Source organism: Streptomyces sp. 150FB, assembly GCF_000818195.1.
Taxonomy (GTDB): Bacteria; Actinomycetota; Actinomycetes; order Streptomycetales; family Streptomycetaceae; genus Streptomyces.
In genome coordinates, this window is sequence record NZ_JTHL01000001.1 from 4,154,404 (window position 1) to 4,212,074 (window position 57,671).

Annotated in this window: 51 protein-coding genes (1 of these 51 running past the window's edge); 22 read left to right on the top strand and 29 right to left on the bottom strand. The window is 68.2% G+C overall.

Going from position 1 to position 57,671, the window contains the following annotated elements; genetic code table 11:
- Positions 1-1,020: 1,020 nt before the first annotated feature.
- Positions 1,021-1,437, top strand: coding sequence for a hypothetical protein (locus tag QR77_RS43710; RefSeq protein WP_078876820.1), 417 nt, complete (start codon positions 1,021-1,023; stop codon positions 1,435-1,437).
- Between the two features lie 385 nt (positions 1,438-1,822).
- Here QR77_RS43710 and QR77_RS17665 read toward each other — a convergent pair whose 3' ends face one another.
- From QR77_RS17665 to QR77_RS17685, 5 genes are all read right to left on the bottom strand, one after another.
- A complete protein-coding gene (locus QR77_RS17665) occupies positions 1,823-2,479 on the bottom strand; it encodes a contact-dependent growth inhibition system immunity protein (RefSeq protein WP_040022836.1) in 657 nt (218 codons plus the stop codon).
- A gap of 13 nt (positions 2,480-2,492) precedes the next feature.
- Positions 2,493-2,792 (bottom strand): RNase A-like domain-containing protein, encoded by a 300-nt coding sequence (locus QR77_RS17670; protein ID WP_040022837.1) that lies wholly within the window; start codon positions 2,790-2,792, stop codon positions 2,493-2,495.
- Positions 2,793-2,863: 71 nt separating this feature from the next.
- The gene (locus tag QR77_RS17675; RefSeq protein ID WP_040022839.1) at positions 2,864-3,424 is read right to left on the bottom strand and encodes a hypothetical protein; all 561 of its coding nucleotides are present in this window, start codon (positions 3,422-3,424) and stop codon (positions 2,864-2,866) included.
- A gap of 25 nt (positions 3,425-3,449) precedes the next feature.
- Complete coding sequence (locus tag QR77_RS17680) at positions 3,450-5,219, bottom strand: RNase A-like domain-containing protein (RefSeq protein ID WP_052488858.1); 1,770 nt, start codon at positions 5,217-5,219, stop codon at positions 3,450-3,452.
- Positions 5,219-5,524 carry a hypothetical protein gene (locus tag QR77_RS17685; RefSeq protein WP_040022841.1) on the bottom strand — a complete coding sequence of 102 codons (306 nt, stop codon included), beginning with the start codon at positions 5,522-5,524 and terminating at the stop codon, positions 5,219-5,221. Before QR77_RS17685 ends, QR77_RS17680 begins: the two co-directional genes overlap by 1 nt.
- Positions 5,525-5,819: 295 nt before the next feature.
- On the opposite strand from QR77_RS17685, the gene QR77_RS17690 reads away from it, so the two are divergent.
- The 6 genes from QR77_RS17690 (at position 5,820) to QR77_RS17715 (ending at position 11,564) form a co-directional block, all read left to right on the top strand.
- Positions 5,820-6,206: a WXG100 family type VII secretion target gene (locus tag QR77_RS17690; protein ID WP_040022843.1), complete on the top strand. Its 387-nt coding sequence runs from the start codon at positions 5,820-5,822 to the stop codon at positions 6,204-6,206.
- Positions 6,207-6,801: 595 nt separating this feature from the next.
- Complete coding sequence (locus QR77_RS17695; RefSeq protein ID WP_040022845.1) at positions 6,802-7,347, top strand: hypothetical protein; 546 nt, start codon at positions 6,802-6,804, stop codon at positions 7,345-7,347.
- Between the two features lie 116 nt (positions 7,348-7,463).
- Positions 7,464-8,597: a histidine kinase gene (locus QR77_RS17700; RefSeq protein WP_236711122.1), complete on the top strand. Its 1,134-nt coding sequence runs from the start codon at positions 7,464-7,466 to the stop codon at positions 8,595-8,597.
- Positions 8,594-9,259: a response regulator transcription factor gene (locus tag QR77_RS17705; protein ID WP_040022847.1), complete on the top strand. Its 666-nt coding sequence runs from the start codon at positions 8,594-8,596 to the stop codon at positions 9,257-9,259. The genes QR77_RS17700 and QR77_RS17705 overlap by 4 nt, the downstream gene beginning before the upstream one ends.
- Before the next feature lie 89 nt (positions 9,260-9,348).
- Positions 9,349-9,903 (top strand): hypothetical protein, encoded by a 555-nt coding sequence (locus QR77_RS17710; RefSeq protein ID WP_150130406.1) that lies wholly within the window; start codon positions 9,349-9,351, stop codon positions 9,901-9,903.
- Positions 9,904-10,193: 290 nt separating this feature from the next.
- Positions 10,194-11,564 carry a hypothetical protein gene (locus tag QR77_RS17715; RefSeq protein WP_040022851.1) on the top strand — a complete coding sequence of 457 codons (1,371 nt, stop codon included), beginning with the start codon at positions 10,194-10,196 and terminating at the stop codon, positions 11,562-11,564.
- Between the two features lie 337 nt (positions 11,565-11,901).
- Here QR77_RS17715 and QR77_RS48755 read toward each other — a convergent pair whose 3' ends face one another.
- From QR77_RS48755 to QR77_RS17730, 3 genes are all read right to left on the bottom strand, one after another.
- Positions 11,902-12,663, bottom strand: a complete 762-nt coding sequence (locus QR77_RS48755) for a hypothetical protein (protein ID WP_052488859.1) — start codon at positions 12,661-12,663, stop codon at positions 11,902-11,904.
- A 95-nt stretch (positions 12,664-12,758) separates the two neighbouring features.
- Positions 12,759-13,097 carry a thioredoxin domain-containing protein gene (locus QR77_RS17725; protein WP_040022852.1) on the bottom strand — a complete coding sequence of 113 codons (339 nt, stop codon included), beginning with the start codon at positions 13,095-13,097 and terminating at the stop codon, positions 12,759-12,761.
- Between the two features lie 59 nt (positions 13,098-13,156).
- Complete coding sequence (locus tag QR77_RS17730) at positions 13,157-14,575, bottom strand: DEAD/DEAH box helicase (RefSeq protein WP_040022854.1); 1,419 nt, start codon at positions 14,573-14,575, stop codon at positions 13,157-13,159.
- Positions 14,576-14,989: 414 nt separating this feature from the next.
- On the opposite strand from QR77_RS17730, the gene QR77_RS17735 reads away from it, so the two are divergent.
- Positions 14,990-15,217: a DUF6243 family protein gene (locus QR77_RS17735; protein ID WP_040022855.1), complete on the top strand. Its 228-nt coding sequence runs from the start codon at positions 14,990-14,992 to the stop codon at positions 15,215-15,217.
- A 319-nt stretch (positions 15,218-15,536) separates the two neighbouring features.
- Here QR77_RS17735 and QR77_RS17740 read toward each other — a convergent pair whose 3' ends face one another.
- A complete protein-coding gene (locus tag QR77_RS17740) occupies positions 15,537-16,454 on the bottom strand; it encodes a hypothetical protein (protein WP_040022857.1) in 918 nt (305 codons plus the stop codon).
- Positions 16,455-16,765: 311 nt separating this feature from the next.
- Here QR77_RS17740 and QR77_RS17745 point away from each other — a divergent pair, with 311 nt between their 5' ends.
- Entirely contained in the window at positions 16,766-17,434 is a 669-nt protein-coding gene (locus tag QR77_RS17745) for a Type 1 glutamine amidotransferase-like domain-containing protein (RefSeq protein ID WP_040022859.1), read from the top strand.
- Between the two features lie 68 nt (positions 17,435-17,502).
- Here the strand turns inward: QR77_RS17745 and QR77_RS17750 are convergent, their stop codons facing one another.
- The 7 genes from QR77_RS17750 to QR77_RS17780 all read right to left on the bottom strand — a co-directional run bounded on the left by QR77_RS17750 (position 17,503) and on the right by QR77_RS17780 (position 25,659).
- The gene (locus QR77_RS17750) at positions 17,503-19,713 is read right to left on the bottom strand and encodes a prolyl oligopeptidase family serine peptidase (RefSeq protein ID WP_052488860.1); all 2,211 of its coding nucleotides are present in this window, start codon (positions 19,711-19,713) and stop codon (positions 17,503-17,505) included.
- Positions 19,710-20,696 (bottom strand): phosphotransferase, encoded by a 987-nt coding sequence (locus QR77_RS17755; RefSeq protein ID WP_040022861.1) that lies wholly within the window; start codon positions 20,694-20,696, stop codon positions 19,710-19,712. The genes QR77_RS17750 and QR77_RS17755 overlap by 4 nt, the downstream gene beginning before the upstream one ends.
- The gene (locus tag QR77_RS17760; protein ID WP_040022862.1) at positions 20,693-21,313 is read right to left on the bottom strand and encodes a flavoprotein; all 621 of its coding nucleotides are present in this window, start codon (positions 21,311-21,313) and stop codon (positions 20,693-20,695) included. The genes QR77_RS17755 and QR77_RS17760 overlap by 4 nt, the downstream gene beginning before the upstream one ends.
- Positions 21,310-22,248, bottom strand: a complete 939-nt coding sequence (locus QR77_RS17765; RefSeq protein ID WP_236710703.1) for an LLM class flavin-dependent oxidoreductase — start codon at positions 22,246-22,248, stop codon at positions 21,310-21,312. Before QR77_RS17765 ends, QR77_RS17760 begins: the two co-directional genes overlap by 4 nt.
- A gap of 127 nt (positions 22,249-22,375) precedes the next feature.
- Complete coding sequence (locus tag QR77_RS46750) at positions 22,376-22,519, bottom strand: hypothetical protein (RefSeq protein ID WP_160310931.1); 144 nt, start codon at positions 22,517-22,519, stop codon at positions 22,376-22,378.
- Between the two features lie 1,398 nt (positions 22,520-23,917).
- Positions 23,918-25,021: a class V lanthionine synthetase subunit LxmK gene (gene lxmK, locus QR77_RS17775; RefSeq protein WP_052488861.1), complete on the bottom strand. Its 1,104-nt coding sequence runs from the start codon at positions 25,019-25,021 to the stop codon at positions 23,918-23,920.
- Positions 25,018-25,659, bottom strand: coding sequence for a hypothetical protein (locus QR77_RS17780; protein WP_150130407.1), 642 nt, complete (start codon positions 25,657-25,659; stop codon positions 25,018-25,020). The genes lxmK and QR77_RS17780 overlap by 4 nt, the downstream gene beginning before the upstream one ends.
- A gap of 2,130 nt (positions 25,660-27,789) precedes the next feature.
- Here QR77_RS17780 and QR77_RS17785 point away from each other — a divergent pair.
- From QR77_RS17785 to QR77_RS17800, 4 genes are read left to right on the top strand one after another with little or no spacing between them, the layout of a single operon-like run.
- Positions 27,790-28,548: an ABC transporter permease gene (locus tag QR77_RS17785; protein ID WP_236710705.1), complete on the top strand. Its 759-nt coding sequence runs from the start codon at positions 27,790-27,792 to the stop codon at positions 28,546-28,548.
- 1 nt (position 28,549) lies between these two features.
- Complete coding sequence (locus QR77_RS17790; RefSeq protein WP_040022871.1) at positions 28,550-29,506, top strand: ABC transporter permease; 957 nt, start codon at positions 28,550-28,552, stop codon at positions 29,504-29,506.
- Positions 29,503-31,647 (top strand): ABC transporter ATP-binding protein, encoded by a 2,145-nt coding sequence (locus QR77_RS17795; RefSeq protein ID WP_040022872.1) that lies wholly within the window; start codon positions 29,503-29,505, stop codon positions 31,645-31,647. Before QR77_RS17790 ends, QR77_RS17795 begins: the two co-directional genes overlap by 4 nt.
- A gap of 14 nt (positions 31,648-31,661) precedes the next feature.
- Positions 31,662-33,365, top strand: coding sequence for an ABC transporter family substrate-binding protein (locus QR77_RS17800; protein ID WP_236710707.1), 1,704 nt, complete (start codon positions 31,662-31,664; stop codon positions 33,363-33,365).
- Between the two features lie 158 nt (positions 33,366-33,523).
- Here the strand turns inward: QR77_RS17800 and QR77_RS42270 are convergent, their stop codons facing one another.
- The gene (locus QR77_RS42270; protein WP_052488862.1) at positions 33,524-35,572 is read right to left on the bottom strand and encodes a PD40 domain-containing protein; all 2,049 of its coding nucleotides are present in this window, start codon (positions 35,570-35,572) and stop codon (positions 33,524-33,526) included.
- Between the two features lie 325 nt (positions 35,573-35,897).
- On the opposite strand from QR77_RS42270, the gene dacB reads away from it, so the two are divergent.
- A complete protein-coding gene (gene dacB, locus QR77_RS17810; RefSeq protein WP_040022873.1) occupies positions 35,898-37,514 on the top strand; it encodes a D-alanyl-D-alanine carboxypeptidase/D-alanyl-D-alanine-endopeptidase in 1,617 nt (538 codons plus the stop codon).
- A gap of 122 nt (positions 37,515-37,636) precedes the next feature.
- Here dacB and QR77_RS17815 read toward each other — a convergent pair whose 3' ends face one another.
- The 4 genes from QR77_RS17815 to QR77_RS17830 form a co-directional block, all read right to left on the bottom strand.
- Entirely contained in the window at positions 37,637-38,503 is an 867-nt protein-coding gene (locus tag QR77_RS17815; protein WP_236710711.1) for a class I SAM-dependent methyltransferase, read from the bottom strand.
- Between the two features lie 372 nt (positions 38,504-38,875).
- On the bottom strand, positions 38,876-39,730 hold the full coding sequence (locus tag QR77_RS17820) for an immunity 49 family protein (protein WP_236710712.1): 855 nt from the start codon (positions 39,728-39,730) through the stop codon (positions 38,876-38,878).
- Between the two features lie 54 nt (positions 39,731-39,784).
- Entirely contained in the window at positions 39,785-40,417 is a 633-nt protein-coding gene (locus tag QR77_RS17825) for an immunity 49 family protein (protein ID WP_236710713.1), read from the bottom strand.
- Between the two features lie 11 nt (positions 40,418-40,428).
- On the bottom strand, positions 40,429-40,755 hold the full coding sequence (locus QR77_RS17830; RefSeq protein ID WP_040022875.1) for a hypothetical protein: 327 nt from the start codon (positions 40,753-40,755) through the stop codon (positions 40,429-40,431).
- 52 nt (positions 40,756-40,807) lie between these two features.
- Here QR77_RS17830 and QR77_RS17835 point away from each other — a divergent pair, with 52 nt between their 5' ends.
- Positions 40,808-41,554, top strand: coding sequence for a D-Ala-D-Ala carboxypeptidase family metallohydrolase (locus tag QR77_RS17835; protein WP_040022877.1), 747 nt, complete (start codon positions 40,808-40,810; stop codon positions 41,552-41,554).
- Between the two features lie 201 nt (positions 41,555-41,755).
- Here the strand turns inward: QR77_RS17835 and QR77_RS17840 are convergent, their stop codons facing one another.
- The 3 genes from QR77_RS17840 to QR77_RS17850 form a co-directional block, all read right to left on the bottom strand.
- A complete protein-coding gene (locus QR77_RS17840; protein ID WP_040022878.1) occupies positions 41,756-42,175 on the bottom strand; it encodes a CoA-binding protein in 420 nt (139 codons plus the stop codon).
- Positions 42,176-42,346: 171 nt separating this feature from the next.
- Positions 42,347-43,942, bottom strand: a complete 1,596-nt coding sequence (locus QR77_RS17845; RefSeq protein WP_040022879.1) for a cation acetate symporter — start codon at positions 43,940-43,942, stop codon at positions 42,347-42,349.
- Positions 43,939-44,331 (bottom strand): DUF485 domain-containing protein, encoded by a 393-nt coding sequence (locus tag QR77_RS17850; RefSeq protein ID WP_040022881.1) that lies wholly within the window; start codon positions 44,329-44,331, stop codon positions 43,939-43,941. The genes QR77_RS17845 and QR77_RS17850 overlap by 4 nt, the downstream gene beginning before the upstream one ends.
- A 702-nt stretch (positions 44,332-45,033) precedes the next feature.
- Between QR77_RS17850 and QR77_RS17855 the strand changes: the two genes are divergently transcribed.
- The 4 genes from QR77_RS17855 to QR77_RS17870 all read left to right on the top strand — a co-directional run bounded on the left by QR77_RS17855 (position 45,034) and on the right by QR77_RS17870 (position 49,660).
- Positions 45,034-47,736: a sensor histidine kinase gene (locus QR77_RS17855; protein WP_040022883.1), complete on the top strand. Its 2,703-nt coding sequence runs from the start codon at positions 45,034-45,036 to the stop codon at positions 47,734-47,736.
- The gene (locus QR77_RS17860) at positions 47,733-48,167 is read left to right on the top strand and encodes a roadblock/LC7 domain-containing protein (protein ID WP_040022885.1); all 435 of its coding nucleotides are present in this window, start codon (positions 47,733-47,735) and stop codon (positions 48,165-48,167) included. Before QR77_RS17855 ends, QR77_RS17860 begins: the two co-directional genes overlap by 4 nt.
- A 16-nt stretch (positions 48,168-48,183) precedes the next feature.
- The gene (locus tag QR77_RS17865) at positions 48,184-48,780 is read left to right on the top strand and encodes a DUF742 domain-containing protein (protein ID WP_052488864.1); all 597 of its coding nucleotides are present in this window, start codon (positions 48,184-48,186) and stop codon (positions 48,778-48,780) included.
- A 103-nt stretch (positions 48,781-48,883) separates the two neighbouring features.
- Positions 48,884-49,660 (top strand): class I SAM-dependent methyltransferase, encoded by a 777-nt coding sequence (locus QR77_RS17870; protein ID WP_040022887.1) that lies wholly within the window; start codon positions 48,884-48,886, stop codon positions 49,658-49,660.
- A gap of 99 nt (positions 49,661-49,759) precedes the next feature.
- On the opposite strand, the gene QR77_RS17875 is transcribed toward QR77_RS17870, so the two are convergent.
- The 5 genes from QR77_RS17875 to QR77_RS17895 form a co-directional block, all read right to left on the bottom strand.
- Positions 49,760-50,542, bottom strand: a complete 783-nt coding sequence (locus tag QR77_RS17875; protein ID WP_040022889.1) for a polysaccharide deacetylase family protein — start codon at positions 50,540-50,542, stop codon at positions 49,760-49,762.
- 192 nt (positions 50,543-50,734) lie between these two features.
- Complete coding sequence (locus QR77_RS17880; protein ID WP_040022891.1) at positions 50,735-51,451, bottom strand: type 1 glutamine amidotransferase; 717 nt, start codon at positions 51,449-51,451, stop codon at positions 50,735-50,737.
- 118 nt (positions 51,452-51,569) lie between these two features.
- Positions 51,570-52,184, bottom strand: a complete 615-nt coding sequence (locus QR77_RS17885; RefSeq protein WP_052488865.1) for a hypothetical protein — start codon at positions 52,182-52,184, stop codon at positions 51,570-51,572.
- Positions 52,181-53,677, bottom strand: a complete 1,497-nt coding sequence (locus tag QR77_RS17890) for a HAMP domain-containing sensor histidine kinase (protein WP_052488866.1) — start codon at positions 53,675-53,677, stop codon at positions 52,181-52,183. Before QR77_RS17890 ends, QR77_RS17885 begins: the two co-directional genes overlap by 4 nt.
- The gene (locus QR77_RS17895) at positions 53,674-54,375 is read right to left on the bottom strand and encodes a response regulator transcription factor (protein ID WP_040022893.1); all 702 of its coding nucleotides are present in this window, start codon (positions 54,373-54,375) and stop codon (positions 53,674-53,676) included. Before QR77_RS17895 ends, QR77_RS17890 begins: the two co-directional genes overlap by 4 nt.
- A gap of 254 nt (positions 54,376-54,629) precedes the next feature.
- On the opposite strand from QR77_RS17895, the gene QR77_RS17900 reads away from it, so the two are divergent.
- The 3 genes in view from QR77_RS17900 to QR77_RS17910 are tightly spaced (each overlapping or abutting the next) and all read left to right on the top strand, a layout consistent with a single transcriptional unit that may run on beyond the window.
- Positions 54,630-55,547, top strand: a complete 918-nt coding sequence (locus QR77_RS17900) for a hypothetical protein (RefSeq protein WP_236710714.1) — start codon at positions 54,630-54,632, stop codon at positions 55,545-55,547.
- Positions 55,544-57,118: a peptidoglycan-binding domain-containing protein gene (locus QR77_RS17905; protein WP_040022897.1), complete on the top strand. Its 1,575-nt coding sequence runs from the start codon at positions 55,544-55,546 to the stop codon at positions 57,116-57,118. The genes QR77_RS17900 and QR77_RS17905 overlap by 4 nt, the downstream gene beginning before the upstream one ends.
- Positions 57,115-57,671, top strand: partial view of an ABC transporter ATP-binding protein gene (locus QR77_RS17910; RefSeq protein ID WP_236710715.1) — the 5' portion only. Its footprint extends 220 nt past the window's final position; only the first 557 of its 777 coding nucleotides appear in the window; the start codon lies at positions 57,115-57,117; its stop codon lies beyond the right edge, outside the window. The genes QR77_RS17905 and QR77_RS17910 overlap by 4 nt, the downstream gene beginning before the upstream one ends.

Below are 57,671 nucleotides of genomic sequence, written 5' to 3' on the forward strand. Positions count from 1 at the left end.
CGATTCTCGTCACCCGCTCTACGACAAACCCCAGGTCAGCGGCCCGGGGCTTCTCTATTGTCTAGACCATTCAGATTCCTCCCGTGCTATGTCAGGTGCCATCTCACGCGGTGACGCCCTGTGCGACCGTCTCGGCAAGACGGCACCTCAAAGCACAAGAGACGTTTCGGTGGCCTGCCGTCCCGTGCACGCCGAATGCGCGAATTCGCGTCATAAAAGTGGCCGCATCCTCGATGGAGACCTACGGGAAGTCGTGAGACCCCCCTCCCCCGAAGCCTCCTTCGCTACTGTCCTGACGCAGATCGGAGCGCACCGAGCCGACAGCAACGAGGTCGATGACACCGAACCAAGGGGTGGGAGCAGCGGATGTTGAGTGAGAAGGGTGTCCGGGAGGCTGTACGGCGGCACCTCGAAGAAGGCGGGGAAAATTGGACAGAGGGCCATTCAGGGAGCGCGAACGTCACCTGGATTCCGCTCCTTGAAGGAGAAATCGTACGATCGATCGAGACCCGAGAGGAGAAGAAACACTTTCACGCCGGCCCGAAAAACCTTTCAGAGCACCCGGTCTACACCTCACTCGCACACCATGCGATAGCACCTCCACGGGACCCCGCTGTCGCAAGCACACTGACACTGGTACGGAAAGGATCCGTGCAGCAGAGGTCTTGTGACTGCGGCAACGGGTTATGGGCCTGCCCACGTTGTAGCGGGCGCGGGGACCTGGACTGCGCCGTTACCACATCCTGCACCGACTGCCACGGCATCGACGCGTGCCTGCGGTGCGAGGGCACGGGCCACCGCGGCAAGACCGTCCCTGACGTCCCTGAGCACTGCGGAAGGGAAGAGGATAATCGGGTCGTCTGCAGGAAGTGCGGAGCCATGGACGCGGCCTGCGCGGTCTGCCGCGGGCGCGGACACGTGACCTGCCCGATCTGCACCGGAACAGGGACTCGAACCTGTCCGAACTGCGGCGGACCCGGCACGACGCCCCACACACGATGCAACGGCACCGGCACAACCGTGACATGGGTCGAGGGCGTCATCCAGCGGGAGCCAACGGTCGAGAAACTGAACTGGCCGACGACAGGGCTTCCCTTCCTCGCCCGTCAGCACGCACGGGAGCGTAGCAACTGGCGCAAGGCGAACCTGGTCGGTGATTCCCCTGTTCCCGACGACATCGATCCGGACCATCGTCGACTCCTGCAAATCCGACTGGCACCAAAAGATAACGAGGTCGCGCGCAGGGCCACCTTTCGATATCTGCTGCTGGCGCGAGTCGTCATCCCTCATCATCGGCACCGCGTCTACTACGTCTTACCGGGGCCGGACTCCCCGCAGGTGCTCATCCTCCCGTCCCTCCGGAGAACGTGGCAGATCGCGACAGTAGCCATAGGGGTTCTCGCGGTGCTTGCCCTCGTCTCCCGCCTCGTGTCATAGACGAGCACGGCCTTCTACGAGCAATTCCGCAGTGATGACAACCACGCCACCGGCATCGCCACGGGACGCCTCCACAGCCACCAACTCGCCGTAATCAGGGCGACCGCCCCATCCCGGGACCACCGCATGTGTGGAGGAACCCCATCCCTCGACGCCGAATCAGGCATGCCCGCCCTCCATAATCGGCCGGTACACGTACCGTGCACGTGAAGCCAGAATCGCCCGGCACGGTGGTCCCGGGACGGGGCGACACGATGTCGCAGCCCTCGTCGCCAGCCTCCGGGGCCTGATGCGCAGCCCCTGAACGGCCCGCGCGGATCTCGGCGGAGACCGTAAAGCTCAGCCCGGCGTCACGAGGTGCCCGGTTTCCGGCCGCCGACCCGGATCAGATGGCGGACAGCGCCGTCGCCACCGACTGGAACCAGGCACCGTGCGAGAACGGCTCGGGCGGGCTCACCTCCATGCCGAGTTCGGCGGCGGCAAGGGCGTAGTCCCCCTCGTCCAGGGGAAGCGCGAGCAGCTCGTGGAGTTCGCCCACGAGGCGTGCGACCAGATGGGGGTCGGTGGTGGTGGCGTAGTCGGCGACGGCGGCGTCGTGGTCGGGGAATTCGTCGACGATGTCCTGCGAGAGCCAGCCGCCGAGCAGTTGCGCGGTTTCCGGGAAGCGCGCGTGCCACTCCCAGTAAGTCTGCGGGGACGACGGTTCAGGGACGTCGCCTTCCTCGATGCTCTTCTTCAGGTGGTCGGCCAGCACCATCAGCCACTCGCCGATCTGCGACTGGGGAATCCCGGTGTCCGGGATCGCGTAGAACTCGCCCAGGCCCTGCCGGATGCGGCCCGGAGGATTGCGGCTGTACTCACGCAGTTGGCGCTCCGCCTCCGCGATGGCCGAGGGGCGGGTGTGCCAGGTGTGACGGAGATACGCTTCCAGCGCGCGGCTGCGCCGACCCGCGGTGTCGTCGGCCGGCTGCCCCAGGTACGCGCGCATCACCTGGTCCAACTCGCCGTACCGGCGGTCGTGTTCGAGCGGCTTCATGGACATGTGCGTGCGCCCTCTACAGGTAGAACGGGACGGTCGTGTGGACGATGAAACCGTGCGGGCTCGACGGCTCGCGGCGCAGCACCACGCGTGCCGCGCGGACATCGACGGGGCCGCGGCCAGCCAGCAGCTCGGCCTCCAACTGGACCCGGCCCACGGGCTCCTCGCGGGAGGGCCAGGCGGCCTCGACAGTGAGGCGGGCCCGCGAGTTCTGCGCGAGCCAGCGGTGGATGGCCTGCTCGTTGGCGGTCACCACCTGCTGGGTGGCCCATTGGGCGGTCTCCCGGTCGGGATAGGAAGCGGAACGGGTCAGCACGGGGGCATCCTCTCAAATCACCTGCTCGGAGCTGCGCTCGTACGGGATCGGCAGCAGGATCCGCAGGCGGATCAGTAGTCAGCGAAGGTCCAGAACAGGCCCACCTCGGTGTCCGAGACGATGACGAGGCCGCAGTCCTCCGAGTAAACGCTCAGCGGGCTGTACCCCAAGCTGTCCAGCGTGAAGTCGAGTGTGCCGGACGCGCTGCCGCGCTTGCTGACGTTGGTGTGGTAGGTGGCCTCGTCCCCGTAGCGCGCGAGGATCGTCCGCGCCATCGCCCGCAGTTGCTCCTCGCCTTCCGTGAAGCGACTCAGGTTGGACAGTGTGCAGCGGTCGTCCGTGAGGGCCAGGAGCAGGTTCTCGGCGCTGTCCCGGTCGATCTCCTGGAGACGCCTCGCAATGTACTCCGGGGGGTGAGCGACGAAGGGGTACGTGGGGGACGCCTCGCGCTCCGGGTTCTGGGCCGCGTCGTCCAGACCGGCCCAGCCGCGGGGGTCCGGAACCCGGGCCATCAGCGCGAGGACGTCGAGGACCCAGTCCTCGTGGCGGCGTGGGCCCGTGGCGTCGTACGGGTACGCGTCCCCGTACAGGTGGCGTACAGCGGCTTCCCAGGACGTCTGGTCGACGGGCATGGTGCTGGCCTTTCTCAGCGGGGCGCTAGGACTTGGAGGGCATCGACGTCATGACCGTGAACGGCGGGTTGCGGCTGCTGTCGTACCTGAGGCGCGTCTCAATGCCGTTCACGTCGTACGCCTTGGCGTTGGGCCCGCCCTGCTTGTACCCGGACAGCGGGTCGTTCGGGTCCACCGGTTGCTTGAACACGCTGCGGCCGCTGGTCTCACCGTCCGGCGCGGTCGAACGGAACTTCTCGACGTCTCCGTCGACAAGCGGGGGCGGGCCCTTGATCCACGCCTCGATGCCGGCCTTGTTCTTGTTGAGGGTGTACTCGGTCAGGTCCTCCGCCCGCTGGTAGCTCGGAAAGGCCGAAGAGCTGCCGATCCCCGGCTTGCCGTGCGGCCAGGCCGGCGTCGGGCCGTTCGACTGCTGGTCACGCAGGCGCTGCGCGAGCTGCTCGTCCGTCTTACCGACGTGCTTGTCCAGGGTGTGGCCGTTCCCCAGATACTCGTTGGCGGCCAGGTTCAGGTCGTACGTGCCGTTCGAGTCGACCTTCAGCCAGACCTGTGAGTCCTTGAACTCTTCCAGGGCTCGCGTACCGAAGCCGTGCGCACGGGCGACGCCGGCCTCGAACTTGGGGGCGCTGCGGTACGCCTCGTCCAGCGACTCCCTCAGCGCCTCCAGTCGGGGGGTCAGGCCCTCCAGGATGCCGGTGTACTTATCGACGATCCCGTTCAGCTTGCCCGTGTCGATGTTCAGCACCGTTTTGACGTCGAACGACAGGATCAGGCCCGCGCCCTTGCCGATCACGGAGGTGACGTTGCCGAGGATGCTCTTGGCGTCCTTGGGCTTGGCAAGGTCCTCGATGATCTCCTCGGCGGCCTTCCACATGGCGCGGTGGAGTTCGGCCGCGACGTCGCGGTTGAGGTCGACGGCGGCCTCGGCGTACTCGCGGAGAATGGTGGCGATGTCGTCGGCCGTGTCCTTCAGTACGGCCAGGACTGGCTCGCTGCCCGTGGGAACACGAGGCGTACCCGCACCGGAATTGGCGGTCTGCCCCCACTGGTAGCCAAGCCGCTGCTGCCCCCATGCCGTCCCTCCCCACAGGGCGCTGCAGAAGGTCCGCATCGCGGCTTCCCAGTCAGCCTGCTGGGGATTGGTGATGGCACCGACGGCCTGGGTGAGCTGGTCTGCCCCTGCCGAGGCGGCCATGGAGACGTCCATCCAACTGTGACAAAGGGAATTGAGGTAATGCTGCTGTGGGAAGGGATGGACGTCCGCCACTCTTCCGATCCGGAACACGTTCTTGCACAGCGGCTGGAGGATATCCCGAACGAACTCAGGAATGCCCTCCATCAGACCGCGCAGGAAATCATCGCCGCCGTCGTCGTCGCCCCACTTGATGTCGGGCACCGAGCCTAAGTTCGGGGCCTTGTCGATGACCGCCGGCCGGGGCCGCTGTTCGGCCGTCTTCCCGGGCTTGGGGTGAGCCGCCGCGTCTGCCCTGGTGTAGGCGTTGGCCGTCTCGGTGAACCCGACTGCTACGCCGCCGACGCTGAGCACGGAGCGGCCCCAGACCTCCAGCCAGCGGTTGCCGATCTTCATGTACGACTGGGCGAACTTCCGGGCCTCTGGGCCGGCGCCTCCTGCATCGGGGTACTTGCCCAGCTCCTCAAGAAGTGTTTTGGCGCCGCGTACCAGGTAATCCTGTTGCACGGCGACCCGGCCGGAGACCGACCAGAGGTCGCTCGGCTTGACGTCAATGGTGCCGCTGCCGCCCGGCGGCTGGGCGGGTGTGGAGGATCCGGCCATCAGGCGCCGCCTCCCCAGCCCTCGAGTACGGACCTGTTGGCCGCGGCGTAGTTCAGGTGCCCTTTCACCACTACCTCGTGGAGCCAGGCCTGGGTGGCCTTGAGGTCGTCGGCGGAGTGGCTCCACTTGTCCAGCTCGTCGATGAAGGCCTCGCGTGTCTCACCGTCCCAACTCAGAACGGCTTTGGTGGCCCGCTCGTACAACGTGTCCAGCTTCTCGTTGAGGACGCGGAGTATCGCCTCGAGATCGTGCGAAAGGCGCTGCAGGGTGGCGAAATCGACGGTGATCCGATCTTCCTCCGGCATGGTGCTGATCCCCCTCGGTTCAGACGTCCCCGATGCCGCTCATCGGCTGAGCGGGATCGGGTGCGGGCACCGGGTCAAGCATGACGACCGTGTAACTGTCCCATCCGGTGCCCGCCCCTGGGGGATGGAGGGGTGGAGGAGGGTGGTGGTGGTGGTGAGACGGCCGCCACGGGGAGGTGTGGGCCGTGTTCCGCTGGAGGGGCGTGCCCTGCGGTGTGTGACATCGCATGCCTGCGGAGGCGCGTCCGCGTTGCTAGGGTGGTTTGTAATACACATTCGAATGCGGGGGACCGGCATGGGCGATGAACCCAAACTCGCCTACACGTCGTCACAGTTGAAGAAACTGGCGGACGATATGGATGACATGCAGGAGTATCTCGGCGAACAAGTCAAGCGCATGGACGAGATCGTCGACGGCATCGAGACCGGCTGGCGGGGTCCCACTGCGAAGTCCTACCGGTCGCTCCACCGTGGCGCTGCGGAAGATGCTGTTCGCATCGGGCAAACCATCCAGCTCATCGCGGAGGCCATTCGTCTGAGCGAAGGCGGCTTCACGAACCAGGAACTCGAGACCCTCGAACAGTTCCGCCGAGTCCAGGCCGACGTCGACGTCGAAGCAGCCGCCGCCGCGCTGTCCACACCAGCGACCCAAGCGTCTCGCAGCCGCCTGCACGACCTCTGACGGGCAGGAAGAGGGTCCGTCCCCGTAGGCGCGGGGAGCAGCCCGGGTGACCTACAGGCTTCCCAGCGACCCACCACTTCCGCACCATCCACAGCGGCATCCTGCCGTCAGTCACGGTCAGACGAAGCATCGCCGACCCGCTCACCACCGGACACCAAAGCCCTCCGACCAGCGGAGGAACCACGAAGGCACCCGTGATTCCCAAGCTCAGAGCGCGAGTTCGATTCTCGTCACCCGCTGTGTGCCCCGCAGGTGAGGCCGGCACCAGCTCAGCCCGAGTGCTCCTCGTGGGGGTACTTCCGTACGGCGCCGGCCTCGCCCGGCGGCACTCGTCGCGGCGCCGGAGCCGCCTCTGCCACCGCCCCGCCTCACGGGGCATGTCGTGCCGACCCATGCCACCGCTGCCGACCCCGAGCACGCGGCCGCTGTGATGGATCTGTGCACCTGCCTCTCCGAGTTCGCCTCGGACCTCGCCGAGCGGTACGGCGGAGAGGCGCAGGCAGGTGGGGTGGATGAGTGCGGGACGACGATCTCCACCTGTCGTTCCACCCATGGGTCCAGGTGCGCGAGGCCCTACGCCAGCAGTCTTGAGGGCATGACAACGACCGAGTGGATCACCGACATCGCCCTCGTCCTGATCGTCTTCCGGCAGCTACGGGAAGGCCGTCTCGACCTCAAGACCTTCCTGATCCCGCTGGGGATCGTGGCCTTCGTGGCCCATACATACCTCGACAGCGTGCCTACCGCGGGCAACGACCTGGTGCTGATCGGCGCGCTCATGGCCGTCGGCGCGGCGCTCGGCATCGCGGGCGGCGTCTACACCCGCATCCGGGTTGCGGGCGAGCACCTGCTGATCAAGGCCGGCGCGGTCTCCGCGATCCTTTGGGTGCTCGGCATGGGCGCCCGCATGGGCTTCCAGTTCTGGGTCTCGCACGGCGGCGCCGACAACGTCGGGCGGTTCAGCATCGCCCACCACATCACCACCGACCAGGCCTGGGTCGCGGCCTTCGTCCTGATGGCACTCACCGAGGTCGTCACACGACTCGCGACGATCTTCATCCGGGGCCGGATGGTGAACGGCCGGCAGGCGCGGACGACCGCGGCGACGCACCTGGCGCCGTCTCTCGACCGCACGGCCTGACCGTGGACTATGGTCACGCCGTGCCCGAAGCACAGAGCGTCCCAGAAAAGCAGAGCACCCCCGCGGAGCAGAGCGCGCCCGATACGGGCTCGGCCCCGTACCGGGCGTCCGGCCCCCTGACCTTCACAGGTCACGATCCTCGCGTGGCCTGGGTCCTGACCCTCTGCGTCATCGGCTCCGCGTTCATCACGGTGCGGCCGATCGGCCTCAGCGGCCGGGGCCTCGTGGTCACCGCGCTCATCGTCGTCAACTCGCTCGCCCTCCTCGCCCGGCACCTGCCCGAGCGCAGGGTCCCGCCCCGCGTCGCCCTGGTCTGGCTGACCCTCGGCATCGTCGCCGCGGCCGCCCTGATCGCCGTCAGCCGCAGCGGATCGAGCTACCTCTTCGCGTTCTTCATCGTCGGCCACGCCGGATACCGGCTGCAGCCCAAGCCGGCCCTGACCCTCGCGGCGTTCTGCAGCCTGCTGTGCGGCGGAGTCCTGTACTTCCACATCGGCCCCGGCCACCTACTGCTGCCCTGGGCGGTCGGTCTGGCCGCCGGCACCCCGGTCGTCATCGGCATCATCAACCGCAGCCGCCGGCGCGCCGTCCAGGCGATGATGGAGGCCGCGGAGTCCGCCGAACGGGCTGCCCGCGCCGAGGCCCAGGCCGCCGTCCTCACCGAGCGGGGACGGATCGCCCGCGACGTGCACGACGTCCTGGCCCACTCCCTCGCAGGCATCAACATGCAGTTGGAACTGGCGGACGCCCTGATCGAAACCGGTGACCTGGAGAAGGTCCGCGAGGCGAACCAGAAGGCGCACAGCATGGTCAAGGAGAGCCTGAAGCAGGCCCAGTGGACCGTGCACGCGCTCCGTGAGGACTCCCTGCCGCTGGTGGGCAGCCTGACCGCGATGCTCGACTCGTCCGGCCACCGCGACGCCCTCACCGTCACCGGCACCGCGCGCGAAGTGCCGTCCCAGGTCACGCAGAACCTGCTGCGGATCGCGCAGGAGTCGCTGACCAACGCCGTCCGGCACGCGCCCGGCGGCGAGGTCCACGTGGAGCTGACGTTCGATGCCGCATCGACGACACTGAGGATCCGCAACAGCGCGGCGACCCGTGCGGTGCGCGCGGGCGTCGGCAGCGGAATGGGGCTGATCGGCATGCGGGAACGGGTCGCCCTGCTGGGTGGCACGATCACAGCGGGCCCGGTCGCCGAAGGACCGGACGAAGGCGGCTGGCAAGTGGAGGCAGTGATACCGGGATGAGTGAACCGACGCGGAATCCCCAGCGGCTGCGCGTGATCGTCGCCGACGACCAGGCTGCCGTACGGGAGCCGCTGGCCGCGGTCCTCGGTCTGGCCGAGGACATCGACGTCGTCGCCTCGGCCGCCGACGGCAACGAAGTGCTCGCCGCAGTCGCCGCAGGCCCGGTCGACGTGGTCCTGATGGACCTACGGATGCCGGGGATGGACGGCACCGAGGCGACCCGGCGGCTCACCGAGGAGCACCCCGAGGTCGCCGTGGTCATCCTGACCACGTTCGCCGACGACGACTCCATCCTGGCCGCACTGAGCGCCGGCGCCATCGGCTACCTCACCAAGAACGCGGGACGCCAGGACATCACCCGCGCCATCCGCGCCGCCGCCGCGGGGCAGTCCGTCCTCGACCGCGAAGTCCAGAACCGCCTTCTGGAGGCGGTCCGCACCAAGCCCCCGGCCCCCGGACAGCCGCTGCCCGGCGACATCACCCCGCGCGAGCGCGAGGTCCTCACCCTGATCGGCCAGGGCCTGCCGAACCGTGCCATCGCCGAGAAGCTCTTCATCAGCGAGGCCACGGTGAAGACGCACATCAACAACCTCTTCGCCAAGGCGGACATCAAGGACCGCGCCGACGCCGTGCGCCGCGCCATCGGGGCAGGCCTGGCCTGAGTCGTCGAGACTCCGCGGCCTCCCCCTCGCGCGGCGATACTCCCTGCGCATCTCAGCAGATCAGGTGGGGTGTCATGCTGGTTGGGGCTGTGGACTTCTACGCGAATCATCCGGTGCTCCTCATCGGATCCAGCGATCCTCCGGAGCTGGACTGGGACAACGCGCCGGCTTGTAGCGACGGCAAACACATCGTCGTCCAGACTCGCGGGCAGACCGCGCTCATTCGGGTATCGATCTGGAACTGCGCTATGCCTGTCATTGGAGACGTCGTCTTCGACGGGGTGCTGAACGTAGAGGGGTCGCGGGTATGCGTGGCCGACGTGGAGAACCTCACCCGGTGGGTCACGGGCTTGGTGCCGTCAGGCTCGCAACGTGTCGTCGTGTGCGTCGACGATCCCGGCCGTGCTTCGCGCGTACATGTTGGCTTCGGTTTGGGCGATCGGAGCCTCCCGTTGACTGCGGTCGCGCGGCATCCGCTGCTACTCGTCCGCGTCGCTCCAGAGGGCCAGTTGCTCCGGCCGAATGAACTCGGGCTGATCTTGGACGGTCACGACTCTCCGCTCGCCCGCCTGGCCGCAGCGATCAAAGTTCTGGCTTGCCGGTGGAGGACAGGCTCTGGCCCAACCCGTTCTACATTCGCCTGATACAGGATCGGGCTGCGCTAGAACGGGTCACAGACGCTGTGCACTCGCGTCTGAGCACCGCAGTCGTGTACGAGTGATCGCCGTGCCCGCTGCGTGCCCGCTGGGGCGGTGAACCACGGTGGCGGCAGTCGGCTCACTCGACGCCACCCAGGAAGCGGCGTCGTCCCACCCCATCTGCTCCAAGAGGGCCGGAAAACCAGGGCACGGCGAGATCCCTGCCGTGTGATGATCCTTCCGGTGCGCCGGGGCTGCCGGCGCGTCAGTCGAGTACCACGCCCTGGGGGGTAGCAATGAGACTGTTCTCTGCTGGACGCCCGGTACGTCTCAGATCCGGCGCCGTCGTGGCGATGGCGGCCGGTCTGCTGACCGCCGGCCTCGCAGCGCCGGCGTTCGCTGACGACCAGCCGCGGCAGAGCGACCAGTTGTGGATCAACGAGCCGTACGAGCAGACGCTTCCGCTCGGCACCGACGGCGATCAGCCACAGTCCCGCACCCTCGGCGTCGGCATGTACCACGACAACGAGAACTTCACGGTGACCGACGGCAGGCTCACCGTCGACGTCTCCGACCTCACCGGGGTCGCCGAGGTGACCTGGCCCGACAACTGCACGCCGAGCGGCACGAGCGCGGTGTGCGACGTCCCCGTGGTGCCCACGATCGGGGAAGACTACGAGGATCAGGTGTTCCTGACGGTGCGCGCGGCCGACGGCGCCAAAGCCGGCGCGCAGGGCAGGATCACCTACGAGGCGACAGCCACCGTCGGACCCAAGGGCACGCTCACCGCACCGCACGAGAGCTTCGACACCACGCTCACCGTCGGCGCCGGCCCCGACCTCGCCATCGACCCCATCGCCGACATCGAGGGCGCTCAGCCCGGCGACGAGCGGACGATCCCGTTCAAGGTCACCAACAACGGCAACGAGAGCGCGAACGGGTTCACCGTCAAGCTGAACCCCTCGTACGGCCTGACGGATCTGACCCGGTACGACGCCTGCGACTACACCACGACGGACGGCGACAACTACCCGCCGTCGACCAACGCGGTCTGTACGTTCGACCAGGTGCTGGCGCCGGGCGACTCCTTCGAGCTGCCCGAGCCGCTGACGGTCCGACTCGCCCCGCACGCGCTGAACGAGCGGCTCGACATCGACGTCGAGCCGACCGACGGCGTCCAGGACATCGACTCCGAGAACGACTACGTGGCCCTCCAGATCGGCGCGGAAAACACCGCGGACTTCTCCGTGACCGGTGACGCCATCACAGGCGTGGCGGGCGAGACGGCCACGGCCGAGCTCACGTTCAAGAACAACGGCCCGGCCTGGTTCGGCAACCTCGGCTCCGGCGAACCGGTCGCCAAGGTCCGGCTGATCGTGCCCGAGGGCACCGAGGTCACGGGCGTACCGTCCGGCTGCAACCCGCACACCCTCGAAGGCGGCTACTACCCGGGGCAGACGGGTGCCCCTCGCTACGACTGCACCTTGCCGTACTGGGTGCTGGAGGACACCCAGCGCACGTTCGCGTTCTCCGTGCGCGTCGACACCGTGGTGCCCGGCGTGACCGGAGCGGTGAGCATCCACCCCTCGTTCGGCGAGTTCGGCGAGTACCCCTTCGATTTCGACCCGGATCTCACGAACAACACGGCGGTCCTGGCCGTCAACTGACCAGCCCGTGGGTTCGGAGCAAGACGTCCGAGCGGCTGCTCCGAACCCACCCTTCTCCGGGCGGACGCTGCCCGCCGGTCTCAGCCGACCTCGATCTGACGCCTGGGGATGATCCGTACCGCTACCAGCGGTACGGATCATCCAAGAACGTCATCACCTCGCCCGGGCGACCCGTCCGGGGCGCCTGCGCCGACAGCGGGGCGCGAGCGGGCAAAGGTGCCCCGGCCCCCGGTTGTGCTGCCCAACGGTCGGCAGGTGTCCGCCAACGGGACCGGAAGCGTGCAGGTTCGGTCGGGCGGATGTTCTGTCGTGCGGTCGCTGCCGACTCGCGCCGCTCTCACCCCCGCTGTCGGGACGCGCGTGCCACAGCCGTCCCGATGAGCTCGGCCGCATCGATCTCGTCCAGCCGGACCCATCCTGCTTCCTTCACTTCCTCTTCCGAGGACGGCAGCAAGTCCGTCGGCTCCCAGTACGGGCCCTGACCGAACACCTCGTCATGCCGCTCATCCCGCAGGTCACGACGCCTCAACAGAGGCCCGGTACCGGTAGACGCCGCGTAATACGAGATTCTGCCCTCTGCGTCCACGGCATCGAGCATGGCCTCGCTGAGCGTACTGAGGCGCGGGGTCCCGAGGTGCCCTCGCAGAGTTCCAGGCCGGAAAGACACACCTGTCAGATCAAGGAAACCAGCGTTGTCACGGAAGAACTCCCCGCCTCGTTCGTAGAAGCGGACCAGCGGCTCGTAGAGATCAGGGAGGTCGGGAAGTACGGACGGGCGCCGTGCCCGGAGTTCCGCCATGCGCACCGCACCCGCACAGGTACGCCTAAGGCTTTCGCCGGGCACTTGGCCGAGGTATTCGTCGAGTTCCAAGGAGATTTCGGGGGGAAGACGGAAATCAGGATCCACATGATCTGTAACGTCGAAGAATGGCCACTCGCTCTCCGCAGAGCAGGCCTGCGTCCACTGAGCGGCCCGACGCAGATACTCACGCATCAGCACACGGCGCGACCTGACATGCCCGAACGCATAGCCCCAATCACCGATCCACTCCACCGCGCGAAGACGATTCAGCATGGCGGAAGACATATGGCCGGTCACTTCAGATCCATTCCTTTTGATCGCAGTGCCTGGACCAGTGCTTCAACCGTCTCATCGATGTTGGAGAGACTGGGCGCCAGCTCGACGCGGCCTGCTCACAGGTGGGCGTTCAGGAACTCCCCGAGCGCTGTCCTGGACATCGGACCGCTCCTGTCCGCCATGGGCTCGCCCCGATCGATCAGTACGAAGGAGGGCGCGCCGGTGACGCCGTACCGCCGTACGGGGCCGGGGCACCTTGCGATGTCGGCCCGCATGACGATCAGTCGGCCCTCGTAGGCGTCGGCCACCTCCCGGACCAGGGGATCCATTTCCTTGCATGCTGCCGCGGCCTTGGGCCACACCCCGTGGAAGTACGCGAGCACCGGCACGTCCGCCCTCGCCAGGATGAACTCGAACTCGGCTTCCTCCTGGGGTTGTTGGACCCTGTTTGCCATCGGCAGTGCCTCCTTGTGTCTCCCGACCGCAGCGGCCGTACCGCCCGTCGTACCGCCCGTCAGTGGGCCTTGCGCGCTCGGGCGGCCTTGCGGGCCTCCGCCATCGTGCGCGCCTCCGCAGCCTTGCGGGATTCCTTCGGCGGGCGGCCCGCGCGGGTGCCCAGACCCCGGAACGCCGCGTTGCCGGTCTTGGCAGCGTCCTGCACCGGCGGGCGCTTCGCGCCTGTGATGCTGGTCAGCTTCTCCTCGCCGGAGCGAATCTGAGCGACCGTGGGCCGGATCCCGGCCTCCGACATCATCCGGTTCACGTCCCGGCGCTGGCCGGGCGTGACCAGCGTGACCACGCTGCCGGACTCCCCGGCACGCGCGGTGCGCCCGCCGCGGTGGAGGTAGTCCTTGGGGTCGGCGGGCGGATCCACGTTGACGACGAGGTCCAGGTGCTCGATGTGGATGCCACGGGCAGCGACGTTGGTGGCCACCAGCACCGTGATCTCGCCGTCCTTGAACTGGGCCAGCGTGTGCGTGCGCTGCGGCTGCGACTTCCCGCTGTGCAGAGCACCCGCCTGTATGCCGCTGCTCCGCAGGTGGCGGGTGAACTGGTCCACACCGTGCTTGGTGTCCAGGAACATCAGCACCCGCCCGTCGCGAGCCGCGATCTCGGTGGCTGTCGCGTACTTGTCGGCGGGATGGACGTTCAGTACGTGGTGCTCCATCGTCGCGACCGAGTTCTCCGCCCGGTCGACCGCGGCGAACACCGGCTCACTCAGATATTGCCTGACCAGTTGATCGACGTTGCGGTCGAGCGTCGCGGAGAACAGCATCCGCTGCCCGCCGGGGGGCGTCAGGTCCAGGGTCTCCGAGACCTGCGGCAGGAAACCCATGTCGCACATCTGGTCCGCCTCGTCCAGCACCGCGATCCGCACCCGGTCCAGGTGACAGTCCCGCCGGGCGACGAGATCGGTCAGCCGTCCCGGCGTCGCCACCACGACCTCGGCACCCGCCCGGAGCGCCGCCACCTGCCGGTTGATCGCCAGCCCGCCGACCACAGTCACCGAGCGTAGCCCGAGCGCCTCCGCGTAGGGAGCCAGCGCCTCGCTCACCTGCTGCGCGAGTTCCCTTGTCGGCACCAGGACCAGCGCGAGAGGGCGCTTCGGTTCGGCGCGCCGGCCCGCCGTACGTGCGAGGAGAGCAAGCCCGAAGGCGAGGGTCTTTCCCGAGCCGGTCCGCGCGCGGCCGAGGATGTCCCGGCCGGCCAGCGCGCTCGGCAGGGTGGCCGCCTGGATCGGGAACGGCTCCCGTACCCCGAGCCCCGCCAGCACCCCCATCAGCTCGACCGGTAGTTCCAGCTCCGCGAATGACCCGGCCGGCGGGAGGCCGGGTGCCACTGTCGCCGGCACCGAGAGCTCGCCCCGCGGGGCCCTCCCCTGGTCGGACCTGCCGGGTCCGGAGCGGCCGGAGGCCGGCTGCTTCGCCTTCATGGGGTTCCTCGTTTCGACGCCCTGAACGGACCGGGGCCCGTACCTTGTCCGGCACGGGCCCAGGCTCTCTGCAAGCGTGAGCCAATCTTACCAGCGCGGGCCTCGCGCCAGCCGTTCCGCGGCCCTGTCCTGCGGCCCGGCCGGGCACCCGCCCTCCGGCTGGAGACCATGGCGGGCACGGTCGGGGCGCGGGCGATCGGGGAGTTCGGGATCGATGTCTCGCGCTTGCACTGATACATGACGACCAGCATGTCCGTGCACGGCGCATACTCGGCCGAAGGACAGGACGCCGATTTCCGAGTGAGAGCGTGATGGGGCCCTGCCGACGTCCCTCGACGTCGCCGCGCCCGTCCCCCACCGATCACCGATCACCGATGAATCCGTAGATCACTTCACATCATTCCGGGAGAACCCATGACCGTGAGCAAGAACATCAACAACCCTGTGGGCATGGGCGGCGGCAAGCGCAAGCGGCTGTCCCGCGCCGAACGGCAGAATAATGGTCCGCACCGCAACCTCGACCGCAAGGTCGCCGCCGACCGGAAGGCGGAGCTGGTGCGCAAGATCCGCGAGAAGGCAGGCGCAGCCGAGGCCGCAGCCGAGGGCGCCGGGCAGACGGGCGACGACACCGCACAGAGCTGACGCGCCACTGTCGCGGGGAGGCACCGTACGGGGGTGCGGGGCCAGGGCCGCCACGCACGGTCCGGGCCCCGCTGCCGTACGGGGGCCGCGCCCCCCGTACCGAACGCGGCCGCTCCCGCTCAGCTCTCGGCCGACCACCCGGGGATGGGCGTGCCATCACGTGCCAGTCGGGACGGTGAACAGCGGTCAGCAAGGGCCCGAACAAAGCCACAGCGGCACGCTCCCGGGGACGCGTCTCCCCAGGTCAGAGGCGGGCGGGCCCCCGCGGTGGGGGCCGGTGGTCGCGCGTTCGCCGTGCTCAGCCCTCGGAAGAGGATTCCTAACCGACAAGGCGGCGGCGCCAGCCCAGAGGGGTGATGGTGATGGCCCGGCCGGGATCACGGTCCCACTCCACGGGGAGACCGGCCGCTTCGAGGGCTGCCACGACCTCCTGGCCGACGGCCGCCGTGGTCTCGACCGAGCCGTCGAAACCACCGAAGAGCAGCGTCAGTCCATGGCCGGCCGCGGCGGAGTCCGTGCACTGCCTGTGGAAATAGACGAAGCCACGGGCGTCGGGACCGCCTTCGCCGCCGATCTCGGACTGGCCGCAACCGCGACAGCAGGTGAAGTTCTCGCGGGCGGTGATACCGGCCCGCTGCAGGGCGGCGAACGCGCGCGTGAGCCGCTCGGGATCGGTCTCGTCCTGCCAGTCGGCCTGCTCCGCGACACGCTCCAGCCACATCCGGTCGACCAGCATCTCTGCCTGGTCGCGCGACACAGGCCGACGGTCCGCGGTGACCAGGTAGTCCTCAGCGATCTCCGCCAGTTCGGCGCGGGAGACGTAGCCACCGACCAGCACCTCGCGGACGCGCTCCTCCAACTCCCGGCGCTCGCCCTCGTCCAGATCGAGCGGTGGCACCTCACGGACGGGGTCCATGTCCAGCAGCGTCCAGTCGAGGCCGGTGTCCCAACCGGACTCCTGATGGGCCCAACCGGTCAGCGCCGCGATCACCGCCTCGGGACCGTCGACCATCACCTGGAAGTGCCGGTCGGCGGCACCGTCGCGGTACTCCAGCGTGTAGTCCCCGCCGGCCTTGTGCCAGACCTGGGCGAAGACGTCGGGCAGATCGGGTATCCGCTGGACCACCAGGAATTGATCACCTTCACCGCCGATTCGCCGGACCAGCCCGGCCATACCTTCGGCGGACACTCGAACGTGCCGCTCCCGCCTGTCCGTCTTCACCACGATCTCAAGCATGTGCGGACTCTGGCATGCCCCTCTGACACCACCCCTCCCGGGCCCCGCGACACAGGAGCCGTGTCCAGGCCGCGTCGACGCGGCCTCCAGCCGGTGCGGCGACGAGGCGCTTGGTAATCAGCAGAGGTACGGATGCCAATGCCAGATGACGGCACCGCCGCGTCCGGGACTCGGTGAAGGTCGCTGGATGGCCCGACGGCGTGCGTGCCTGTTCCTGATACGGCCACGGCCACGGCCAATGCCACGCCACGACGGTATTGGTGGATCCTGGGTTCGTTGCGCGCGCCCGGCAGCCGTGCTTCGCTCGCCCGATGAACTTTCTGCTGACGGCGAGTGGCCTGCGCAACGAGACGCTGCGGGATGCGCTGCGGGACATGCTGGGAAAGCCGTTCGGGTCGGCGAACGTCGTGTACGTTCCCACCGCATCAGTCGCCGAGCCAGGGGACCACGGGTGGTTCGTCGCGGACATGAACCGGCTGCACGGCCTCGGCTGGCGGGAGTTCGACGTCCTGGAGCTGAACGGCCTGCCCCGGCAGATGGTGCTCGACCGGCTGCTCCACGCCGACGTCATCTACGTCGAGGGCGGCAGCCACTACCACCTCGCGCGCAGCATCACCGGCAACGGCCTGGCCGACGGCTTTCTGGAGGCGCTGGAGAACCGGGTCTATGTGGGGGTCAGCGCCGGATCAATGATCTTCAGCCGTCATCTCACCGGACACTCCGCCGACGTCATCGGGGACACCGCGGACCTCCACGTCCTCGGCGCGACGACCGTGGAGCCGCCGTTCGGCCTCTTCGACTGGTATCTCAAGCCCCACCTGTACTCGCCGGATTTCCCCGAGCGGGACGACGCCTGGGCTGATCGCATCGCTGTGCGCGCGGACTTCCCGATCTACTTCATCGACGACGAGACGGCCGTTCGCGTCAGGGACGGCGAGGTGGATGTCATTTCTGAAGGCCGGTGGCGGTTTCATCCCTGACTCAACGCGTGGTGGCGGGCCCACCACCCGGACTCCGCGCCACCGCGTGACGAGTTGGCGGGACCGGCTCAGGCCGTGGGCCTTCTGCTGACCGGCGACGGCCGGGACCCCCCTGCTGTGCTCTCTGACGCCCTACTCTCCGGGAGAACCAGCCCCGACTGCCAGGCAGCGAAGGACAGTTGGTCCACCGCGAGATCGACGATGCGAGTCATGGCGCGTGCGCCGTGGCCGACGCCGGGCTCGACGCGCAGAAGGGTCAGGCCCCTTCCGTCCTCGGCCGGGGACGTACCGGCGGCATGCTGAAGCGCCGCGCACATCTTGCGAGCATGGAGGGGGTCCACCACGGTGTCCCCCTCGGAAACCGTCAGGAAGACCGCCGGGTAGTCGGTTCCCTCGTCGACGTGGTGATAGGGGGAGTAGCCGAGGAGCCAGGCCAGTTCCTCGGGCACCGTCGCGGAGCCGTATTCCGTGGTCCAGGACGCGCCGAGACCGGAGTGTTCGTAGCGCGTCATGTCCAGGACCGGTGCCGCGCACACCACCGCTCGGCAGAGATCCGGGAACTGGGTCAGTGCCGCTCCGACCAGCAGACCACCATTCGACTCGCCGCTGATGACCAGCTCGGAGGGGGTGGTCCAGCCCTGTTGGCAGAGGGCCTCGGCGGCTGCGCGGAAGTCGTCGACCGCCTTCTGCTTGTTGGCCCGGGTACCCGATCGGTGCCAGTCGGCCCCTTCCTCGCCCCCGCCTCGTACGTGGGCGACCGCGTAGACACCGCCGGCCTCGACCCAGGCGATGACCTCCGGGTTGTACACGGGGGTGTAGGACAAGCCGAACCCGCCGTAGCCGTAAAGGATGGTCGGGCGCGGTTGTCGGGTCCTGCCGTGTGTGTCCTCGCCGTGCGGTGCGAGGACCGTGATGCGTACGGGTGTGCCGTCCGCTGACGTGCACGTGATCTGTCGCATCGTGCCGCCGGTCCGGTGGGCAGGTTCGGGCCGGTGTCCCGGCGGGGTCGCCCATACAGTCGTCGTACGGTCCGTGGCGTCCCACCGGAAGACGGTCACCGGAGTGAACGGGTCGGTGTACGTGAACCAGGCCTCGTGGCCTGCTCCCCGGATCTCACCCACCGTTCCCAGCCCCGGCGTCGGAATGGTCTCCAGCAGTGTCCCGGTCTCCAGGTCGTGCACGGTGATCTCGCTGACGGCGTGGCGGCTCCGGACGACCAGGAGCAGCGTTCGGTCCAGGGCCGGGCCGTCCAGGAGAGCGAAGTGGTCGAGCCGGGCCTGCGGGTCCTCGGGAAGGAGTTCCTTCCACGTTTCGGGCGACAGCGCGCCCGAGGCGTCGAGTTCTTCGAGGTCGACGGCCATCAGCCGGCCGCGGGGCGCGTCATGGTCGGTGTGCAGGTAGAGGGTCTCCTGCGGGCCGACGACCGCGTTCGTATGGGCGTCGATGCCTGTCCGTACCGGTACGAACACGGGCGCCTCGTGTCCGTGCTTCGTGATGTCCGCGATCCATATGTCGTTGCGGCGTACCGCACCGACGGCGCGCGCCACGGTGAGCCAGCAGCCGTCGGCGCTGACACCGACCGTGTACGAGGCCGTCTTGGGACCGTCATGCCCGAAGACGAGCCGGTCCTCCGTGTCGGCGTCCGTTCCCACGCGATGCAGATTTACCCGCCGGTGGTAGCGCTCCTCAGCGGGCGGTACGGCGTCGGCGGGCAGGCGTCGTACGTAGTAGAAGCACTCTCCGCCGGGCAGCCAGGCGATCGGGGAGTGCCGGCACCGGGAGATCGGGCCGTCGAGCAGAGCGCCCGAGCCGATGTCCAGGACGTACAGCAGGCTTCCGTCGTCTCCCCCGGACGACACCTGGTAAACGAGCCGGCGGCCTTCCCGGTCGGGGTACCAAGTGTCCAGCGTGGTGCGTCCGGTCGCGTCGAGAGCCATCGGGTCGAGAAGGACCCGTTCGGTACCGTCCGGGTCCACGACGTGCAGGACGGCGTGCTCCTGTCCCGGGCGGCGCCGCATGAAGAACCGTCGTGCCCCCCGCCACACCGGAGGACCGGTCACGCCGAGGGACAGCAGTTCTTCCATCCGGCCGCGCAACCACTCCCGCCCCCGCACGTTGTCGAGGGCGGAGTGACGCAGCGCGTCCTGCGCGACGAGCCACTCCAGGGTCTCCGCGCTGTCGCCCCGCTCCAGCCATCGGTACGGGTCGGCGATCCGGTGATCGAAGAGTTGGTCCACCACATCCTGGCGGCGCGCCGCCGGGTGTCGCAGGCGGGTCATCGGACACCTTCCTGTTGGTCTCCCTGTCCGTCCGTGAGGTCCGCGGCTTCCACGGCGTCCGCGAGCAGGGCGGCGTACCGGCGGACCTCCGCTTCGTCCCAGGCGACGTAAACGGAGAAGTCATGGAGGTGCAGGAGCGAACGCAGCACGATGGAGCGCTGGACCAAGGGGTCGCGGGGTCGCCCGTAACCGCTGAGGAAGGACTGCTCCAGCCACTCCCATGCGGTCTCGGGGCGACGCAGCCTGGCCGAGAAGAAGCGGAGTTCCCGAAGCTCGGCGAGGACCCAGCCGACGTCCCACTGCCAGGGTGCGACACCGACGTCCTCACCCGTGATCAACCCATTTGCGGTGTCGCGGACTTCGGCGGGCACGAGCAGTCCGAGACCGGGAGCACCGTGGACCAGCGTGCGCGGCGCGGCCTCAGGCAGCTCGCTCAACCACTTCTCGACCCTGGCCCAATGTGAGGCTCCGATCAACTCCCGCAGAGAACGGTGCAGTTGGGCGGCGGGGCCGGATGCGGGCGAGTCGGCCCAGGAACGCAGTCTGCGCCATGTGCCCGGCAGTGCGTGCGCGTCGGCCTCGTCCACCGCCGGCAGCGGCGCCGCGTGGAGTGCGCGGAGCAGGCGACCGAAGCCGTACAGCACCTCCCGCGGGTACGACGCGTCGTACGGCGCGCTCGGAGGATCGCCGGGCAGCAGCAGCTCGGCCAGGGATCTGCGTCCGGGCAGCGGATAACGCAGCCCCCCGGCACTGCCGTGCGCCCGTGGAAGGACACATCGGACGCCGGGGCGGCCGTCGGTGGCCCCGTCGAGTTCCAGCGGTGTCAACGCGGCCAGGAGGGAGGGAGGCGGTTGTGGCAGCGGTCCGGAGCGAGCCGCCCCCGGGGTACGGATCCAGGTGAAGCGGTCGCCTCGCTCATCGGCCAGCACTCTGGTGCGTACGAGTGCGCTCCCGTACTCGGCCACCACGGTTCCCCCGGTCATCCCTCATCGCCTTCGCCCCGCGCGGCCGCAAGCTCCCTGTGGCGCTGCTCGATGAGATCGAGGAGGGTCGGCAGCGGGGCGGCGGTGGACCGCTCGACACGTCCCGTGGTCACACTGCGTCCCAACTCAGGCTCTGCCACGACCACTTGCGGGCGTGCGCGCAGGGCAGCCAGGTGGGAGCGGAAGGCGTGACTCTGGTATCCGCCCGGCGGGAGGGCCGGGGCCAGTCCGATCGGCGCGGTGGTGCACTGGAGCGCCAGCATCACGGGGGTGTCGGCGAGCCCGAGGGCCAGTCGGCTGACGAAGTGGAAGGTGGCGGGAAAGACGGCCACCGCCTCGGGCCAGTCCGCGAGTTCCACATGCGGGGCAGTCACCTGCGGTTCAGTGGGCCATACGTCGTGAACCAGGGGTTTGCCCCCGATCGCGGTGAGCGCGGCAGGCGCGACGAACGTGGTGGCCTGACGGGTGAGCACCACCTTCGTATCGATGTGGGGGTAGCTCTCGCGCAGCCAGCCGAGCCAGCCCGGGAGAGAAGAGACCCCGAGCGCACCGGTCCCCACCAGGAGCAGGCGGCGGAAGCTGAGGTCGGAGGGTGCCGAACGGTCGCCGTTGGTCATCGCACGCTCCTCCGCGCCGCGGTGATGGTGCGGAGCGCGTCCAGCGACGCACGTGTCCCGTCGACGGTTTGGATGCCGATGGTGCTGAGCACCACCTCGTCCGCCCCGGCCTCCCGGTACGCCTCGACCGCGCGGAGGATGTCGTCGGCGCCGCCCACCGCCGCCGTACCGCTGTCGAGCAGCCGGGCCACGGTCTTCGGCAGATCCCGCGGGTCGACCTCGATTCCGGCGCGGCGGAGCATGTCGGCGTAGTGCGGGGCCTGAAGGTGTGCCTTCGAGGCTTCGAGCACGATCCGCTCGTGGTCGCGTCCCGGGGCATCGAGCGAGACGTGGACGACGGCGGCCACCCGCGGGCGGGGACGATCCGCGCGCTCCGCTCCCCTGGCCAGCGCCGGTACGATCACCTCCGCGAGGTAACTCGGTGGCGCGAGCCAGGTGATGGCGACGTCCGCGAGCTCTCCGGCCAGCTCGGCCATCTTGCGCCTGAGCACCCCCAGACCCAGTTCGACGCGCGGGGTGTCCATGGCCACGAGGGCTCCTCCCATCGCGTGGTACTCGCCGACGAGTTCGACGACCTCCCCTGCCAGGAGATCCCGGACGATCGTGGCGTACTCGCGCACCGCGGTGAGCGGGCTCGCGTAGCCCTGCCCGCGCAGTGAGCGGACGAACGGTTCCGGCCCGGTGCCGAGCCCCGCGACGAACGGCTGTCCGGTCAAGGCCGCGAGGGAGCGCGCCTGGAGAGCGGTCTGGAAAGGATGGCGCAGGGGCATGAGGGTCACGCTCGTGCCCATGGGGATCCGGGCGCCGGCACCGGCTGCGTGGGCGAGCGCGGAATGCGGCTCGATCAGGAGCGACTGACCGGTCCACAGCCGCTCCGCGTCTCCTTTCCGAACGATGTCCGCGAACGGCAACAGTTGCTCGCCGGATACCGGCATGAAAGGAAGGAGAATCGACGTGCTCATTTCTCGGTGCCGCCCCCTGGCTCCTGGTTTCCGGGCTGGACAACCGCGCGGCCGGCGGCAGAGCCGCCGACCGCACGGAGACATTACTTGAGCTGGGTTGTCAGCAGCCCCACTTGATGCTGGCGACGACGCTCAGCGAAACGATGGTCTGCGGCGAGGGGGCCTCGTCCGGGGTGACCTCGTCCGCCATCTCGATGACATCCGCGTAGGTGTCGAAGCCGGTGGCCAGCTCGATGTCGTTCATATCCTTCTCCTTTATTCGTTGAAAGTAGGCAACCAAGCCACAAGGGAAAGAATCCGAATTCATCGACCTCTTCCCTGCGACATCCAGAAAACTAGTTCGACTCGGAAGGGCCGGGCAAGGTCTCCTTGTTGAAAGGTTGTTGGGCGTGCCACCGGACATCAACCTCCCGGCGGGCACGCACGTAAGTCCTCGTGCTCGTCGCAACATCCCAGCTCACAGGGCACGGTGGAGTGCGAGGAAACCCCCACGTAAAACGCTCGGCCGGGAGACCCCGGCCGAGCGTCTGTCTGAACCGTTCGCGACCTGATCAACCGGCCACGGTGTTGCGAGGAACCTTGAATTCCACCCGTCAGGAATCGGTGGCGGAACAGGGCGGAGAGGAGAGATTGCGCGCCGGATCCAGCGGGTCGACGCCGGCCTCCAACAGAGCCTCGCGTACACACCCCGACCGGTTCGGGTGTGGCCCGTCGGCTTCGGCGGGGTGTTGGGTGACGTGGCGGATCAGACCTGCCGCAAGCGCCCGCGACCTGTGCTCACCGAAGCTGGTGTTGCGCATGCCCGGCCTCGAATCGTCCGGCTCCCAGGCCACGGCGACGCCAGGAGCGAGAGGCCGCGTGAAGGGAGAGGCTTCGGAGCCCAGGACGGCCCCCTTCAACTCTTCGACCAGGCACGGCAGTACGTGTTGGTCCCCACTCCCCAGGTAGACCACGACGCCGTCGCGTCGCGGCAGGGCGTGGGCGGAAGAGGCGGCCTTGGCACGAAAGGGAACACCAAGTCCCTCCAGGCAGCGCAGCGTTCTGCCCCAGGCTTCGAGAGCGGCGTCGGCTGTTCTGACATGCAGGTACACCCGCAGAATCGGGTCCTGGCCGGTCAATGGCTGTGAGCCGTCAACCAGGAAGAATCCCGGAGAGAGCGACGGGCGAGCCGCGGCGACGAGTACGTCCGTCTCTTCGTGCGCCCCTTTCGGGCGGACAGGCGCGTTCCGGGCGGTCGGTCCCTCAGCGTGGGCTGCTCCGGCGACGCGTTCGTGCGTAACGGTGATCCGCTCACGGGGAACACGGACACGTATGCCCGAGAGGCCGACGACAAGTCCCCCATCTCCTCGGTCGCTCAGGACGGACCCTCGATGGCGGGTGTGCTCATGAGGGACGCCCCGGGCGAGCCCTGCCTCCAAGTCGCGTGCGCCCGACAGGTTCCGTGCGGTTGCCGGCTCCGTCGCCGGCCGGCCGACGTGGGCCACTGTGTAGAGGGCGGTGGCGAGTTGACCGGTGAGGGCTCGGGGGGAGTCGGCGGTCACCGTCCTTCCCTGTACGGTCGCGCTCAGGCGGTCGGGCCGAACACGCACTTCGGACAGCACCGCTTCGAGCCGCGCGGACAGGACGTCCGTGGCTGTCTCCGTCATGCGTGGGCCTCCAGCAGTCCGAGGGTGGGAATGAAGGCCTCCGGAGTAAGCAGAGCCTTCCTCCCGATACCGGCCATCGCACGGGGGAGGGCCGCGAGACGAGGCGCTGTGCGCGCCCCGGCCAGCAATCTGTCGAGGAGATGCCAGCCGGCGAAGGCGGCGACCCGCTCGGCCAGGTGGCTGTCACCGCTCGGCCTGGTATCGCGGTAGCCGCTCCAGAAAGCGGTGATCCGTGGACGTACGCTGCCGATGCCGTCCGTCAACTGGGCCAGCATCCGGGCGTGGGACGGGGATTCCGACGCTGCCCCGTCACTCGTGGCCGCGTCCAGCAGAGCGCGATGCAGCAGATCGCCGACCACGCCCCCGAGATCGCGAGCCGCGTCGCCGGCCTGGAACTCCTCGAAGTCGGTGAGGTACACCGTGCCGTCAACCGCGCCGTCGACGACCAGGAACTGGTCGAGTCGCAGATCGCAGTGCGCGGCCACACGATCCGCGAGCCGCTCCTGGTGAAGGAGCTGACGCAGGGCTTCCCCGAGAGCGACATCGTTCTGCAGAATGCTCCACGCCTGCAATTCCGCCGCGGACGAGGCCTCGAAAAGAGCGATGGGGAGGGCTTCGAGCAGTTCCTCGGAAGGAAGCAGAGGGCTGGCTCCCTTGTCATTCACGATCTCTTCGACCGGGAGGTTGTGCAGCAGCCCGACCGTGTGCCCGAGGGAATACGCGAGGTCGGAGGTGAGCCGTTCCTCGCGTGCCACCTCTGCCGCGGTCCTCGATTCGTCCACACAGGCGAAGACCAGCACGCTCGCTTCGGCATCTGTGGCGAGAAGCCGAGGAGAGAGCAACTCGGAGGCCGAGCCACTTCTCAGTATCCGGTCGAAAGTGACGCACTGCCGAATCCGCGCCGCCGATGCTTCGGTCGGCCCCTCGAGTTTCTTGACGAAGACGCGCTCCCCGGTGTCGGTGGTGCCGATCCAATTGTGATTGCGGCCGGGCAGTTTCCTGACGTCAGCCTGCCCGGCCAGAGATCCGAACCCCGAGCGGGTCAGAAGGGCCTGCACTTCGGAGTACTCGTCAAGGGTGTCCGTGGTCGCGTCGGTCACGGCTTGGCCCTCCTGGCGACCGAACGGCCGATCAGGCGTGCCGCCTCTCCTGGTTGGTCAGCGGCGGCATAGATCCGCCTCGCCAGCACCGGTTCGCCCTTCCGCAACCGCACCAGCACCGGCTCTTCGAGGTCGATGACGAAGTTGGTCCCGGCGCTGACGGTGCAGGCCACCGCGCCCTCCTCGTCCGGGACCCTGCGCAGTCCGTGCCCCTGGGTGGAACCGTGCGCGACGCGTACGGATGCGAGCGCGTCCACCGGGATCGTCAACTCACCGAACGCTCCGGTACACAGGCGCAGATTCCTGCTGTCCAGCAGGTGAGGTGCGCGGGCGGTCATCGCGCAGAAGCCCAGCGAGACAACGAGGGAGAACACCATCCACAGGAGATGGATCGCTCGACCGGCCGGCGGGATCATCGCGTCGATGACGAACCCGGTGACCAGGTCGGTACCGACGAACGCCCAGACGATCATCCGTACGTCCGAGGAGTGGGGGATCCGCTGTCCCTCGGGCAGCGTCACCGGCCTGCGAGCCACCCAGTTGCCCAAGTCCCGCAGCATGGCGCCCGTCCACCGCGTCCAGGACCGGCGGGCCGCCGATCCCGTTTCAACGGATTCAGGAGCGGTGTGGTCATGCATTTCTCAGGCTCCTTCCGAGCCAGAAACCAGACACTATGCAGGTTCCTGCCACCAAGGTGAGCGCCGCCGCATTCGGCTTGCCACCGACCAGACCGGCTGTGGCTCCGGCGAGTCCCGCGAGGGCGGGCAGGATCACCTTCAGTTCCTGCTCGCGTAAGCGGTGGGAAGTGGCTCTCGGCAGGTCGACGGGGTCGGGCATGTCCGAGTGCGCGGGGACTGGTTCGGGAAGAACTCCCAAGACACGTAGGCCAGGAGTGCCGGAGGCGCGTAGGTCGGCATCGGTCTGCGTCCAGTACCTCCTCCAGAACGCGACGTCGCCGTCGCATGACCTGACGTAGGCCAGAGTCACCTCCAGGCTGGGGAGGCTGAGCCCCCGAGCTGCCTCCGACAGAGTCGTCCCCGAAAAGTTCGCACGGCTCGCCAGTTCGCGATAAGAAGGGTTACCCACAGATCTTCGGAGTGCTCTGAGCGCGTATGCGAATCTCTGTAGTGGCCCCTCGGAAGGATCTACGCGGGTCTCCGGGCGTCCCATCTTGGTCACTTCTCCTTTTCCTTGAATTTGCCATTTGGGATTCACGCACATACCCCAGTCGAACTGCCCTCCTATTAGTCGCGAACTCAGCAGGTGAAACTCGCGCGTGGGGCTGTTCCTGGGCCGTGAAGGCCGGGATCGCTCTCAGATCCAGCCGCGCTCGCGCGACATACGTGCGGCGTGACGGATCTGGTCCCCACTCACACGCCACGCCGAGCATCCAGCCGGTGAACCGGTGGGCACAGCAGAAGGCCACACCCCCGACAAGACCCAGCAGGCCCGCTTCGGCGATCACTCCACCTGGCGCGCCCAGGGCGCCGGCCGTCGGCACGTCGCCTGCCGCGACCCCGGTCAACAGCGCGAGGGCCGCGCCCAGCGGCCAAGTCAACAATCGACCCATGGCCATCAGCGGCGCGGAAACCAGCCGACTGATCAGCAAGATCGACTCCAGCAACACGGGCACGTACACGGAAAGGTGTGCGTGCGGGCCGATCCGCTCTTGACCTCTGCTATGCCTTCGCTGAATCGAAGGCACGCGGCTCCCCTCCCCCACGAGCGAAGTCACCGCCCCCCTATTAAAGCATTATCAACAGAACCGTACCGGTGATGTTTTAGGGTGCCAGGAACAGAGCTGCGGAGGCAATAACTCCAATTGTGGGCGGTGCCCTACCGACGCGAACAGCGAAGGATTTGACCACAGATGGGGCCGACGACGGCCGCTGCGGCGGTGGTCCGGGCTTCTCCAGCACCGGCGCACGGGACGCTCACGCGCTCGTGGTCGCGTCCCGGCTGGAAGCTGTCGAGCCGCGCGATGACGAGCGCGTCGGCGTGACAGGTTCCCGGCCCGCTCCCGTACCCGGCCCGTACCCGGCCCGTCCCCGTACTTGTACTCGGTCCGGACGGCGAACCGCGCCTCATGCGCGTGAAGGGTCAGCGACGCCCCGAAGCTTCGCGTTCAACGCGCGTCCACCACGACGTTGAAAACTTTCGCGGCCAATGACCGATATGCGGCTTCGATTTGATCAGATCGCGACCTGGGCAGCCTTGACGTGCACACGGGCAGTTGCAATCGTCAACAGCGGCGCTGCCGACTCGTGCGGTCGCCTAGAACTGGCTGACTCACACGCGAGGTTGTGGCTTCATGCCCGGCGCACTACTCACTCCTGCTTCGCCTGCCCGTGCGGCGGCTCCGTCAGCACACCACAGGCTCGCATACGGGAGCAGTGGCGCGCCATTCATTTTCTGGCCAACCGAGGATCCGCACGTCCTGTCCGAGCGCTCGCGAACCGGCGCCCGGTCAACGCGGCCAAGAGTCCAGTCACCCAACGGATTTATGGGCTGATAGGCCCCATAGCACGAAAGGCCGGCTAACAGTGCTGCGTTACATCGCCCGCAAAGCAGTCGGCTGGTTTTTGATGATCACCATCGCGACGAATCTCACGTACTTCCTCGCTAACGCGTTCCTCAAGCCTGCGTCGAACTACACCGCGTTGCGACCGCCTCGAACTCCAGCCCAGATCAACCATTCGCTGGCGCTTTACAACCTCAATCCAGACAAACCGATCGTGGATCGGTGGTGGCACTGGATATCTCAGATCGTGACTCACTTCGACTGGGGCCAGTCGCCGACCGGGGGCAGCGTCAACGACGAGGTCGCCTACCGGATTTTCGTCAGCGGCCAGTTGGTCCTGGGGTCGACGATCCTCTCCATCATCATCGGAGTCGGGCTGGGTGTTTACACCGCGTCGCGCCAGTACAAGGCCGCCGACCGGGTGTGGCAGGGACTCTCCGTGCTCTCCTTCAACACGCCCTCCGCGGTGGCCTCCCTCGGGGTGGTGCTCGTGGCCATCGCGCTGAACCAGGCCCTGGGCAGCACGCTGCTCCCTGTCGCCGGTGCGCAGAGCCCCGACGTCGCCGGGTTCTGGTCGGTCCTCGGGTCCAGAGCGACGCACGCGATCCTGCCCACGATCTCGCTCACGTTCATCTCCTACGCCGGATACCACCTGTTGCAGCGATCGCTGCTGCTGGATCACATCAACTCCGACTACGTCCGTACGGCGCGGTCCAAGGGGCTGACGCGGAAGCAGGCCATCTACCGGCACGGGCTGCGGACCTCGATCATTCCCGTCGCCACTCAGGTCGCGTTCGCGATGCCGGCGCTGTTCACCGGCGCGGTGATCACGGAGACGGTCTTCGCCTGGCACGGAATGGGTGAGTACTTCACCAAGACCATCAGCACGAACGACGTGCACGGCGTCGTCGCTGTCGCAGCCTTCGGTGCCCTCATGACGGCCATCGGTGCGATTCTCGCCGACCTCGTCATCGTGGCCCTCGACCCCAGGATCAGGGTGAGCTGACGTGGCCATCAACATGCCCGGTGTCGGACCCGACACCGGAGAGCTGCGCCCCGACGAGGCCGGCGCGCGGGAAGCCGGGAAGACCGGCCCCGCCGGCAAGCGCCTCTCCCCGTCCAGGCTCTACATGCGGCGCTTCGCGCGCAACAAGGCGGCGCTCGGCGGTCTGGTCCTCTTCGCCCTCCTCGTATTCTTCTCGCTGTTCGGCCGATACCTCACCCACTGGGACTACGAGGAGGCGGACTTCACCGCGCTCACTGTCTCCCCCGGGGTCGGCGGCCACCTGCTGGGCACCAACGGCGCGGGCAACGACGTCTACGCGCAACTCGTGCACGGACTCGGCAGATCGCTGATCATCGCCGTGACGGTGTCGCTGCTGACCACCGCCATAGCCGGGCTGTTCGGCACCACCGCCGCCTACTTCGGCGGCAAGGTCGAGCGGGCGATGCTCGGTCTTGTGCACTTCCTGCTCATCCTGCCCTCGTTCCTCATCATCGCCCTGGTCGGTACGCACTTCCGCGGCGAGTGGCAGGTTCTGGTCGTTGTCCTCACGCTGTTCGGCTGGATGCTCACCGCCCGGGTGATCTGGTCTCTCGCCACCTCCCTGCGGGAGCGGGAGTACGTGATGGCTGCCCGCTTCATGGGGGTCAGCCCGATGCGCACCATCGTCCGCCACCTGGTACCGAACATCGGGTCCCTGCTCATCGTGACGTTCACCCTCGGTGTCGCCTCGACCGTGCAGGCCGAGACGGCGCTCTCCTTCATCGGTTTCGGCGTCAAGCAGCCCGACGTATCGCTGGGCTCCATGCTCGCCGACGGGCAGAACACCCTGTCCACCGCTCCCTGGCTGTTCTACCTGCCCGCGGCCATGGTCGTGCTGCTCACCGTGGCGATGGCGCTCATCGGCGACGGTCTGCGGGACGCCCTCGACCCCACCTCGCAATCTGGAGGCCGCGCATGATCGAGCAGCGCGCTGTCACGACCGAGCCCGACACCCGGCAGCCCCTGCTGTCCGTGCGTGATCTGAAGGTGGCCTTCCCGTCGGAAGCAGGCCGGGTGGACGCCGTCCGCGGCGTCTCCTTCGACCTGCACCGCGGCAAGACCCTGGGCATCGTGGGCGAATCGGGGTCGGGCAAGTCCGTCACGTCCATGGCCGTCATGGGGCTGCTGCCCGACTACGCCGCGGTCACCGGCGAAGTCGTGCTCGGCGGGGAGAACCTCCTCGACCTCGACGACCGAAAGATGTCGAGGGTGCGCGGTCGGCGCATCGGCATGATCTTCCAGGACCCGCTCTCGTCGCTCACTCCGATCTTCAGCATCGGAGCCCAGATCGTCGAGGCCCTCCAGATCCACCAGGACATCTCGTCCTCGGCCGCCTGGAAACGGGCCGTCGAACTGCTGGACCTGGTCGGCATCCCCAACCCCGACCGCCGCGCCAAGGGATTCCCGCACGAGTTCTCAGGCGGCATGCGGCAGCGGGCCGTCATCGCCATGGCGATCGCGAACGACCCCGACCTGATCATCGCCGACGAGCCGACGACCGCTCTCGACGTCACCGTGCAGGCGCAGATCCTCGATGTTCTCAAGACCGCCCAGCGCGAGACCGGGGCAGCGGTCATCATGATCACCCACGACCTCGGGGTGGTGGCAGGATCGGCCGACGACGTCATGGTGATGTACGCCGGTCGCCCGGTCGAACGTGCCGGGGTGGACGAACTCTTCTCGCGACCGCGCATGCCGTACACCATCGGCCTGATGAGTGCGATTCCCCGCCTGGACGACCGCGCCAGGGGCGCCCTGATCCCGGTGCCGGGGACTCCGCCGCTCCTGGTGGACCTTCCCGACGCCTGTCCCTTCGCGGCCCGTTGCCCCGTGGTGCAGGACGCCTGCCGGGAGACCGAACCGCCCCTGCTGACGATCGCCGGGAGCGACCCCGGCGACGAGCACTCGGCCGCCTGTCGACGTGCCGCGGAGATCAACGACGGCGGCATCGGCGGCGAGCCGATCTACCCCGTACCGGTCTCCAGGGAGAGCCAAGCCACGGCCGTCCCCCGCGAGGACCGGCCGAAGGTCCTCGAACTCTCCGGTCTCACCAAGACCTTCCCGCTCACCAGGGGCGGCCTGCTCAAACGCAAGGTGGGCACCGTCTTCGCCGTCAACGGCATCGACCTGGACATCCGCGAGGGGGAGACGCTCGGACTCGTCGGCGAGTCGGGGTGCGGCAAGACCACCACACTGCTGGAGGTCATGAGGCTGAAGGTGCCCGAGCAGGGCAGCATCGCCGTCTGCGGCAAGGACACCGCGGACCTGAAGCGGAAGCAGGACATCAGCTCCGTCCGCCGCGACATCCAGATGATGTTCCAGGACCCCATGGGGGCACTGGACCCCCGCATGACGGTCTTCGACATCCTCGCCGAGCCCCTCCGCGCGGTAGGTGAACGCGACAAAAAGGCGCTCGACACCCAGGTGGCGGAACTGATGGAGCTGGTGGGACTCGACCCCGAGCACCGCGACCGCTTCCCCGCGGCCTTCTCCGGCGGGCAGCGGCAACGTATCGGCATCGCCCGGGCGCTCGCCACCAAGCCGAAGCTGCTGGTTCTCGACGAGCCGGTCTCGGCTCTCGACGTCTCGGTGCAGGCAGGCGTCATCAACCTGCTCAACGACCTCAAGGCCGAGCTGGGCCTGTCCTACCTCTTCGTCGCCCACGACCTGTCGGTGGTGCGCCACATCTCCGACCGGGTGGCGGTGATGTACCTGGGGCGGATCGTCGAGATCGGCACCATCGACTCCGTATTCGACGACCCCAGGCACCCGTACACCAAGGCGCTCCTCTCCGCGATCCCGCTGCCCGATCCGGTCGCGGAACGCAGCCGCGAACGAGTCCTGCTCAAGGGCGACCTTCCCAGTCCGACGGACGATCAGCCGGGCTGCCGATTCGTCACCAGGTGTCCGCTCCACCTGACGCTGTCGGAGCCGCAGAAGGAGCAGTGCCGCGGCGTCACTCCGCAGCTCACCGGGAGGGGAGACCCGGACCACCGCGACGCATGCCATTTCGCGGACACGATCACGTCCGTCACGTCCGTCACGTCTGTCGACAACTGAACTGAAAGGCTGTCATGAGAAGAATCGCTCTGAGCGGGCTGGCGTTCGCCGCCGCCGCTTCCCTCGCCCTCTGCGGATGCAGCGGTGGGAACACCGACAACTCCGGACAGAAGACCTCCAAGGGCGCCACCTCGGAGAGCGAGGTGCTGACCTCGTACAACCCCCAGCCTGCGAGCAACCTGCAGCAGGGGGGCAAGATGACGCTTCCCATCGTGGAGATCCCCGATCAGCTCAACCCCCTGAACGGCAACGGGTCGGTCTACACGTCGAAGATCGCCTGGTTCTACCAGCCGCAACTGTCCTTCAACGACCCCAAGGGCAACATCACCTACAACAAGGACTACCTCACCGACGTCAAGCAGACGACGGTCGGCGGCAAGACCCAGGTCACCTACGACATCAACCCGAAGGCCAAGTGGAACGACGGCCAGGACATGGACTGGACGATGTTCCGGGACACCTGGAACGCGCTCAACGGGAAGGACAAGGACTACGTCGTCGGCTCCACCGACGGCTACTCCAGCATCGCCTCGGTCAAGCAGGGTAAGGACGCCAAGCAGGCGATAGTCACCTTCGACGGCCCGTTCGTGTACTGGAAGTCCATCTTCTCCCAGGTCGTCAACCCGCACATCGCCAAGTCCGGTGCCTTCAACAGCGCCTACGTGAGCAAGCCCCACCCGGAGTGGGGTGCCGGCCCGTACACCATCTCGAAGTTCGACGCCAAGGGCGGCACCGTCTCCTACAAGCCCAACCCCAAGTGGTGGGGCGACAAGGCGCATCTGGACGAGTTCACCTTCGTACAGATGGAGGAGAGCGCCTCCGCCAACGCCTTCAAGAACGGCCAGATCGACGCGACAGAGGTGAAGGACGCCGAGCAGCTCAACCAGGTGAAGTCGGTGACGGGGGCCGATCTTCGCCGCGGCACGACCACCTCCAACAACCTCCTGGTCTTCAACAGCACCTCGCCGCAGTTGAAGGATCCAGCGGTGCGCAAGGCACTGATGGAGGGAATCGACCGTTCTCAACTCGCGAAGATCACGTTCCAGGGGCTCGGCTACACCGAGCCGCTGCCTGGGTCCTTCAACCTCTACCCCTTCCAGAAGGGATACCAGGACAACTTCGGCAAGCTCGTGAAGTTCAGCGGTGCGCAGGCGAAGAAGGACCTGGACGCCGCGGGCTGGAAGGCCGGCTCGGACGGTGTGCGCGCCAAGGGCGGCCAGAAGCTGGAACTGACCTTCCCCACCATCGGTGACAGGTCCACCACCAAGGCCCGTGCCACCGCCCTCGCCCAGATGATGAAGGACATCGGCGTCAAGCTGGACGTCAAGGCGCACCCCTCCGCCGACTTCAACAAGGTGTTCACCCAGCGGTCCTTCGACATCTTCGGGATGGGCTTCACGTCGAGCGACCCGAACGGAATGCTCTACATCTGCCAGATGTACTGCTCCGACTCCACTCTCAACGTCTCCCGCTCGGTGCCGAAGAGCATGGACGCGCAGACCAAGGCCGTCACCAACCTGCCGACCCTGGATCAGCAGCTCGCCGCGGGCAACGCGGTCGAGCTGAAGGCCATGGAGACCTACGGCATCATGCCGACCCACAACGGTCCCACCATCTGGGCCGTCAAGAAGGGTCTCGCCAACTACGGGGCGGCCCAGTTCTACGGCAACTACGGCGTCATCGGCCGGCCCGAGTTGATCGGCTGGCAGAAGAAGTAAGCCGGCCTGAAGAAGTAAGCCGGCCTGCCCGGGTGGTCGGGCCCTTCGTAGCCACCGCCGCGCGACTCGTACCGGTGGGTCGCGCGGCGGTGGTGTGTGTCCGTGCCTTGTGGACGCCTTGTGGACGCCTTGCGGACGTGGCTCCGCCCGCGGCGGTGTCAGCGAGTCGTGTGGCGGGGCGCGTCCAGCGGGTGCCGGCCCGGGAGTACCGTGGCGGCCTTGTCGAGGCCGCCGACCGGCGTCGCCGCGGGAGCGGAGAACGCCGGCGTGAGGGCCGCCGCGTGGACATCGGCTTTCGCCGCCGGGAGTACGCCGCCCGCGACCCAGTGGGTGTCGACCCAGGAGTTGCCGTTGGCGACCGCGTTGGCCAGCTCGGTCCGCATGTTCACCGAGTACGAGGCGTTCGGCCCGAACATCTGGACGCTCTGCACGCTCGCCGACTCCTGCGTCAGGTATTCCTTGGCCGACGGCGACAGCAGCGCCTCGGTGGACCACAGAACCGGTCCGTAGGTGGCGTTGCTCGCGTTGCCCACGGCGGCGTTCTGCCAGGTCCAGGTGTCCTGGACGACGGCCTCGTACGGGGCGGCCCACCAGAAGCGCGCCAGGTCGACGGCGGTCTGGTCGGTCGAACCACCGTCGATCGCCCAGTACTCCCAGTCCTTGGTCAACGGCATCGTGCCCAGCGCCGTCCTGGCGTTGCGACCGACCGTCACCAGGTTGGTTGTGGCCGGGTCGAGCGAGTTGAGGAAGTTGGTCACCGAGCTGGTGGGCGTGGTGCCGTGGGTCAGCAGCACCACTCCTCGGCCCTTGTAGCCCAGCGCGCCCGCGGCGGCCGAGGCCGACATGGGGTCGTGGTAGTCGGTGCCGTCCGCGAGGAAGACCCATTCGGGTGCGCTGGTGATCTGCAGGGCGACCCTCGCCGACACGGCCGTGAGGTCCGCGCCGCCGAGCCGGAGGACCTTGTAGCCCAGCGCCGTGACGGTGTTCGCCACCGAGTCGTTGATCAGATTGGTGCCGCCGACCAGGTAGACGGTGCTGCCCTTGGGCAGGCCGCGCTTCAGCTCGGCGGAGGCGGTCGTGTCCAGCGACGTACCCGAGGACATGATGACCGGGCCCTGCTTCTCGGCGGCCAGCGAGATCGCCGGCGACGAGTAGGTCGACATCGCCTTGTTGACCAGGACCGCCGACCTGGCCGGGATCAGCCCCGGCACGTGCGGCTTGCCCACGGTGTCGAACGCCCAGCGCGAGGCGGCCTGATCGATGGTGACCGATCCGCTCGCGTACACCCAGGAGAAGGTGTTCTTGCGCAGCGGCTGCCACGAGGGGTTGGAGCCTGTCGTGCTGACCGTGCTGACCGAGCCGTCGGACAGCGTGAGCATCTCGACCGTGGTCGAGTCGGCGCCGGCGACGTCGTACGCGATCCTGCCGCCGGCCGGGTCCCAGGTCGGGTGCAGGTGGTCGGCCGCGTCGGTGGTCACCTGCGTGATGCCGGTGCCGTCGGCCGCCGCGGTGAAGAGCTGACGGTGGCCGTCCACCACCCGTACGAAGACCAGCGTGCTGCCGTCGGCCGAGAACACCGGCGACGAGGCGTCGCTGATCGTCTTCGACAGGTTCCCGCTGACCGGGTCGAACGTCCACACGTCCGGGGCGGCGTCGCTGCCGACCGTGACCCGGTCGAAGGCGACCTGGCCGGTCGGGCTCGTCGTGGGATTGTCGTCGGTGACTCCGGCCGGATGCTGAGTACCGGTCAGCAGTGGCACCGGGGCGAAGGCGCCGTCGGAAGGCCCGTAGAAGAGTTCGCCGCCCGAGCCGGAGATGACGTAGGCGCCGTCCATCCAGTAGACGGGGCCGGTGAAGCCCGGTCCGGCGGCGCCGCCGTTGGCTCCCGGCAACTGGACCAGCGACGTCGTGCCGGTGGTCCGCCCGGTGACCAACTGCTCCGTGGAGCCGGCCACCACGCGGGTACCGTCGGGCGCCCAGCCCGGGGTGATGCCGTTGTCGGCGATGGAGGGTACGGAGGTGAGTCCGGTGCCGTCCGGCTTGATCGTGAACAGGTGCGAGCCGGAGCCGCCCGACAGACCGATCACTCCGCCCTGGGCGTTGATGGTCGTGGCCCCGGCGCCGGGCATGGTGACGGCGAGCGCGCCGGCCGCCAGTGCGGAGACGGATATGAGCGCCGCGAGATTGCGGCGCGAAGTCGACTTCAAGGAAACCCCCCACAGGTTCTGAACTTCTGTGCCGTCGGGGCTCCGATCCGTAGTAATGCGGAGCGCCTCACTACGGCTGGCAGATCGTATGCACGCAGGGTGGTATCGCCCCCAACAGAGTTGGACCTCGCGGTGAACTGTCGAAGGCGCGCGATATTCGGCCCGCGGCGGCCGGGCGTTCTGGCCGGGCGTTCGCCGCGCATTGCGACGAATGCGCCGTGCCGTTCGGGTGACAACCGTTCGCGCCGCCCGTATCCGGCGCCCATCGGGGTTCATACCTGACCCCATGAACTGGAAACCGCCGAGACGAACGGTGCGTGTCGCAGTGCGAGGAGAGAATTACGGATCCCTTCGGCATCGCGTTGTCGCCGGATGCTGTGCCCTGCTGCTCCTGGCCCTGACGTCGGGCGCGGCAGCCCAGGCCGCCTCGTGGCCCGACGACGGCGGTTCAAACCGGCTTGACCCGCGCATCACGGAGATCATGCGGAAGCCGGACTACCCCAACGCCCAGTGGGGGCTGCTCCAGCAGGACCCGGACAGCGGGCGGGTCGTCCACAGCCGGTTCGCCGAGCAGTTCTTCATCCCCGGGTCGGTGGCCAAGCTGTTCGGCACCTCCGGGGCGTGGAACACCCTCGGCGGCGACCACCGCTTCAAGACGCCGGTCTACGCGGTCGGCGAGCGCAGCGGAAGCACACTGGACGGCGATCTCGACCTTGTCGCCCAAGGTGACCTCACCATGGGCGGCAGGACCCGTCCCGACGGCACGGTCGACTACACGGACCTCGACCACACGTACGCCAACGACTTCCCCGGCGCCACGCTCACGCCGCAGAACCCGCTCGCCGGGATCACCCGGATCGCGCAGCAGGTGCGGCGTTCCGGCATCACCCGCGTCGACGGGAACGTGATCGTCGACAACCGGCTCTTCCAGCCCGAGCCGGTCTTCGTCCCCGTCCCGACCCCCCTGATCATCAACGACAATCTCATCGACCTGCTGACCACCCCTGGCGCCCGCGCCGGCGCACCCGCGCGACTGGACTGGCGGCCGAAAGTCGCCCCGTACCGCGTCACGTCGACCGTGCGGACGGTCGCGGCGGGTGAGCCGACCGACATCGAGGTGACGACCTCCGACAACGGCACCCGGATCCGTCTGTCCGGCACCATCGCGGCCGACTCCGAACCGGCTCTGAAGGTGTCGCCCATCGCCGATCCGGCGGCCTTCGGACGTACCGCGCTGATCGAGGCGCTGGGGCGGGCCGGGGTGAAGGTGACCGCGAATCCGACCGGTGCCAACCCGGTCGGCCAACTCCCCGGTTCGTACGCGGGCCGGGCGCGCGTGGCGCTGTACACCTCCCCGCCGTACGCCCAGTACGCCAAGCTCATCTTCAAGGTCAGCCACAACCTGGGCGGCAACCTCGCCATCTGTCTGATGGCGGTCGCGGCCGGCAGCAAGGACTGCATGGACGGCTTCCCGGTGCTGGCCGACTTCCTGGAACGCGCGGGCGTCGACCGCAAGCAGGTCCAACTCCTGGACGGCCGTGGCGGAAACCCCGTCGACCGGACCACGCCCAAGGCCGTGGTGCGGTTGCTGACGTACTGGCACCGCACCCCCGAGGCGGAGGTCTTCCGGAACGCGCTGCCCATCCTCGGCGTCGACGGCCTGCTGGCCGACAACTGCACCAACTGCCCGGCGCGCGGAAAGGTGTTCGCCAAGACCGGCGCCGCCGTCGGGCTCGACGCACTCAACAATCGCCTGGCCGTCGGCGCCATCACGATCGCCGGCTACCTGGACAGGGGCAACGGCCGCTTCGACGTCTTCTTCGCCGGCGTGAACGGCGCCTCCACCCCGACAACTGACGTCAACGGTGTGCTCGATATTGGCAACGACCTCGCCATGATCTCCGCGTACTTGCAGGAGGCGGCGGCGCGGCGAGAAGACTGAGAGCACGCTGGGAGCACGCTGAAAGCACGCTGCGTCGCGGCCGATCGAGGGGATCCGCACGCTACGAGGCACGCGCGGGTGTAACACCCGTAAGGCGGTGGCTCCTCGTCCGGGCGTGCTGGTCAGTGGCGGCGGGCTGTGACGATCCAGGCGCGCGAGTCGAAGTACACGCCGCTGCCGGTGTCGTGGGCGGCGAGGGTGGCGCGTAGCCGTGTGCGTGCCTGCTCGGCCGTCGCGGCGTCGAGGTCGGCGAGCAGGTCCTGGAATTTCAGCAGGCGGAGCACGTTGTCGAAGGCGGTGGCGCTGTCCGGGCCGTAGTAGACGGGTTCGTGTACGTCGGTGAAGCTGACGTCCGTGAAGCCCGCCGCCGCCAGGATGCCTTCCGTGATGCTCGGGTCGGCGAGGGAGAACGCGTCCGGGCCGGGGGCGGGGGGTGTGGGTGTGGGTGTCGCTGTGGGTGTGGCTGTTCCGCCGGTGAGACTCCGGCGGATCGCGGAGGCCCACTCATTGCGGTCGCGGTCCTGCCAGACCAGCAGCACAAGGCGCGCCGTGGGGCGCAGAGCGCGCCCGATGTTGGTGAACGCGGCGACCGGGTCGGCGAAGAACATCGTTCCGAACCGGCTGATACAGAGGTCGAAATGCGTCGGTGAGAAGCGGTGAACCTGGGCATCCGCCTGTTGGTACGTGACGTTGGGCGGTCCCTGGTCGTCGCTGAGCCGGCGGGCCCGTTCGAGCATCGGCGCGGAGATGTCGACGCCCAGCGCGCTTCCGGCGACGGCGCCGCGGGCGGCCTCGCGCGTGGTCTGGCCCGTACCGCAGCCGATGTCGAGCACACGGTCGCGGGAGCCGACGCGGGCGGCGGCGCGGAAGTGCTCGTTGTGCAGCCGCAACTCCGCGTCGTAGTCGAACAGTTCGGTATCTCTGGCCCCGTCCTCACCTGCGGCCCGCTCGAAGGTCGGCCGCCGCTGGGGTCCCCGCTGGTCGGACATCACGGTCATCAAATCCTCTCGATACCGATTTCAGCATGATCGTTGGTCTTGTGGAAATAACCCTTCGATGCGGTATACCAAGGTCGGAAGACGGTCAATCGGACGGGCTCCAGCACAGCTCGCGGGCCCCGGGAATCCCTGGTCGGATCCCTGCTCAGATCCCTACGGTATTCGTGGGCGCCGTTGATGCCCGAGCTCAGAGCGCGAGTTCGATGCTTGTCACCCGCTCAACGACAAACCCCCAGGTCAGTGACTGGGGGTGTAAGTCGCCTGGACCTCTCGGCGCAGCCCGCGCTCTCCGCGTGCCCTAACTGCCCCAAACGTGGCGGGGGAGGGTGATGGTCATGTGTGTGCCTCGCGCGCGGTACGGCGTTACGCGTCGAACTCGCCGCGCCAGGCGAAGTCGAGGAGGGCCTCGGGCAGGTAGCCGGACTCGACCTCGACCGGGATGCCATTGGCCTTTGCCAGACAGGCGATCGCCAGCGGAGCGAGGGCCACGACCCCCTGGATGTTCAGGGCGCGGTCCTCGTCCGCTGTCCAGTACTCCTTGTGCCAGCGGACGGCATCGGCAAAAGCCTCGTTGAAGCCGGCGGCGTCGTTGCGCAGGTAGCGGTAGAGCATCATGATCGGCGGGTACCGGAGCTTGGTCATGGTCTCCGCGTCGAGGACGCGGGCCTGCTCGGGGGCGCTCAGGTCCACGGCGCGCACCAGGTGCGTGCGCAGGTCGTCACGGCGGAGCCAGAAACTCTGGAGGGTCTCCACCCAGGCGTAGGCGTACTCGTCCAGCGTGCCGCCGAAGTCGCGCAGCAGGGACACCGGGACCCGCGCCAGCATGTCGAGGCGGGCTCCTTCACGACAGATGACAGAGAGGTAGAAGGCATCGAGCCACGCGTCCGCGTTGAGATAGGTCTGCGGCCCGGTGGTGGCGAGGCGGCGCTCCTCCTGACGGATCTTGCAGGTGACCGCTTCCCCGTCGGGAACGGCGGCGGCGAAGACAGCCGAATGCACCTGCATGGCCAGCAGCCAGGACTCCCAGGTCTCCAGCATGACCGCGCCGGGGTCGCCGACACAACGGACCAGGGCGACGTTCATCGACTCCGTGACCGCGCTCGACCTGGAGTTGTGCGAGGTCTCGATCTCCTGCAGCGAATCGGACAGTGACTCCTCCATGACGGGAACTACCGCCGCCATCGCGTCCTTCGGATAGTCCTGGCGCAGCACGATCACGGACGCTGTCTCCTCTGTCAGATCTTGAAGAATTCGAGGACGGCCCCAGCGTATTTAGCGCCGCCGCCCAAGGCCGACTTGAGCCCCTCGGCAACGTCCGCGTTCGCCCATATCTTGCCCGAGGCATCGGTCACCTGCAGCGCCGGCCGATGCTGCATCTCGGCGATGATGGTCCGCAGGTACGGCTCGGTGTCCTGCTTCATGGAGGGTGTCGATCCAGGCGTAGAAGAACTCGTCGTAGCGCGAACCGTTCTCGCGAAGCAGAGACAGCGGCACCCGGCACAGCGCCGTGATCTTGTCCCGTTCCCTGCACACCACGGCCAAGTAGAAGGCGGTGAGCCAGGCGTTCGGGTGCACATACCACTGCGGGCCGGTGGCCTGGAGTATCCGGTCCTTGTGCGCGATGCGGCACTGCACGTGGTCCTCGGCCGTGGTCGCCGCGGCGAAAACGGCGGTCCCAACCTGCATCGCGTTCACCCAGGCATCCCAGGTGGGGAAAATCGATCCCCTCGGGTCCATCAGGCAGTGCGCCTTGGCGAGGGTGAGCGTGGTGCCCATGGCATCACCCAGCCTGGTGGAGCGTTCCTCCAGCCCGTCGATCAGCTCCTGCGCGTTCTCCTGGAGCAAGGCCAGGCCCGCTTCCGCGTTCTCCGCGGGAAAGGAGTGGCGGAGGATGGCCGAGACCAACGTGGTTCTCCTTAGAAGAGCTTGAAGTACTTGAGCTCGGCCCCTGCGTACCTACCGGTGTTCTCGGTTGCCTGGACGAGAACGTAGCGCAAGGTCTCGTTCTCGATGGCCTTCTTGATCTCTGCGGCGTACTTGGCGTCGCCCGGTGATCTGAAGGCGCGCTGCTGCGCTCCCCTCCTGGACCCGTTGGGCGTCTCCGGCAGAGGCCGGCAGAGGGGGGGGCGTCGACCTCCCCGGCCGGATATCGCGCTCCCCACTCCCCCTGCGGGGAAGCCGGGCCCTGCGCCCTCTTCCGCGCGGACCGCGTACCCATGACACTGGCGCGGGTCGAGCTCCACCGACCCGTGCTCCGTTCATGGACCTGATGGATCTGCTTGTGAGAGGACGAAGATGAACTCTTCCCGCTCTTTGGACCGCCGTACCGTTGTACGGGGTGCGCTGGCCGCCGGTGTTGGTGCCGTGCTCGTTCCGACGCTGCTGTCGGGCGTCGCCCAGGCGTACACCTGGTCGCGCACACTCAGCCAGGGAGCCAGCGGCGCGGACGTGACCGAACTGCAGATCAGGATCGCCGGCTGGGCAGCGGACAGCGCGAGCCACAGCCTCGTCGGCATCGACGGGAACTTCGGCCCCGCCACCACCGCTGCGGTACGCCGGTTCCAGGCGGCCTACGGTCTCGGCGCCGACGGCGTCGCCGGTCCCGCGACGCATGCGCAGCTCAACGCCCTTGAGCAGTCGGACGGCTCGACGGCGCACTTCGACTTCAGCGAGTTCACCGACCGGGTCAGCGGTACCTTCGCCGGCGGCAAGCTGAGCACCGCCGCCACCAAGGAGAACGCCCGGCGCGCGATGTACAAGCTCGAAGCCCTGCGCAAGAAGCTGGGCAACGTACCCATCACAGTCAACTCCGGCTTCCGCAGCATCGCGCACAACTCGCAGGTAGGCGGCGCCAGCGACAGCATGCACCTCTACGGCACCGCGGCGGACCTGGGCGTACCCGGCGTAGCCAACCGGACCGTCTACCAGAAGGCCGAGACCTGCGGCTTCTCCGGCCTGGAGACGTACACCGAGGACCACCAGCACGTCGACAGCCGGGCCGACCTCGGCCGGGCCTGGTGGTGGCAGGACGGCACGATCTGACGTCCCCGCTCGGTCAGGGGTGCGTCACGGTGGGGCATGAGGGCCTTCCGATCGTCCGGTGTGGATGTCGCCGATGTCGCCACCCACACCGGACCCGGAAGGCCGGACCCTGAGGGCCCTCACTCGTTCAGGGCCAACCCACAACGCGATCCGTCGTCAAACTCCTGGACACAGCACCCAGGTCGGTGTCTTCGACCTCTGTCAGAGCAGTCCCAGTCGGGTGATCTCCCGTCCTGCCGAGCGGTCCATCACCATCTGGAGGCCCGCCGCGCGTGTTCGCTCGTACGCGGCCTCGTCTATGACTTCGAGTTGGAACCAGACCGCTTTGGCGCCGAGCGTCACCGCCTGGTCGGCGATGGCGCCGGCGAGGTCGGAGTTGACGAATACGTTCACCACATCCACCGGGAAGGGGATGTCCGCCAGGGAGGCGTAGCCCTGTTCGCCTCCCACCGCTTCGGCCTTGGGGTGCACGGGCACCACCTTCTTGCCGATGCGGCGCAGTTTGTCGGCCACGCGGTAGGCGGCCCGTTCGGGGTTGCTGGACAGGCCGACCACTGCCCAGGTGTCTCCGGTGTTGGTCAGGATATTGCTTGCCGTCGCGTCATCGCCGTAGACCGTCATGCCCGGTTCAACGTCGACGACGGCGTGGCAGTGCCCAACAGGACGGGTACGTGGGTGCCGCGGTCCCGTGCGGCACCGGTTGTCGGCGGCCGGCTGACGGCTGAGGGCCGCCGGCTGACGGCCGCTCAGCTTCTCCCGTAGGCGCCCCGGTTCCCCCGCTCCCGCCGTCGCCTACAGATCGGCACCGATCCCGGTCAGCGCGCGGACTTCCATCTCCGCCTGCTTGTCGGGATCCGCGGGATGCCTGCTGAACACCGTGCCGAGGTATCCGCACACGAAGGAGAGCGGAATCGACACGACGCCCGGATTGGAGAGCGGGAACCAGTGGAAGTCGACGCTCGTGATGATCGACGTGGGGGTGCCCGAAACCGCCGGCGAGAAGAGAATGAGTACGAGGCAGGAGGCCAGACCGCCGTAGATGCTCCACAGCGTTCCCGAGGTGTTGAAGCGTTTCCAGTACAACGTGTAGAGCATCGTAGGCAAGTTGGCGGACGCGGCGAGCGCCAGGGCCAGCGATACGAGGAAGGCGACGTTCTGCCCCTCGGCCACAATGCCGCCGATGATGGCCAGGAAACCGATCACGATCGCCGTCAGGCGGGCAACGCGTATCTCGGACCGGGGATCGGCCTTCCCGCGCCGTATCACGTTGGCGTAGACGTCATGGGCGAAGGACGCCGAAGCGGCCAGGGTCAGGCCGGCCACGACCGCGAGGATCGTCGCGAAGGCCACCGCCGCGACAATTCCCAGGAGCACGACTCCACCGATACGGAAGGCCAGTAGAGGCGCCGCTGAGTTCTCCCCGCCCGGGGCGTGAGCGATGGCGTCGGAACCGACCAGGGCCGTCGCGCTGTAACCGACGACCAGGATTCCCAGGTAGAAGACGAACATCGACCAGGAGCACCACACCACCGAGCTGCGCGCCTCCTTGGCGCTGGGCACGGTGTAGAAGCGCATCAACACGTGCGGCAGGCTGGAGATGCCGAGAACGAGCGACAGAGCCAGCGAGACGAAGTCGAGTTGGCTCTTGGCGTCCGTGCCGTAGGAGTTGCCCGGCTGAAGCAGTCGCTCGCCCAACGGGCTGTGCTGCGTGGCCTGTTGCAGGAGCGCGGAGAAGTTGAATCCGAACTTGCCAATGAGGAACACGCTGATGAAGGTCACGCAGACCAGCAGCAGACCGGCCTTGATGATCTGCACCCAGGTGGTGCCCTTCATCCCGCCCACCAGGACGTAGAGGACCATGACGATCCCCACCACCGTGATGAGGAGCGCCTGCCCGGCCCTGGTGTGCACGTCCAGCAGCAGAGCGATCAACCCGCCCGCCCCGGCCATCTGGGCCAGCATGTAGAAGAACGTGATCACCAGGGTGGAGTTGGCCGCCGCGGCCCGCACCGGGCGCTCCTTCATGCGGAAGGCCATCACGTCGCCCATGGTGAATCGTCCGGTGTTGCGCACTCTCTCACCGACGAGCAAAAGGGCGACCAGCCAGGCGACCAGCCATCCGACGGAGTAGAGGAATCCGTCGTAGCCATGGACCGCGATCGCTCCGGAAATGCCCAGGAAGGAAGCGGCGGAGAGGAAGTCACCGGACATCGCGACGCCGTTCTGCATACCGGTGAAGGCGCTGCCGGCGGCGTAGTAGTCGGCCGTCGTCTGGTTTCTGTTGGTGACCTTGTAGACGATGAACAGAGTAATGAAGACAAATATCAGGAACACGCTCAGATTGAGTGTGGGACTACCGGTCGCCGAGACCGCGAGCTGCGATGTCATTCCTTGCCGACTCCTGCCAGTTCGTTGATCCTCCGCACCTCCGGATCAAGTTCCTTCCGGGCGAAACGCTGGTACGCCAGGACGATCGCGATGGTGGATGCGAACTGCGCCAGGCCGAGGACGGTTCCGGTGTTGATTTCACCTATCAGCTTGTGACTCATGAACGCGTGCGCGTAGGCGGAGAGAAGAGCGAACGCCAGATACCACAAGAGGAAGGCGGCGCTCATCGGAAAGACGAACAGCCGAAGTCGTCTGCGCAGCCGCGAGAACTCCGGGCTCTGCTGAATCGCGTGGTAGTCGGGCCCGGCTTCGTCACGGGCGTCGATGAACTCACGTACGGCAGGGCGCGCGGAGGATTCGGCGGTCGGCGACCGTACCGGTTTGGTCATGTTTCTCTCCTGGGGCATTCGGGCAGGACGGTCAACTGGTGCCCCTGGAGGGAGAGACGGGAAGGGGTGAGCCGTGGTCCGCTGAGCGGTGGAAAGTGTAGTGAGACGCCGCGCGCCGTCAAACAATGCCCCACCACTCACACGATACGCACAATATCTGCACCACGCCCCTACCGCGCCCCGGCCTTGCGTCACTTGACGACTCAAAGCTTTGAGGGGTTCCCGAATTGAGGAAGGCTTGGCCTTCCGTTTGTTGAGTACTTACCATATCGGACATCTGGGCGCGGGGCCCCAGCTTGTTACCGTTCTGTTGCCTGCTTCAAACTCGCCCGCGCTACCCAATACTTGACGAGCAGACACATAATGGGCGGCAATAGGTCGGAGCCGAGAAGTGGGAGATGAAGCAATCAATGGATTTCCTGGGGGACAGCGCCCGCGTCGCCTGGTCGGCCGGAACCCCTTGGCCGAACCTTCCCTCATCTCTTGAGATGCTTCTCCACCGGCCTGGCATATGCCCGCCCTTGGGTTCGCGCACAGCGGCGTGACCGCGGGTAGTCGCGTTCGCCGACCTCGCCCTCCGCTGCCGGGCATTCCATATTCTGTTCAGGGGAAACCCAGGAGAAACCGCACCGTGACAGGTCCCTGTGAGCAAGTTGTTACGACGACGGGGCTCGGCTCGTGACCGGGGCGAGGCACGCGGCCATGCGGCCGGTTCGGCCCTCGTGGTGGGCCCCGCTCGTGCAGTGGTGGAACTGGCCGCTGCTGGTAAAGCTGGCGGCGGTGCTGATGGTGCCGGCCCTGCTCGCCGTCGCCCTGGGCGTCGTCCAGATCCAGGGCGATGTCGCGCGCGCCAACTCGTACGCGGACATGCAACGGCTGGTCACCATGCGTAGCGAGCTGCGGACGCTGCTGGAAACCCTGCAGATGGAACGCACGATGACCGTCGAACAGCTCGGCGACAGCGTTCCCGCTGATCCCTCCGCTCTGCGGGAGCAGACGCGGCTCGTCGACCGTGCCCGGACCGCTGTCTCGAACACCAGCGAGCAGGAAGTCTCCCTTGCGGGTGTCGCGGCGAACCGCTATCGGGACGCCGCCGGCCTCCTGACCCGCCTGCCCGCCCTGCGCGCGAAGGTGGCGTCCGGCCACATCGCCTCCTGGACCGCGCTCAACGACTACAGCACGATCATCAAAGGGCTGCTCAATCTGGACCAAGCGCTCTTCAGCCCGTTCAGCGTTCCCCAACTGTCCAGGTCGGCAACGACGTTGTACGACCTGGAGGCGGTGGAGGAGCAGATCCACCTCCAGCACGTGCTGGTGCTGCAAGCGGTCGGCCACGGCCACTCGATGAACCCAACGCTGATGAGGGCCCTACAGGAATCCGACATCCGCATGCGGGACGGACTCGACGCCTTCCGGACCGTGGCCACCCCTGCGGAGCTGGGCGACTACCAGCGTACGGTCACCGGCTCGGCCGTCAGCCGGCGTGCACAAGCGGTGAGCGCCGCGCTGGCCGCGCCCACCGGACCGGACGCACAGCAGAGTGCCGCCAGCTCGCCGCCGGACTCGCCGCCGGACTCGCCGCCCGTCTCGCTGCCGGTCTCGGTCGAGAAGTGGAACCACGACTCGGAAAACACCGGCATGCTCGTCATCAAGGTGGCGGACGACCTCACCCACACGTTGCACACCACATCGGCCGAGCTGCAGGACCAGTCGAGCAACCGCGCAGGCGTGGCGTCCCTGATCGTCTTCGCGGTGCTGCTGCTCGCTCTTGCCATCGGTTTCGCGATCGGCCGGCATCTGCTGCGGTCGCTGACTGTCCTGCGGACGACGGCACTTGACGTGGCGGAGCGCCGGCTGCCCGCCGCGGTCGCGCGCATTCTCGACGGGCAGGTGACGGACGCCGCGGTCGACGTCGTACCGGTCCACACCACGGAGGAGTTCGGCCAGCTCGCCAGGGCGTTCGACACGGTGCACTCTCAGGCCGTACTGCTGGCGGCGGAGCAGGCCGGGCTGCGCGGTGACCTCAGGAACACACTGGTCAACCTCTCCCGGCGCAGCCAGAGCCTGGTGGACCGCCTGCTGCTGCTGATGGAACAGCTCGAGCGGCGCGAGGAGGACCCGGACCAACTCGGCAGCCTCTTCACGCTCGATCACCTGGCGACACGCATGCGGCGCAACAACGAGAACATGATGGTCCTGTGCGGCGGCACACTGGTGCGCTCATCCCATCAGCGAGTGGCGCTGGACACCGTGCTGAGAGGTGCTGTCTCCGAGATCGAGCGCTACCAACGGGTACGCGTCCTGCCCGGCGCTCCCGTCGACGTGATCGGGTACGCGGCCGGTGACCTGGGGCGGCTTGTCGCCGAACTGCTCGACAACGCGACGGCGTTCTCCCCGCCGCAGACCCAGGTGATCATCGGCTGCACCCGGGAGCCCGACGGCTCGGCCCTGATCGAGATCCAGGACGAGGGAATCGGGATGAGCGAGAGCGACCTCGCCGCGGCCAACCAGCGCATGGCGGTGGAAGCCGCCACGGATACGCCCGCGTCCCGGCAGCTCGGACTGCTGGTGGTCGGCCGCCTGGCCGATCGGCACGGCATCGCGGTCAACTTGAGCTCGCAGCCGAACCGCAGGGGGCTGCGGGCCCGGGTACGTATACCGGGAACGCTGGTCGGCGCGCAGGCATCGAGCCAGGCGGGGCAGCGGGGCGCGCTCACCGGACGACCGGCTGCTGCCAGTGCTGCGAACGCCGCGACTGCCACGACCGCCGCGAGGCTTCCGAGGCGGGCGGGCGGCGGCCGGACCAGCGACGGCCGGATCAACGACGGTAGGACAGCCTCGCTTCCGCGGCGGCCGCTCACCGACACCGGCCAAAGGCCCGCCCAGGTCGCCAAACACGCCCCTCGTCAGCCCGTCGGCCAGCCGTGGTTCGCGAAGACCGCGTCGGCATCGGTGACGACAACGGCCGCCCCCGGCACGGGAAGCGCGGCGGACACCCCGGTGGCGCCCGCCGAGGCGGTGACGCCCGTACCCGTGGTGAAGCCCGTACCTCCGGTGTCGCCCGTACCTGTCACGTCGTCCCGGCCCCATCCCCCCGGCGGCGGGGAACCGACACCGGACGGACCGGCGCCCGCGCTTCCTGTCCGGCGCCCGGCCGCGCGAGCGGCGCGGAAGCCCGACGCGCCGGCCGACCTCACGCAGGCCGGGTTGCCCAGAAGGCTTCCGCCTACGCGATCCACCCCACCGGCCCGGGTTGAGCGGCCCCCCGCCGGAGACGGGGCATCTACTACGGGCTTGGACGCCGGCCGCGCCCACAGCTTCCTCAGCAGCTACCAGTCGGGCCTCCGTCGGGCGCGACCCGAGCAGACACAGAATCCATCGGCTACAGGCAGGAAAAAGCCATGACATCACCCAACTCCGAGGATGTGAGCCAGTTCGGATGGCTGGTCACCAACTTCACCGAACGAGTCCCCAACGTGTCGCACATCGTGGTGATCTCAGCCGACGGACTGCTGCTCACCGCGTCGGACGGGCTGGCAGACGAACGTGCCGAGCAACTCTCCACCATCGCGGCCGGTGCGATCAGCCTGATCCATGCCGCTGCCCGCTGTATCGACACCGGGGATGTGCGGAGCACGGTGGTTCAGATGGAGCACGGCAACATGCTGATGATGTCGATCCGGGACGGCTCGTGCCTGGTCGCCCTGGCAGCCCCGGACTGTGAAATCGGCCAGATCGCCTACGAGATGTCCGTGCTCGTCGACCAGGTCGGCGAGATGCTGACGCCGGAACTCCGTACCGAGCTGCAGCAATCCCGCCAGACTGCCGTCCGATAGCGCGGACGAGAAGAACATGAGCACCGGTGGAGGCCCGTCCGGGCCTCGAAGAGATCAGGACGCGGACGACGAACAGACCTTCGCCGACGTGCTCAACGCGTTCAGTTTCGGCAACGCGCGACGCAGGCGAAAGGCGTCCGGTACGCGTGGCACGCCGCGTGACGTGCCGCAGCACGAGAAAGAGGAGGCGTCGCCGGCGCCTGCCTACGAGTCGTACGGGCAGGCGCCCACGGTGGACGACCAGTTGGCCACCTGGGAACCCGAGGACGCCGAGGGGGAAGCGCCGGCCGCATCCGTCCGCGCCTACGTGTGGACGGGCGGCCGGACCAGGTCACGCCATCACTTCGAGATCGAGACCCTGGTCACCGCCGCCGAACCGAGCAGCAACGCTGACACCCAGCCACACCGCGCGGTGCTCGGGCTGTGCCAGGAACCGAGGTCGGTGGCCGAGGTGGCGGCGCTGCTCGCGATGCCCCTCGGGGTGGCCATGGTCCTCCTCGGTGACATGGCGGACCAAGGACTGATCGTTGTCCACGGGACAGCGAACGACGAGGACGGCGCCGCGAGCCCGACGCTGATGGAGAGGGTGCTGATCGGGCTGCGTCAGCTCTGAGTGCGCGGCTTCCCGTGGTGACAGTGCTGCCGGCAGTGAGGCGTCGCGCCGATCATGCGCATGACCGGCGCCTCCGGGGAATGAGGCCCGGTAATCTCGGGCCATGCCCGAGACATCGGTGGCGCGTTTCTACGACGACCTGGCTGACGACTACCACCTGATCTACGCGGACTGGGACGCGAGCATCCGTCGGCAAGGGGTCGCCCTGGACGCCCTGATCGGCCAAGATCGCGCGGCGGCCCTCGACTGTTCCTGCGGCATCGGCACACAGGCCATCGGCCTGGCGCTGCGCGGACACCGGGTCACTGGCACCGACCTCAGCCCCCGCGCCGCCGCCCGCGCCGCCCGTGAGGCCGCCCGCCGGAACCTGAGCCTGCCCACGGCCGCTGCCGACATGCGGCGTCTTCCGTTTCCTGATGGCCGGTTCGACACGGTCGTCTGCGCCGACAACTCGCTGCCTCACCTGCTGACCGAGCAGGATGTGCGCGCCGCCCTGGCCGAGATGTACCGCGTACTGCGTCCCGACGGCATGCTCCTGGTCAGCACACGCGATTACGACGACCTGCTGCGCGACCGCCCGGCTTCGACGCCTCCGCAGGTCCACAGGAACGTCGACCGCGCCCACGGTGAAGAAAGAACCGTCACCTTCCAGCTCTGGCACTGGCATGACGACGGCGAGCACTACGACCTGGAGCACTTCCAGCTCCTTCCGGCAGGGGAAGAATGGCGCGTCCAGGTCCGCCGTACTACTTACTGGGCACTCGCCCGGGACCGGCTGACCGGCCTCGCAGCCGAGGCCGGGTTTGTCGGCCCCCAGTGGCGGATGCCGCAGGAGACGGGCTTCTTCCAGCCGCTGCTCGTGGCCCGCGCCGGTGAGTAGGCGACTCGACCTGCCGACGTAGAAGGAGAGGTGTCGGACCACTCCGATGCCCTGGCAAGTACTCGGAAGGGCATCCCTGTCCGTGCGGGCGAACCTCGCTCATCGCACGGGGAAGCCGAAGGAGTACCCCTGCTCCTTCAGCCACGGCAGCACCTCGCGCAGAGCGGCCAAGGTCTCGGAGCGGTCCCCTCCCGCGTCGTGGAACAGGATGGTCGGACCGTTGGGGAGTTCACTCTTGACGGTGGCGACGATGGTCTCCACGCCGGGACGCTCGAAGTCCTTGGAGTCGACGTTCCAGCCCAGCGGCCGCATTCCCCGGGACGCGGCGAGCTGCCGGCTGTACGGGGTGAAAGCACCGCCCGGGGCTCGGTAATACTGCGGCCGGACGCCTCCGGACGCCTTGGTGATCATGCGTTCGGCATCCAGGATCTCCTTGGACTGATAGGCCTCGGACTTCTTGTCCATGGTGGTGTCGTGCGAGATCGTGTGGTCGCACAGCCGGTGCCCGCCCGCCACGACCGCCTTGACCAGGTCCGGGTACGCCTGGGCCTGCGTGCCCACCATGCAGAACGTCGCCTTCACACCGCTGTCCTTCAGCAGTCGCAGCACCTGCGGCGTCCAGGTCGGGTCCGGTCCGTCGTCGATGGTGATGTTGACGCCCCGGGCGCCGCGGTCCGAGGCGTGCGCGATGTCCGCCGCCACCTTGGCCACTGTCTGGTCCTGGGGCCGGGCGGACGGCGCTGAGGCACCCGCTTGCGGCTGCCGCCCGTCGGCGGGGGCGGCCTGCACGGTCCACATGGATGTGGCAACGGCCACCGCTGTCACCCCGAGCGCCGCCGCGAGAACCCGGCCGTGCCACCCAAGTCGCTTGTGCCTCGCCATGTCCGCCCGCCCCTTTGCTGTCTCCGCCGATGCCGTGCACCCATCAGGACATACGAACGCCCGCACAGGACACCCGTGTTACCGATCAAGGACAAACCCGCAGGGGGCCGGCGACAAACGCAGGGCTTCCGCGACAGACGAGGGGGTCGCGACGGCCTCGTAAACACGGCCTCCCCGAGGTACGTCGGGGGCTCAGTGGGTCCGAACCTGTGCCGCGAAGCGGTGGGCCAGCTTTCGCCAGACGGCGGACGCGGCAGGTTCGTCGAGGCGGGCGCGGGTATGGAGGGCGGTACGGTCGGCCGCGCCGTGGCGGGAAAGCCGCGCGGGGTCCCAGCGCAGAATCCTCTCCGCGCTCGCCTCCGGGTGGAACTGCACGCCCCACGCCCGTTCCCCGAGCCGGAACGCCTGGTACGGGCACGCGTCGCTCTCGGCGAGCCAGTGGGCACCGTCCGGGAGGCGGACAATGCGGTCCACGTGGTTCTCCACCGCCGTCGGCCGCGCGGGCAGGTCACGGAACAGCGGGTCCTCGTCCGCCTCCGCCCGCAACCGCAGCGCCGTACTGCCGAACTCCGGTGCCCCGTACTCCCCGCGCACCTCCCCGCCCCCGACCTGCGCCAGCATCTGCCCGCCCAGGCAGATCCCGAACACCGGTACGCCGCGCTCCAGCGCTTGCCCCATCAGGGCCCTGGTGCCGGCGAGCCAGGGCGCCCTCGCGTCGTCGTCCGGCAGGTAACCGCCGCCCAGCACGATCAGCGCGTCCCGCTCCAGCTTCCCGGGCACGGTCTCCCCTTCGTACGGGCGCACCACGTCCAGGGCCAGTCCGCCCTCGGCGAGCCACCCTGTCCAGCGGTCCGGGCCGCCCCGCTCGGTGTGCTGGACGACCAGGGCCCGCGCTCCGCTCTCGTTCATACCTGCCAGTCTCTCCCCCCGGGCACCGGCGCCGGCCGCAGGCGGGACGCGGCAGGGGTTCCGGCGGGGTTTCGGCAGGGGTTTCGGCGGATGAGTTCGCCGTATCCTCCGGTTCGACTCACCCCTGGTCGGGGGGAGATTCCGTTGCTCCACCCAATGCGGGACGTTCCGAACCGTTCCACGTCGGCTGGGTGGAGGGGCGGACGGCATCGCTGGAGGTCGCCAGGGAGCAGCCTCCGTTGGCTGTGTCGGTGCGCCAGACTCCGGAGTCGCCCGAGGAGTAGGTGACGGTCACCTGCACCGCGTTCACGTGTGGGTCTTGGGTGTGGTGAGCGTGGGCGGTCGTGCAGATCAGTTGGTTGAGAGCGGCGATGCTCAGCGGCCCGGTGACCGGGGGCAGTTGGATCGACAGCCCGGTTTTGCCTCTGTTCCAGATTTTCGGCTGGCCCGTCAGCGGTGGTATCTCGGTTTTCACGCCGGCTTGCTGTTCATCGCCGTTCGGCCCCTGAAGGAGCATGTGCATGGCCGTCACCGCGTCTGCTTCGCGACCCGTTTTACGGGGGACCGGGATCAGAACGCCGTCCCTGACGAAGTAGATCAGGGTGGGCGACTGGATACCCGTGGCGGGCGCTCCTGACTCGACCACACCGGTGGTGGGGATGCCGCAGGCGGAGAGCAGGAGCCCCGCCGCGACCAGCAGTGCGGGCCGGGCCCTCCGGTGGGCAGGTCTCATGGGTGGCTCTCCATCGCTGGTTCGGGATCCGACTCGCCCTGTCCCAGAGGGAGTTCGACGGTGAAGACGGCGCCGCCTTCCGGACCGTTCGCCGCGCGGATGGTGCCGCCGTGCAGGTGGACGTTCTCCGCTGTGATGGCAAGTCCAAGACCGCTGCCCTCGGTTCTGGTCCGGGCGGTGTCCGATTTGTAGAAACGGTCGAAGACGTGGGGCAGGACGCTGTCCGGGATGCCCGGCCCGCTGTCCAGCACCTCGATGACCGCCTGCCGTCCCCCGGTCCCGGGGTGGTCCTCCACGGACAGGCGCAGCCGTACGGGGAGTTCGCCGTGGCGCAGCGCGTTTCCGACCAGGTTCGCGACGATCACATCGAGGCGGCGCGGGTCGACGCGGCCGCGGAGCGCGCCGGGCAGGGGCAGTTGGGTGTCCACCGTCTCCAGCCAGGCGCGGTTGGTGAGCGTACGCCGGACGGATTCGGCGAGGTCGATGTCGTCCAGGTTCAGGCCGGCAGCGCCCGCGTCGAAACGGGAGATCTCCATCAGGTCTTCGACCAGGCGGGCCAGCTTGACGGTTTCCTCGCTGATGAGGCGCACCGCGGTGGCGGTGTTGGGATCGAGGTGGGCCGCGTTCTGGTCGAGGATGTCGGTGACCGCCAGGGTGGCTGCCAGCGGGGTGCGCAGTTCGTGCGATACGTCGGCGGCGAAGCGGCGGGCACGTGCCTCCATGCGCCGCAACTCGGCCACGGTGCCCTCCAGGGCCGCGGCTGTCTCGTTGAACGTGCGTGACAGGTCGGCGAGTTCGTCGGTGCCGTTGACGGCGAGCCGGGTGTCCAGGTGGCCTTCGGCGATGCTGCGGGTGGCGCCGCGCAGCGCTCGTACCGGCCGCAGTACGCCACGGGCGGCGAGCAGCGCGAGCAGGACGGCCAGAACCAGGGCGGGTACGGTGGCCCGCTCGACGGCGGGGACCAGGGCCTGGACGTAGGAGAGTTCGGTGGTCTGCGGCACCGTCAGGAAGACCGCGAGGCCGGAGGGTTCGGACACGTTCGGCAGCGACGTGCCGAAGGTGACCGGCAGGCCGATGACGAGTGCGGGGCGGCCGTTCGTCGTCACACGTTGGAAGACGGTGGCTGTCCGGGAGCGTACGGCCGTGCGCATGGCGGGCCTCAACTCGTCGAACGGGTCCTTCGGTGAGGAGGTGGCGCTCAGGTGGTCGTAGGTGGCCATGACGCGCCAGTTCCCCGACGGTTCGGAGCGGGCCACATCGGTGGCGAGGGCGGCCAGTTGGGCCTGGTTCGGAGGAAAGCTGAGGCCGGCCGCGAGGTCGTTGACGTGATCCCGGAACTGCCCGATCACGGTGTCCTGGCTCTGCTGGAGTACGCCGGTACGCGCTTCCCGGAACGTCAGGGCGCCGGTGGTCAGGGTGGCGACGGCGGCGACCAGCAGGAAGGCCGTCAGCAGCCGGCCGCGCAGACCGCGCAGCAGCGGTGGGGCTTTCACCGGGACGTGAACCGGTAGCCGAACCCGCGCACGGTCTGGATGAAGCGCGGCTGTCCGGGTACCTCGCCCATCTTGGTGCGCAGCCGCTTGACGCAGGCGTCCACCAGCCGTGAGTCGCCGTGGTAGCTGTGCTCCCACACCGCTTCGAGCAACTGCTGCCGGCTGAACACCTGGCCGGGCGAGGCGGACAGGGTGAGCAGGAGACGCAACTCGGACGGGGCGAGCGCGACGGGATCGCCCCGGCGGGTGACGGTCAGTCCGGCCCGGTCGATGGCCAGTTCGCCGTGTTCACCGTACGTCTCGGTCTTCGGTACGGATCCGTCGGCGGGTGCGCCGCCGACCCGGCGCAGGACCGCGCGGATGCGGGCTTCGAGCACCCGGGCCTGTACGGGTTTCACGACGTAGTCGTCGGCTCCCACTTCGAGCCCGATCACGATGTCCACGTCCTCGCCCCGGGCGGTCGCCATGATGATCGGAACCAGGTCGTCGGCCGCGCGGATACGTCGGCACACCTCCAGCCCGGACATGCCGGGCAGCATCAGATCGAGCACCACGACGTCCGGCCGGAACGACTTGAGCTGTTCCAGCCCGTCCTCGCCCGTCCCGGCGGAGGCGACGTCGTGCCCCTGATAGCGCAGGGCGAGCTGGACGCCTTCACGGACAGCACGGTCGTCTTCGATGAGCAGGACACGCGGCATGTGCTCAGTATCCACAGCAGACCGGGCCGGACCCGGCCCTGTTACCAGATGATCACATGCGCGCGAGCCCGGTGACGGGCGCCGAGGCGCGCCCCCGGGCGGCGAGACGGCTGTTGCCGTCTCATCACACTCCGGGCCAGGTCCCATCACACCGCGGGCCCAGCCTGAACCACCATGACCGCGCGTCCCGGCCCCGGAAACGAGAAAATGCCATGAACCTACCCAAAAACCTCCGCATTCCCACCGTTACCGCCGTGGCAGTCGCTCTGCTGCCACTCCTCGCCGCCTGTGGCGGTAACACGGCGAGTACGGCTTCCACGTCCGCCTCAGGGACGGCCGGCGCTGCCGGCACCGCCGGCACCACGAAGACAGCCGACGGGGTGGCGCAACTCACCGTCCCGGACGGCGCGGATGAGGCGACCAAGCAGACGTACATCGTCGAGAACACCCTCGCGTCCTGCATGAAGAAGAAGGGTTTCACCTACACACCACACGTGGCGACGGCGGAAACGGGCGACTCCGCCGGCTGGGCCGACGGTGAGGACTACGCGCTGGCGAAGAAGTCCCGACAGAAGTACGGGTTCGGCAATTACGCACCCGCCGTCTATCCCGACGATCCGAACGCTCCCTTCAGCAGAGCGTCGGGAAGGGTGTCGGGAAAGGCCGGCTTCACCTCCGACGACGACGAGAAGGGCTTCACCCCCGCTCAGTTGAAGGCTTACGAGGTCGCGCTGAGCGGCCCTCCGGCCAAGAGCAAGTGGGAGGAGAAGATCGGCGGATGCGAGGCGACGGCACGTGCCGCGGCGTACGGACCGCCGCTGAGCGCCGCCGCGGAGAAGAAGAAAGAGGACGCGCAGACCGAGCAGAACCGTGCGAACGGTCTTGAGCTCAACGGCGATACCCAACTGGTCCAACTCGCCCAGCAGTTCGCCGCGTGCCTGACGGCCCAGGGCATCGAGGTCAGCACCACCCAGCCCACCGGCATGGTCGACATGGTGCGGCTGGACCAGGACGTGCCGGAGAACCACTTCGGCATGAGCAAGGAGGCCGCGCTGCCCCTGCTGACCAAGGAAATCGACATCTCCCTCAAGGACTTGGAGTGCGGCAGGAAGTTCCGGGCCGCGTACTTCCCGAAGGAGAAGGCCCACCCGTACTACGGCGAGGACGCGTGAACCCTCTCAGCAGCCGCAAGCAACTGGGCGCCCTGGTGGGCGCGGTGATCCTGGTCGGCGCGGGTGGCTGGTTCGCCGGTACGCAGGTGCGTTCCCCGGCCGACGCCGCCGCCGCGCACCGCGCGCCGAAGGCCGGTCCTGTGACCGTAGCGGTCCAACTGCGGTCGCTCACAGCGACCGTGGTCACGACTGGGTCCGTCGAGTTCGCCTCGCCCAAGCCGCTCTCGCTGGCCGGCTCCGTCGGCACCGGGGCGACAGCGGCCGCGGACGGCGAGGGAGCCGAGCAGCGGGTCACCAAAGCACCGGTCGTCGGTGCCAAGGTCAAGGAGGGCGACGTACTGATGACGGTCAACGGCCGCCCGGTGATCGCGCTGAGCGGATCCGTACCGATGTACCGCGCGCTGGGCCCCGGCACCTCCGGCGACGATGTGAAGCAGCTCCAGAAGGACTTGCGGGGGCTCGGCTTCGACCCCGGGGCGATCAGCGGAACTTACGGCCAGGGCACCGCGACGGCGGTCACCAACTTCTACAAGCACGAGGGATACGAAGCGCAGCAGCCGAGCGCCGACGACCAGCAGAAGCTGGGCCAACTGCAACAGGCGGTGTCCGCCGCCCAGGAGACGCTCCTCACCACCGGTGACAGCAGCACCGGTGACAGCAGCACCGGTGACAGCAGCACCGGTGACAGCAGCACCGGTGACAGCAGCACCGGTGACAGCACCGCCACAACGGAGACGGGCACACACGGCGGCACGGACTCGCCGAGTTCGCCGAGTTCGCCGAGCCCGAAGTCCAGCACGGACACGCAGGTTCATCAGCTACAGCTCGATTCCGCGCACAAGGCGCTGGACATGGCGAACGCCGCGCTCAGCACCTTCCAGGCCACTTACGGGACCAAGGTCCCGGCCGGCGAGGTCGTCTTCTTCCCGAAGCTGCCCGTACGGCTGGACAAGGTGACCGTGAAGGCAGGGGACAGCGTGTCCGACCAGATCGGCACGGTGACCAGCTCCGACCTGGTGGTGCAGGCCGTCGTCCCGGGTTCGGACGCCAAACTGCTCCGGAAGGGCATGGCGGTCGAACTGACGACCACCGAGGGCAAGAAGGCGGAGGGCACCGTGTCCGCACTCGGCGCCGACGCCACGTCCTCCACGACGCCCTCCACTTCGGCGGGCAGCGGCGACGGATCTGCCGGGACGACGTCGGAAGACACCGGCCCCGCAGCCGCCGGCACCTCCGCGGGTACCTCCGGCGCATCCGACACCTCCGCCACCGACGCCTCGGCCCCGAAGCAGTTGCGTATCTCCATAACCGAACCAGGCCCGCTGGCCGGCCAGGCCGAAGCCTCCGTGAAGGTGAGCATCAAGATCGGCGCCTCGGACGGCAAGGTGCTGACCGTACCGGTCGCCGCGATCCGTACCTCGTCCGACGGGCAGGCCCGGGTGCAGGTCCAGCGCGACGGCAAGCTGACCGACGTACAGGTCACCGTCGGGCTCTCCGCGGCCGGGCTCGTCGAGGTCAAGCCGACCAGCGGCACACTGAAACAGGCCGACGAAGTGGTGGTGGGCGAATGACCACCGGCCCCACCCCTGCTCCCACCTCTGCCACCACTGTTGCGACAACCGACCGGCCCGGGCCGGACAACGGCGGTGCCGGCCCGGACGCCGTCATCGAACTCACCGATGTGGAGCGGACCTTCGACTCCCAACCGCCCGTGCGCGCGCTGCGCGGTGTGAACCTGACCGTACGACGCGGCGAACACCTCTCCGTCGTCGGCCCTTCGGGCTCCGGGAAGTCGACGCTGCTCAACACGCTCGGCCTGCTCGACCGGCCCACCGCCGGCTCGTACCGGCTGGACGGGGTGGAGACCACCGGGCTCGGAGACCTCGAACGCACCGCGCTGCGCGGCAGCCGGATCGGGTTCGTCTTCCAGTCCTTCCACCTGTTGCCGTACCGGACCGTGGACGAGAACGTCATGCTGGCGGAGGCGTACCGCAGACCCCGCCCCGGTCTCGGCCGGGCGGGCCGCCTCGCCCGCGCCCGCCAGACGCTGGACCGCGTGGGGCTCGGGCACCGGTCGGGCTTCAGGCCCGACCGGCTGTCCGGCGGAGAGCGCCAACGGGTCGC

Excerpts from the sequence above, each read along its gene's own strand:
- QR77_RS17665 (WP_040022836.1), bottom strand. The coding sequence starts at position 2,479 with ATGTCCATGAAGCCGCTCGAACACGACCGCCGGTACGGCGAGTTGGAC.
- QR77_RS17675 (WP_040022839.1), bottom strand. The coding sequence starts at position 3,424 with ATGCCCGTCGACCAGACGTCCTGGGAAGCCGCTGTACGCCACCTGTAC.
- QR77_RS17680 (WP_052488858.1), bottom strand. The coding sequence starts at position 5,219 with ATGGCCGGATCCTCCACACCCGCCCAGCCGCCGGGCGGCAGCGGCACC.
- QR77_RS17685 (WP_040022841.1), bottom strand. The coding sequence starts at position 5,524 with ATGCCGGAGGAAGATCGGATCACCGTCGATTTCGCCACCCTGCAGCGC.
- QR77_RS17690 (WP_040022843.1), top strand. The coding sequence starts at position 5,820 with ATGGGCGATGAACCCAAACTCGCCTACACGTCGTCACAGTTGAAGAAA.
- QR77_RS17695 (WP_040022845.1), top strand. The coding sequence starts at position 6,802 with ATGACAACGACCGAGTGGATCACCGACATCGCCCTCGTCCTGATCGTC.
- QR77_RS17705 (WP_040022847.1), top strand. The coding sequence starts at position 8,594 with ATGAGTGAACCGACGCGGAATCCCCAGCGGCTGCGCGTGATCGTCGCC.
- QR77_RS17715 (WP_040022851.1), top strand. The coding sequence starts at position 10,194 with ATGAGACTGTTCTCTGCTGGACGCCCGGTACGTCTCAGATCCGGCGCC.
- QR77_RS17725 (WP_040022852.1), bottom strand. The coding sequence starts at position 13,097 with ATGGCAAACAGGGTCCAACAACCCCAGGAGGAAGCCGAGTTCGAGTTC.
- QR77_RS17730 (WP_040022854.1), bottom strand. The coding sequence starts at position 14,575 with ATGAAGGCGAAGCAGCCGGCCTCCGGCCGCTCCGGACCCGGCAGGTCC.
- QR77_RS17735 (WP_040022855.1), top strand. The coding sequence starts at position 14,990 with ATGACCGTGAGCAAGAACATCAACAACCCTGTGGGCATGGGCGGCGGC.
- QR77_RS17740 (WP_040022857.1), bottom strand. The coding sequence starts at position 16,454 with ATGCTTGAGATCGTGGTGAAGACGGACAGGCGGGAGCGGCACGTTCGA.
- QR77_RS17745 (WP_040022859.1), top strand. The coding sequence starts at position 16,766 with ATGAACTTTCTGCTGACGGCGAGTGGCCTGCGCAACGAGACGCTGCGG.
- QR77_RS17750 (WP_052488860.1), bottom strand. The coding sequence starts at position 19,713 with ATGACCCGCCTGCGACACCCGGCGGCGCGCCGCCAGGATGTGGTGGAC.
- QR77_RS17755 (WP_040022861.1), bottom strand. The coding sequence starts at position 20,696 with ATGACCGGGGGAACCGTGGTGGCCGAGTACGGGAGCGCACTCGTACGC.
- QR77_RS17760 (WP_040022862.1), bottom strand. The coding sequence starts at position 21,313 with ATGACCAACGGCGACCGTTCGGCACCCTCCGACCTCAGCTTCCGCCGC.
- QR77_RS17765 (WP_236710703.1), bottom strand. The coding sequence starts at position 22,248 with ATGCCGGTATCCGGCGAGCAACTGTTGCCGTTCGCGGACATCGTTCGG.
- QR77_RS46750 (WP_160310931.1), bottom strand. The coding sequence starts at position 22,519 with ATGAACGACATCGAGCTGGCCACCGGCTTCGACACCTACGCGGATGTC.
- QR77_RS17780 (WP_150130407.1), bottom strand. The coding sequence starts at position 25,659 with ATGCATGACCACACCGCTCCTGAATCCGTTGAAACGGGATCGGCGGCC.
- QR77_RS17795 (WP_040022872.1), top strand. The coding sequence starts at position 29,503 with ATGATCGAGCAGCGCGCTGTCACGACCGAGCCCGACACCCGGCAGCCC.
- QR77_RS17800 (WP_236710707.1), top strand. The coding sequence starts at position 31,662 with ATGAGAAGAATCGCTCTGAGCGGGCTGGCGTTCGCCGCCGCCGCTTCC.
- QR77_RS17815 (WP_236710711.1), bottom strand. The coding sequence starts at position 38,503 with ATGTCCGACCAGCGGGGACCCCAGCGGCGGCCGACCTTCGAGCGGGCC.
- QR77_RS17835 (WP_040022877.1), top strand. The coding sequence starts at position 40,808 with ATGAACTCTTCCCGCTCTTTGGACCGCCGTACCGTTGTACGGGGTGCG.
- QR77_RS17840 (WP_040022878.1), bottom strand. The coding sequence starts at position 42,175 with ATGACGGTCTACGGCGATGACGCGACGGCAAGCAATATCCTGACCAAC.
- QR77_RS17845 (WP_040022879.1), bottom strand. The coding sequence starts at position 43,942 with ATGACATCGCAGCTCGCGGTCTCGGCGACCGGTAGTCCCACACTCAAT.
- QR77_RS17850 (WP_040022881.1), bottom strand. The coding sequence starts at position 44,331 with ATGACCAAACCGGTACGGTCGCCGACCGCCGAATCCTCCGCGCGCCCT.
- QR77_RS17855 (WP_040022883.1), top strand. The coding sequence starts at position 45,034 with ATGCGGCCGGTTCGGCCCTCGTGGTGGGCCCCGCTCGTGCAGTGGTGG.
- QR77_RS17860 (WP_040022885.1), top strand. The coding sequence starts at position 47,733 with ATGACATCACCCAACTCCGAGGATGTGAGCCAGTTCGGATGGCTGGTC.
- QR77_RS17865 (WP_052488864.1), top strand. The coding sequence starts at position 48,184 with ATGAGCACCGGTGGAGGCCCGTCCGGGCCTCGAAGAGATCAGGACGCG.
- QR77_RS17870 (WP_040022887.1), top strand. The coding sequence starts at position 48,884 with ATGCCCGAGACATCGGTGGCGCGTTTCTACGACGACCTGGCTGACGAC.
- QR77_RS17875 (WP_040022889.1), bottom strand. The coding sequence starts at position 50,542 with ATGGCGAGGCACAAGCGACTTGGGTGGCACGGCCGGGTTCTCGCGGCG.
- QR77_RS17880 (WP_040022891.1), bottom strand. The coding sequence starts at position 51,451 with ATGAACGAGAGCGGAGCGCGGGCCCTGGTCGTCCAGCACACCGAGCGG.
- QR77_RS17885 (WP_052488865.1), bottom strand. The coding sequence starts at position 52,184 with ATGAGACCTGCCCACCGGAGGGCCCGGCCCGCACTGCTGGTCGCGGCG.
- QR77_RS17895 (WP_040022893.1), bottom strand. The coding sequence starts at position 54,375 with ATGCCGCGTGTCCTGCTCATCGAAGACGACCGTGCTGTCCGTGAAGGC.